Raw genomic sequence first — 57671 nt, forward strand, 5'->3', positions numbered from 1 at the left:
TTCCCTACCTCACCGCAACGCCCTCTCTATCCCCCCTGCCCCCCTTTGAAAGGGGGGTTAGGAGAGGGAAAAGGAAGAAAGTTTTTTATTTGGAAGGAGGAGTAATTAATATTTTGATATACTTATTAATCAAAAAAAATACTCCCCTCGCCTTATAGGAGAGGGGTTGGGGGAGAGGTTCTAAGCAAATGTTTATCGACTTTGAAACGGCCCTGCCCCAGAATTGGGGGATTTAGGGGGCGGTACCTTTTCATTAGAGAGGGTAAGAAAGGGTAACTTTGCAATCTTACCCAAACATCCTCCTGACAGATCCCTGGAGTCCTTGCGATGCTTAGGTTATCGAATTCAAATTGAAATCATGCAACACATTAAAGACATCCTCGCAAACCTAACCTCCAACTCTCCCAATACCGGAACCTTGGATCCGATGCTACAAAATGCGATCGCAAATTCTGGGGTCATGGTTGATACCTTGGGGTATTCTATGATATGGCAGATTCCGGCTTCTAAGCTTCCTGAAGCTAAACCCCACATTCACAAACTCATTGAACCCTTTGGCGGTTTTAATGCTGTTTTATCGGATTTTAATGCTGTTTCATCACATGGAGACTGGTTTGATAAGCGAAATAATTGTTGGTGTCCCGAACCGATTATTTTGGTGAAATCTTACATGACTTTGGATGTTTTGCAGCAACATTTAACCGCAACTTTGCAGCGTTCTTATGTGATGGGTAAAGCTTTGGGTGAAAGTGCGATCGCTTTGGAAATTATCCCTAATAACGTTATGTTACTCATCCCGACTGATTAATCTATTGGGTTGTTTCTGTTTGTATTTGTTGGGTTGTGTTCCTTAACTCAACCCACTGTTAAACCAAAAAAGAGGTTATTATGATAGTCTGTCCTTACAAAGAAATGAAACATTTGCGCTCTTTCCCCTGTACTCGTGAAGAACGGGGAGGCTGGATGTATTGTAGCTTTTGCGGTCAAAAAACTCGCAAAGAAATACTTGTTGATCCGATTGATACGTTGATTAGTTTTTTTGTGTTTATGTTGATTATTGCGTTGATGGCAAATTCTCTCGGATCGGGTAAAAATTCGATGGAACCCATTAACACCAATTGGGATCGGGTTGATTCATTATAAATTTAGATCTTCACCCTAGAAACTCGGTTTCTGATAACAGTTTAGGCACTAACGTCAGAAATCGGGTTTCTAATACATTTCCTTGATCGCAACCCATGATCGGACGATTTTCAGGTTTTGAGGTACATTTTCATCTACAACTCATCCCAAAGATACTAGATCCAAGCCAAATCTCTGCTTAAAATGCTCAGACAGTTTGATAAACTACCTATATTAGCGAGATTCGGAGTAATTTAAGCATGACCATTCTGTTAGCCGGAGATATTGGTGGTACGAAGACCATTCTCTGCTTAGTCAAAGCCGAACCCAGCGAGTCTCTAAAACCCATTCCTTTACTGACAACTCTATACGAACACAGTTACGCTTCTCAAGCCTATTGTGATCTGACTCCCATCGTGATCGAGTTTTTAGACAGTGCTGAAAAAAGTTTAGGGAAAAAATACATTCCTGAAAAAGCCTGTTTCGGAATTGCTGGCCCTGTTGTTAATAATACCTGCGATCTGACGAATTTAAGCTGGTTTCTCGACGCGAAACACCTCGAACAAGAATTAAATCTTTCTAAAGTTAAACTGATTAATGATTTTGCTGCTATTGGTTATGGAGTCGTCGGTTTAACCCCAGAAGACTTACGCATTCTACAAGCGGGCGAACCCGATGCAACTGCACCTATCGCTGTTATTGGGGCGGGTACGGGACTCGGTGAAGGCTTTGTTATTCCGACTGCTGGCGGTTATTATGTCTTTTCCACTGAAGGCGGACACGTTGATTTTGCCCCTCGTTCTGAATTAGAATTTCAACTATTAAGCTATGTGCGAGAACTGAACAATATTTCACGAGTTTCGGTTGAACGGATTGTTTCAGGGATGGGAATTGCTGCCATTTATCAGTTTATGCGCGATCGCAATTCTTCCTTAGAAACCCCAGAAATGGCGGAAGTTTTTAAGAGGTGGAAACAAGAAATGGGCAAAGGAGAGAAAACCGTTGATCTCGGGGCTGAAATTTCCAAAGCTGCTGCGAGAGATGATTACCTTTGCGAACAAACGATGAAACTATTTGTTGATGCCTATGGAACTGAAGCCGGAAATATGGCTTTAAAACTATTACCCTATGGGGGATTATATATTGCGGGTGGAATTGCTGCAAAAAATCTGGATCTGATGGAACAAGGTATTTTTATGAAAGCCTTTACTTCCAAAGGTCGCATTAGTCCGTTGATGGAAAAAATTCCAGTTTATATTGTTCTTAATCCTAAAGTTGGTTTAATCGGTGCGGCGTTGTGTGCGGCTCAATTAGTCTGATTATACACTCCTCCGTTCATCTCGAAAAAGGCGGCTGATTGCTGCCTTTTCTAGCATTATTGTTTCAATTTAATATAACCTAAAACCATGACTTCTCAACCTGAACATGAAAATCTTAAAACCTCAAGTTCTAGCACAACGTTTGTTATTCTAATTGCCAGTGTAGCCGCTTTAGGTGGCTTTTTATTTGGTTTTGATACTGCCGTAATCAATGGTGCGGTGATTGCGCTGCAAAATCATTTTAACGCGACTCCGGTTGAAATTGGGTTAGCGGTTTCTCTGGCTTTATTGGGTTCGGCGGTGGGTGCCTTTTTTGCAGGGCCAATTGCCGATCGCTATGGACGCGCCAAAATGATGATTATTGCGGCGGTAATGTTTACCCTGAGTGCCATTGGTTCAGGTGTTCCGTTCAATTTAGGGGGGTTTATTGCTTGGCGTTTGTTGGGGGGCTTAGGGGTGGGTGTTGCGAGTGTGATCGCCCCTGCTTATATTGCGGAAATATCTCCGGCGCATCTGCGGGGACGTTTGGGTTCTCTCCAACAATTAGCCATTGTTACCGGGATTTTTATCGCTCTTTTAACTAACTTTTTGATTGTTAGTTTCTCGGGTTCGGCTGAAAATCCATTTTTGTTTGGAATTGATGCTTGGCGCTGGATGTTTTGGCTAGAAATTATTCCGGCGATTTTGTATGGGGTGGGGGCTTTAAAAATTCCTGAATCTCCTCGATATTTAGTCGCTCAAGGACAAGAAGCAGAAGCGGCGATTGTTTTAGAAAAGGTGATTGGCGGAAATGTTGCAGCGAAAATTGCTGAGATTCGTCGCACAGTTCAACGAGAACATAAATCTCAATTATCGGATTTAATGAGTCGTCGGGGTGGATTACTTCCGATTGTTTGGATCGGGATGGGTTTATCTGTTTTTCAACAATTTGTCGGGATTAACGTAATTTTTTATTATAGTAGTGTTTTGTGGCGTTCGGTAGGATTTACAGAGGGGGATTCTCTCTCCGTAACGGTGATTACAGGGATTACTAATATTATTACAACTTTAGTTGCAATTGCGTTTGTGGATAAGTTTGGACGCAAGCCGTTACTATTATTAGGTTCGCTGGGAATGACGATTACATTGGGAACAATGGCTGTTTTATTTAGCAATGCAACGGTTAATGCTAGTGGTGAACCCACGTTAACAGGTTTAGCCGGAATTTTAGCTTTATTAGCGGCAAATCTCTATGTCTTTTGTTTTGGTTTTTCTTGGGGGCCGATTGTATGGGTGATGTTAGGAGAAATGTTTAATAATCAAATTCGGGGAATCGCTTTAGCAGTCGCCGCAGCCGTGCAGTGGGTGGCAAATTTTATCGTTTCGACGACATTTCCACCGTTATTATCACAGTTTGGATTGGGTTCAGCTTACGGATTATATACAACAGCCGCCGCGATTTCTTTCTTTTTTGTCTGGTTCTTTATTCGAGAAACTAAAGGACTAGAACTTGAGGAAATGTAGACTATCCAAAGTCAAAGGTTGAGGGGTAAGTGAATCGGAGATAGGGGGTTAACGTAGAAATGTTTTTGTACTCCAGAGTAACCCAAAATTTAATTCATCTACTGGGCGTGAATCAAGTACAACAATTGCACAGATTTAACATCTATCTAGAGAATTAAAATAAGTATCAACCGATTCAATTTCACATTCAGACAAGCAGCATCTATCTTTTTCCAACAATATGGGATCAATTTATACTGTAATCAGGTGATATTTGTGTTAAGAAAAAAGGTGAAAATACTTAAATCCCAGAATCTAACGTTTTCTTAACCATCTCTGCCAGGGCTTGATAGTATCATCATATTGTGCTTTGAAGATTTAGATGAACTTCACAGGAGCGAAATATGGCGAAAACGTTGCTAGAGCAGTTACGTGAAGTGACCGTTGTTGTGGCAGATACAGGAGACATCAAAGCGATTGAAGTTTTTACGCCGCGAGATGCGACCACAAATCCTTCTCTGATTACGGCGGCGGCTCAAATGAGTGAATATCAAGAAATTGTAGACGATACACTCAAAAAAGCACGTCAAGAGCTAGGTTCCCAAGCAGCGGCGTCAGATGTAGCGACTCTGGCGTTTAAGCGACTGGCGGTTGCCTTTGGACTGAAGATTTTGCAAATTATTCCGGGACGAGTCTCAACCGAAGTTGATGCACGGCTATCTTACGATACAGATGCAACCATTGCTCAAGGTCGTGAACTCATTTCCCAATACGAAGCGGCGGGAATTTCTCGCGATCGCGTATTAATTAAAATCGCTTCAACTTGGGAAGGAATTCGAGCCGCAGAAGTTCTTGAAAAAGAGGGAATTCACTGCAATTTAACGCTGTTGTTTGGACTCCACCAAGCAATTGCTTGTGCAGAAGCCGGAGCCACGCTGATTTCTCCTTTTGTGGGAAGAATTTTAGATTGGTACAAAAAGTCAACCGGACGAGAATCTTATCCGCCTGAAGAAGACCCCGGTGTTGTTTCCGTCACCCAAATTTATAACTACTACAAGAAGTTCGGCTACGAAACCGAAGTCATGGGTGCAAGCTTCCGTAATCTTGGCGAAATTACTGAGTTAGCCGGATGTGATTTGCTGACGATTTCTCCGAATCTTTTGGAGGAGTTGCATTCAACAACAGGGAATCTCCCCCGCAAACTCGATCCGGAAAAAGTAGCTGACATGGAGATCGAAAAAATCTCTCTGGACAAGCAAACCTTTGACCAGATGCACGCTGAAAATCGGATGGCAGCCGAAAAGTTAGAAGAGGGAATTAAAGGTTTTTCTAAAGCTTTAGAAGTTTTAGAACAACTGTTAGCTGAACGACTGACAAATATGGAAAGTGCAGATCCCGTTTCTCAAGCGGCGGCTGAACTTTTCCGGATTTATGATCTTGATGGTGATGGCTACATTACTCGGGAAGAATGGTCAGGAACGGATGCTGTTTTTGATGCGCTCGATGGCAACAAAGACGGTCAGATTACACCTGAAGAAATGGCGGCGGGTTTAGGGGCAGCACATCGGTTAGCTTCCTAATTCTATAGAGCTTGAAACTTCAGATCAAAGATGAACAAGAGTCGCTATTTTTGCGGCTCATTGTTTCAAAATTGATGAGAGTTTCTGTTTCTAGCACTTTGAAGCGATCGGTTATTTTTGAATGGGAAACTTGACTGTTATGGCTCTAGCAGTTTGATTCCTAAACACAACCGATCGCTCTAATATTCAGTATGCAGTTATCCCAAAAAAAAATCTAAATTTAGGCTTGAAAATTTAGATTTTTAAATTTATAGTGTATTGGGCTAGTGTAACGGGTTATTGTTCACGGTCTGAATGAAAGATTAAAAAGCAGAAATTTCCCCTCAAAACTAACCATGATTCAAAATCTACCCAACGGAAACCAAATTCATATAGAAGATGATCGCACAGGTGTCGATGTGGCAACTCTCAAACGAGCGTTTTCAGATAACCTGTTTTATATTCAGGGAAAATTTCCTGAAATTGCCACGAAAAATGATTTTTATATGGCTTTAGCCTATACGGTACGCGATCGCTTATTGCGTCGGTGGCTAAACTCTCAACAAACTTATCTCAAACAAGATGTAAAAATTGTCTGCTATTTATCAGCAGAATTTCTTGTTGGCCCCCATTTAGGCAATAATTTAATTAACTTAGGAATTGTTGATCAAGTTCGTCAAGCGGTTGAAGAATGCGGATTAAATTTAGATGATTTAATCGAACAAGAAGAAGAACCCGGACTTGGAAATGGCGGTTTAGGACGACTCGCCGCTTGTTATATGGAATCATTAGCGACTCTAGATATTCCGGCGATAGGCTACGGAATTCGCTATGAATTCGGGATTTTTGATCAGGAAATTTGCGACGGTTGGCAAGTCGAAATCACCGATAAATGGCTGCGTTATGGTAATCCTTGGGAAATTACTCGCACTGAAGCCAGTGTAGAGGTTGGACTGGGCGGTTATACAGAATCCTACTATGATGAACAAAACCGTTATCGGGTGCGTTGGCTTCCCGATCGCACGATTAAAGGCGTTCCTTACGATACTCCAATTTTAGGTTACAAAACCAACACGGCTAATACTCTACGTTTATGGAAAGCGGAAGCCCCAGAATCTTTTAATTTCCAAGCCTTTAATGTGGGTGATTACTACGGTGCAGTTAATCAAAAAACCTACTCTGAAAATATTACCAAAGTTCTCTATCCTAACGATGAACCCATTCAAGGAAAGCAACTGCGTTTAGAACAGCAGTTCTTTTTTGTCTCCTGTTCCTTACAGGATATGATTCGCATTCATCTCTCTAAAGAGAACAGTTTAGACAACTTTGCTGACAAATTTGCCGCCCAACTCAATGACACTCATCCTTCAGTGGGAGTGGCTGAGTTAATGCGATTATTGATGGATGTGCATGATTTAGAATGGGAACAAGCTTGGGAAATTACTCAAAAAACCTTTGCCTACACCAACCATACTTTATTACCAGAGGCTTTAGAAAAATGGTCGTTGAGTTTGTTTGGTTCTCTGCTTCCCCGTCATCTAGAAATCATCTACGAAATTAATCATCGTTTTCTCAATGGAATTCGCACTCTCTATCCAGATAATCCCGGTAAATTATCCTACTTTTCGTTGATTGATGATAGTGGGGAAAAATACGTTCGCATGGCTCATTTAGCCTGTGTGGGTTCTCATGCGATTAATGGCGTTGCGGAATTACATACTGAATTGCTGAAAAAAGATGTATTGCGGGGTTTCTATGAACTCTGGCCGCAGAAATTTAGCAATAAAACGAATGGAGTTACACCCCGTCGTTGGATGGTTTTATCGAACCCCGAACTGACGCAATTAATCACCTCAAAAATCGGGGATACTTGGATTAAAAATTTAGATGAACTGCGAAGTTTAGAACCTTTTGCTGATGATCCGGCTTTCCGAGAAGCTTGGCGACAGATGAAAAAACAGGTGAAAGGTCGGTTAGCTCATCGCATTGAACAACGCTGTGGAATAACCGTTGATCCGAACTATTCTCTGTTTGATGTTCAGGTGAAACGCATTCACGAATACAAACGCCAACATCTCAATGTTCTGCACATTATTACCCTTTACAACCGCATCAAGAAAAATCCTAACATTGATATTGTTCCCCGCACGTTTATCTTTGGTGGAAAAGCAGCACCGAGTTATTTTATGGCAAAGTTGATTATTAAATTAATTAACTCTGTCGCTGAAGTTGTGAATAATGATCCCGATGTGCGGGGACGCTTGAAAGTGGTGTTTATTCCCGACTACAATGTGACCAACTCTCAACCTGTTTATCCGGCGTCTGACTTATCAGAACAGATTTCAACTGCCGGAAAAGAAGCTTCAGGTACCGGGAATATGAAGTTTTCTCTTAACGGAGCCTTAACCATTGGAACCCTTGACGGGGCGAATGTAGAAATTCGTCAACAGGTAGGAGAAGAAAACTTTTTCCTCTTTGGTTTGAAAACTGATGAAGTTTACCAAATGAAGTCTCAAGGCTATAATCCTTGGGAGTTTTACAGTTCTAATGGGGTCTTGCGAGAAGTCCTTGATCAAATTTCATCCGGTTACTTTTCTCCTGGAGATTCCAACCTGTTCAAACCTCTGGTAGACTCTCTGCTATACCATGATGAATATTTGCTGCTGGCTGATTATCAGTCCTATATTGACTGTCAAGATCGGGTCAGTGAAGCTTATCGGGACTGGGACAACTGGACAAGGATGTCGATTCTCAATACCGCTCGTATGGGTAAGTTTTCCAGCGATCGCGCCATTCGAGAATATTGTCAAGATATCTGGAATGCTTCATCGGTTCCGGTTGAACTCGAAGAATATGTTCAAGCCAAAGCCAGTTTCTATGTCGATCCCAATCAATTGCTGACAACCAGCTATTAAATTCGGGTTCGGCTAACCGTTGAAGGCAAGTTAAAGGTCACTCAATCATAGACGTTTGACTGCCTTCTCCTGAGTAAAACTGACAACAAAAACTGTAAAAATTTCAGGACATTAAACTCATGTTAGAACCGTTACAAAGCGTTATGATTTTCAAAAAAAACTGCGAACCCCATAAGGTTGCAGCCGGAGAAGTGATTTTTTCACAAGGTGAAGTGGGTCATGTGATGTACGGCATTATTGAAGGGGAAGTGCAGTTTTCGGTTGATGGGAAAAATACAGAATCTTTGAAAGCGGGAGATGTGTTTGGAGAGGGAGCGTTAGTGAATCCCGATCATAAACGACGCTCTACTGCTACAGCGAAAACTGATTGTGTACTCGCAATTTTAGACAAAGAACGTTTTATGTTTGCCGTCCAACAAACGCCGATGTTTGCTTTAGAAGTAATGAGAAGTTATTCTGACCGAGTGAATGCCCTCAGAAATTTAATTTAACTAATCCGACGGGAAGTCCCCCACCATATCTGTACTCAGATTGGTGGTGGGATGAAAGTCGGGGAAAACGGAGGAACGTAGTTTTCCAAGTCTTGATCTAGTTACTGCTTTGTGTATAATGCAGTAAGGAGGTATTAAGATGCTACATAAAGCGGTCAAGACTCGACTTTATCCAACACCAAATCAGCAGGTATTGCTGTCTCAGCACTTTGGTTGTGCTAGATGGTGGTGGAATTACGGTCTAAATAAGTCAATCGAAACTTATAAAGAAACGGGAAAAAGCCTTGGTCAGGCAGCACTTAATGCCTTCTTACCAAAACTCAAAAAAGCGAAAGAAACGATATGGTTGTCTGAATGCTATAGCCAAGTTTTGCAAGCAACGACGCTCAATCTAACAACAGCCTACAAAAACTTTTTTGCAGGACGTGCTAGGTTCCCTCGTTACAAGTCGAAGCATGGTAAACAGTCAATTCAGTATCCTCAAAACGTCAAAGTGCTGGATGGATTTGTCCAGTTCCCTGGCAAAGTTGGGAAAGTTAAAGCCAAATTACACAGGGATATAGAAGGAAAAATAAAGACTGTAACAGTTAGTCTAGACCCATCAGGTAAATATTTTGCGTCGATATTAACTGAAATCGAAGGTGAGAATCCTCCGTGTTCAACAGAGGGTAAGATAATTGGGGTTGACTTAGGATTAACTCATTTTGCTATCACCAGTGACGGCAATAAAGTATCTAAGTATGGCAGCCCCAGACACCTGGCTAAACATGAGAAGAATCTCAAACGCAAGCAACAGAAGCTAGCTAGAAAACAAAAAGGGAGTAATTCAAGGAATAAAGCGAGAAAAACTGTAGCCAGAGTGTACGAACGGGTAACAAAATCCCGTCAGGATTTTCTACATAAGTTATCAAGAAAACTCGTCAATGAAAACCAAGTTGTCGTAGTAGAAAATCTTCATGTCAAAGGCATGGTACGCAATCACAATTTAGCCAAAGCTATTTCTGATGCAGGATGGGGAACATTTACCAATTTTTTAGCCTATAAACTAGAACGCAAAGGCGGGAAGTTGATAGAGATTGACCGATGGTTCCCCAGTTCAAAACTTTGCTCTAACTGCTATTATCAGATTGATAATTTACCGCTTGATATTAGAGAGTGGATTTGTCCCAATTGCGGTACTCGTCACGACCGTGATGGTAATGCAGCAACGAATATTAGAGCGGAAGGCATCAGAATACTACAAACGGATGGAACAGCCGTTTCTGCTAATGGAGGGGAAGTAAGACCAAAGTTGGGACGTAAGTCCGTTCTGAGGCATTCCCCCACGATATTAGAAGCCGACACTACAATCGCTTCGATTTAGTGTTGGTAGTTCACGTTACTGGTCACTGTTAGGGGCGGGTTTATATCAGTTGTAAATTTGTGGCATAAATTTCTACGGAGGCGCGCCCCTACGCTCACTGGTCACTATAAACTGTCTCTCCAGTTCCTACAGATCGCGCTATGGGTTCGACGATCGCAGTTTCTTCGCCGATATAGATGTCCAGCGATCGCGCGGTTTCGGCCCAAAAACCCTTCGGATCGACGAGTCGCGGACTGTCAGCAAACACATCATCTAAAGGAACCGTGACAATGCTATCGTTATGCCAAGCCACCATCACACCGTAGTTTTCGCTCGCTACCAAGTCAACGGCATATTTCCCGAAACCTGTGGCAATTAACCGATCTAACGCCGAAGGTGCGCCCCCCCGTTGCACATGACCTAAAACGGTGACACGGGTTTCTACGCCCACTCGTTGTTCAATTTCTGTGGCAATATATTCACCAATGCCTCGCAGTCGCACTTCTCCCAAGGCGTCTTTGTAATATCTGCCCTCACCTTCTGCGGTTTTTGCCCCTTCTGCGACGACAACAATGGCGAATTTACGTCCACACAGGGTTCGCAGGTGTTGAATTTGTTTGCATAGACTGTCGAGGGAGTAGGGAATTTCTGGAATTAAAATGGCATCGGCACCGCCCACAATACCGGAATGCAGGGCTAAATGTCCGGTAGTGCGTCCCATGACTTCGACAACCATGACGCGATCATGGCTGGCTGCCGTGTAGCTGAGGCGATCTAAGGCATCTAAAATCGTAGAAACGGCGGAATTAAAGCCGATGGAGAGGACGGTATGGGCGACGTCGTTATCAATGGTTTTGGGAACTGCGACTAAATTCCAGTTTCCCCGTCGGGCGAGGTTTTGCAGCAGGGCTAAACTGCCATCTCCGCCGATCGCAATTAACGCATCGAGTTCTAAGTCGTGATAGCCTGCTATAATTTCTGCGGATTGAGCTTCTGTGTGGCCTTTGTTGAGTGAACCTAAGATGCTACCTCCCATACTGAGTAAAGGATCGGTTCCGTGTCGTTCGATGCCATACTGATTCAAAACAACGCTTTTGCGTTCGAGTAGTCCCTGAGTGGCGTAGGGAATGCCCCGCACTTCCCAGTTGTATTGTGTAGTCGCGTAACTCACGACGGCGCGAATCACTGCATTTAACCCTGGGCAATCTCCGCCACTGGTAAGAATGCCAATTCGTTTGCGTTGATTCATTATTTTATGATGCAAACAGCGATTATTTCCTCACCAAATCTATGGTATCCTGAAATGTTTAATCGGCTGAATTCACTTGGTTTTTTGTATTTTTTCTTAATGACTATTTAACGAAAGATTTCCTGAGATAATTTGACAAAAATAAAAAAGTGTGATACGTAAATTGCAACATTGAAATAAAGTTTGCCGTTTTTCGAGGTTAGACCCTTGAACCGTTGTCCTTTGATTGGCCTATAACTCGTTCACTGCCTTGTTAAAAAATCACGAAGAACCCCGGCAAGCTGCCATCAATTATGTTAAAGTCTATCCAGAAAATTGCGCTCAAAATTGCCAAGACGCAGCATTGAATTACGAGGAGTTTTTTAATTATGGCTATAAAAGTCGCGATTAATGGATTTGGTCGCATTGGACGTTTAGTTGTTCGTTCAGCTATCAAAAATCCGAACATTGAGTTTGTTGCCATTAATGACCTCGTTCCTGCTGACAACTTAGCTTATCTGTTCAAGTACGATTCGACTCACGGTAAACTTGAAAGCGAAGTTGTCGCTAAAGATGATAGCATCGTTGTTGATGGACATACCATTCGCTGCACTTCCGTCAGAAATCCCGCCGAACTGCCTTGGAAGGATATGGGAGTAGATTATGTGGTTGAGTCTACGGGATTATTCACCGATTATAACGGCGCTTACAATCATATTACCGCAGGCGCCAAACGGGTGATTATTTCTGCTCCCACAAAAGACCCCGACAAGGTAAAAACGTTGTTAGTCGGTGTTAACCATGAGGAATTTACCACCGATCATTTAATCGTTTCTAACGCCAGTTGTACCACAAACTGTTTAGCCCCGGTTGCTAAAGTCATTCAAGATAACTTTGGTTTAACAGAAGGCTTGATGACAACGGTTCACTCGATGACTGCCACACAGCCAACGGTTGATGGCCCGAGTAAAAAAGATTTTCGCGGGGGACGCGGTGCAAGTCAAAATATTATTCCGGCTTCTACTGGGGCGGCGAAAGCGGTAACATTAGTATTACCCGAATTAAAAGGCAAATTAACCGGAATGGCGTTGAGAGTACCGACTCCTAATGTTTCCGTCGTAGACTTAACGTTTAAAACAGAGAAATCGACCAGCTACAAAGAAATTTGTGCCGCGATGAAAGAGGCCGCAGAAGGATCGATGAAAGGGATTTTGGGTTATACAGAAGACCCCGTTGTTTCTAGTGATTTTATTACGGATTCTCACTCGAGTATTTTTGATGCTGATGCGGGAATTGAGTTGAATTCTAACTTCTTTAAAGTCGTTTCTTGGTATGATAACGAGTGGGGTTATTCTTGCCGTGTGGTTGATTTGATGTTGTCAATGGCTGAAAAAGATGGAATGTTGTAGATGATTCTGGAGGGAAAATTGAGAAGACAAAAGCTGAAAATTTATTTGATTCTCTTTTCCCTCTTGAAAGTTAGCCAATGATCAAAGCCGATCAATTGCTCAAAAAAATATGAAACGAAAGTCAATATCCTGAAGTTGAGAACCCGCGATCGCGCCAATCCGATTAAACTCTAAATAATCCTCTTGTTGTCTTTCATCTCAAACTATGTCCGAACTTCCCCCACTCAACACTGATACGATTTGGGCTATCCTGAACGAAGAACTCGATGATGGGACTGTTAATCAACTGGTTTGGTATTATTTGGGTTATCGCTACAACTCAGACACCCAAAAATGGGATATTACCACAGTTGAACCCACTTGGCAAGAGGAGTATCCCGAACCTCCTGATTTTATCGATAGTCGTCCTGCAACTGTGAAACTGACTCGTTCTATCCCCAAAGAACATAAACAATTACTCAAAGAACAATTAGGGTTTACCGGATACAAAGTCGGTGAGTTCACCCCCGCCCAAGCCCGTCGCGCCACAGCCGCTAATTGGCTATTACACAAAATGCAGCCCGCCTAAACAGTGAAAAGGTTACAGGGTTCCGGGGGTTCCCGGGGAGATCACAAACAAACTGATAACTGATAACTGATATAGCGCTTCGCACTGGTATATTTACAAACGCACCGAAGGAAGAAAAGCCAAAAGCCTCACTATACCAAGCTTTTTCCCGCCTCTTGCCTCTTGCCTTTTGCCTCTTGCCTTGCGCGAAGCGCTATAACTGATAACTGTTTCTGAGCCGTTCGGTAGATTACGGGTCTCCTCACTGTATCCTAGTCTAAAATAACGGTAGAGTAAAAATAACGAACAAGTACACAAAAATTTACATCGGTCAGATTTTAAAACCCGCTCTGATCTAGCAACTCCGAATAGGAGAAGCCACAAGCTCTATAGGTGGAATCGAAAAATCATGTTTGAATACTTTTCAGATAAAGCGATTAAGGTGGTGATGCTGTCTCAAGAAGAGGCACGTCGCTTAGGACACAACTTTGTCGGTACGGAACAACTACTGTTAGGGATTCTGGGAGAAGGAACCAGTGTCGCGGCTAAACTGTTGTCCGATAGAGGTGTCACCCTCGAAGACGCACGGCGAGAAGTCGAATCAATCATTGGACGAGGTTCGGGCTTTATCCCCGCAGAAATTCCCTTTACACCCCGAGCCAAGCGGGTTTTTGAAAGTTCGCTGCAAGAAGCTCGTCAACTGGGAAACAACTATATCGGTTCAGAACACATCTTACTTGGATTATTGCAGGACGAAGAAGGAGTCGCCGCAAAAGTTATAGAAAATTTTAGCATTGACCGAGGCAAACTCCGCACGGACATCATTAAAGCCTTGGGTGAGGAAAATGCCGCCTCGGTTTCATCAGGGGGTCGTGCTTCAGGAAACAAACGCACCGTTACTCTCGATGAATTTGGCACCAATTTAACTAAATTAGCAGCCGAAGGCAAACTCGATCCCGTTGTAGGTCGGGAACGGGAAATTGAACGGGTGATCCAAATCTTGGGACGTCGCACCAAAAGTAATCCCGTATTAGTCGGTGAACCCGGTGTGGGAAAAACCGCGATCGCTGAAGGGTTAGCCCAACGGATCGTTCAAGAAGATATTCCTGAGATCTTAGCCGACAAACAAGTGATTAGCTTGGATATGGGGTCGCTGGTTGCAGGAACTCGGTTTAGAGGCGAATTTGAAGAACGACTCAAAAAGATCGTTGAAGAAATTCGCTCGGCTGGAAATATTATCCTAGTCATTGACGAAATTCACACCATTGTCGGAGCGGGTGCCATAGAAGGCAGCATGGACGCTGCTAATATGATGAAACCCGCCCTAGCACGGGGCGAATTGCAGTGTTTGGGTGCAACCACCCTCGATGAATACCGCAAGCATATCGAACGAGATGCAGCCCTAGAACGACGGTTCCAGCCTGTGATGGTGGGTGAACCCAGTGTTGAAGATACCGTTGAAATTCTGTTTGGTTTGCGTCCAGCTTATGAGCAACACCATCGCTTAACCATCTCCGATCAAGCCTTGTACGCCGCAGCAACATTATCCCATCGTTACATTAGCGATCGCTTCTTACCCGATAAAGCCATTGATTTAATTGACGAAGCGGGTTCTCGTGTGCGGGTGATGAACTCTAAACCCTCGCCTGAAACTCAAGAACTCAAGCGGGAATTGTCTAATATTATCGGTCAAAAAGAAGATGCGGTGAAAGCTCAGGACTTTGAGAAAGCCGGAAAATTACGCGATCGCGAAATCGAACTCAAAGATCAAATCGAAGCGATTGTTAAACAAAAAGACAGTAGCAAACCTGATCGCCAACTGATTGTTGACGAAGAAGATATTGCTGAAATATTAGCCGCTTGGACGAGTATTCCCGTTAGCAAACTCACCGAGTCTGAGTCTCAAAAACTGTTAAACATGGAAGAGACTCTCCATCAGCGCCTGATTGGTCAAGATGAAGCCGTTAGCGCGGTTTCACGGGCGATTCGACGGGCGCGAGTGGGCTTGAAGAACCCTAACCGTCCGATTGCCAGTTTCGTCTTCTCAGGGCCGACTGGAGTGGGTAAAACTGAGTTAACTAAAGCCTTGGCTGGCTATTTCTTCGGTTCAGAAGAAGCGATGATTCGCTTAGATATGTCCGAATATATGGAACGTCATACGGTGTCGAAGTTAATTGGTTCACCGCCTGGATATGTGGGTTTTGATGAAGGCGGACAATTAACCGAAGCAGTGCGGCGTCGTCCTTACACGGTGGTGTTGTTTGACGAGATTGAAAAAGCACACCCCGATGTGTTTAATATGTTGCTGCAAATTCTCGAAGACGGACGGTTAACGGATGCCAAAGGACGCACCGTAAGCTTCAAGAATACCTTGATTATTATGACCTCTAATATTGGGTCAAAAGTCATTGAAAAAGGTGGCGGCGGAATTGGTTTTGAATTTGGCGCTCCCGGAGAAGATTTGCAGTATACTCGCATTCGGAACTTGGTGAATGAAGAATTGAAGCAATATTTCCGTCCTGAATTTCTCAATCGTTTGGATGAAATTATTGTTTTCCGTCAATTACAACGGGAAGAAATTCGTCAAATTGCCGATATTATGCTGCGGGAAGTCTTCAAGCGTTTGGGTGAAAAAGGCATGACGATTGAAGTCACTGAGAAATTCAAAGAACATCTGATCCAAGTGGGTTATGATCCGAGCTACGGTGCCAGACCGATGCGCCGGGCGGTGATGAGTCTGTTAGAAGATGCGTTAGCTGAAGCGATGTTATCGGGTATCTTAACAGAAGGACATCATGCGATCGTTGACATGGATGAGCAAGGAAAGGTTAAAGTTTCTCCTGCTGAACGTCAACCAGAAGATCTCTCAGAGTACGCTGTTACAACTCATCGTTAATTGATCATTCTGAATTAATTTTAGGCGACATCTGTACAGGTGTCGCTTATTTTTTTTAAATCTATTTCTAGACCTCTGTTTATTGTGGTGTCCAACAAAAAGCGATCGCCATCAGATATTTCCGTTCCCGCTCAATGCTTCGGCGTTGGTTTGCCAAGGGAAACAGCTATTATAGCGGTGTGCGCTCGTATGAGGTACGAACCAGAAACCCGGTTTCTAGCAGAAACCGGGTTTCTACCGAATCGGTGTTGTACCTCACAGAACTGAAAACAGCTATTATCATCCTCAACTGAAGGATCTTCGCCATCTCCCATCAATCGATTTTCTCCTATAGCAGAGAAAGAGTTGATTAGGACACTGTTTTTCTGTCAAATCCTTTTATGATAAAGGTTTCAATTCTGTCTCCAGTCTCGGTGTCTCCTGATTTCTGCTATAGCCCTTTCAACTAAGGCTTAAGAACAACTTTAATACAGTTGTCTTTCTTATCCTTAAAAATCTTGTAGGCGTGAGGAGCATCTTCTAAATTGAGGCGGTGGGTAATGATAAAAGAAGGATCAATTTCGCCGTTTTGAATACGCTCCATCAGGGGATGTAGATAACGATGAACGTGAGTTTGTCCGGACTTCAGCGTTAACGCTTTATTAACAACTGCTCCCATCGGCATACTGTCAACAAAACCGCCATAAACACCCGGAATAGAAACCGTTCCCCCCTTCCGACAAGCAACGATCGCCTGTCGCAGTGCATGGGGGCGTCCAGTTTCCAGACGAACCGCCTGTTTCACCTTATCCACCAGCCCCATTGCATCGACACCATGCGCCTCTAAACCCACTGCTTCAATACAGCGATCTGGCCCCCGTCCGCCTGTCATTTCCTTCAAGGCTTCTCCGGCATCAACCTCTTCAAAGTTGATAATCTCAGCACCAGCCTCTTGTGCCAATTGTAAACGTTCCGGTACACAGTCAATCGCGATCACCCGTTCCGCCCCCAACATTAAGGCGCTGCGAATGGAAAACTGTCCAACCGGGCCGCATCCCCAAACCGCCACCGTATCGCCCGGTTCAATATCGCAGTTTTCTGCTGCCATATAACCTGTAGGAAAAATATCGGTTAAAAAGAGAACTTGTTCATCGCTCAAACCATCGGGAACTTTCATCGGCCCAACATCGGCAAACGGTACACGGGCATATTCCGCTTGTCCGCCTGCGTAGCCTCCCAACAAATGAGAATAACCATAGATACCAGAGGGAGAATGGCCGTACATCTTCTCAACCATCCAACTATTCGGGTTTGTATTATCACAAAGTGACCATAAATCCCGCTTACAGAAGAAACAACTCCCACAAGAAATCGTAAAAGGCACAACAACGCGATCGCCAATTTTCAGCTTTTTCACATTGGGGCCAACTTCAACCACTTCTCCCATAAATTCATGGCCTAAAATATCTCCCGATTTCATCGTGGGAATATAGCCATCGTAAAGGTGCAAATCTGATCCACAAATGGCTGTTGAAGTGATTTTAATAATGGCATCACTGGGATTCAAAATACTAGGATCGGGAACCGTATCAACCCGAACATCGTGGGTGCCGTGCCAACAAACTGCTTTCATAATCTCTTTTCTCCGTAACTCTAAATCATCGTTTTGTGTGGGGGTGTCTAAAATCAAACTGAGATGAAATCACAAAAATCATCCCAGAGAACAGATATCCTAGATCGCTACTTGAATCGGGAACAGGGAACAGGGAACAGGCAACAGCAGACTATGAAAGGATTCTAGGATGTAGAAATGTCCTAACCGAATTTTGTACTGCTATAGATCGCAAAATTAGGGGATTTCAAAGATTACGAACCTTGAGACTGCCCTTCGGTGGTGGCAATTTCTCCAGCTTCCATCAACTGCTTGAAACGACTTAACATCTGACCTAATTGTTGTTCGGGTTCAGCACCAAATAACTTGGCAATATTGGCTGTCATCGCACCGCCAGGGGGGTTGTATTCCATCACAACTTTTACCTCTGTTCCCCGGCCGCCTGTTGCCGGACGAAACCGCACAAACCCGGAATGATCGATATCAGCACCCTCAACGGAAGTCCAAGCAATCAACTCGTTCAGGCAATCATTGACAACGAGGGCATCCCATTCGATAGGAGTATCGATAACAGGGGTTTTAGCAACCCAGTGAGAGCGTTGATCGTCGTAAACGGTAACGGACTGAAGGTAATCAGTAAAGGTGGGTAAATTCTCAAAATTGCGCCAATAGTTGTAAAGTTCTTCGGCAGGTTTATCGATGATCACGGTTTTCTCAACACTGATGCGCTGGTCTTTATTCGCTTCTGTCGCCTCATCGAGTTTCTGCTGCACTTGCTTGACGGTGCTTTGATTTTTTGCCCCTTGGAAGACCAAACCGCCCCCAACTAAGGACATGAGTATACCCCGAAGCGATCGCTGTTTTAAGCCCATCAGCACAAGGGCGCTACCGCCCACCAGTGAAGCCCAACGTTCGGTATCACCTGCTGTATTTTCGGATGGCTGCTGAGAGCGATTGCTATCAATTATCTTTTCCATTTCACTCTACTCAATCAATGTTGTTGTCAGCATATAAAACTCAGCAGCTCCTGCAATCGCCCGAATGGTAGAAAGATGAAAAAATGGTGCAGCTTTCCTTACCTCATTAGGATGAGGAGTGAGTGTTGGTAATAAATGCTTCGGCGGCGCTGCTACCAAGGGGTTTAGCAAATAGATAACCTTGTCCACATTGACAGCCCAAATTTTTCAGATATTCAAATTGTTCAACGGTTTCTATGCCTTCTGCAATAATATCCATGTTTAAAGTTTTTGCTAAAATAATCACTGAACGAACTATTTCCTGAGTTTTCGCTTCACTAATCAGGTTCGTCACAAAAGAACGATCTATTTTTAAAACATCAATGGGATAGGTATGGAGATAACTCAGAGATGAATATCCCATCCCAAAGTCATCAATACAGATCTGAATGCCCAAAGATTTAATATGATTGAGGGTATAGGCGATCTCTCGATCTTCTTCTAGAAAAATATTCTCGGTAATTTCAAGTTTTAGATGAGTGGGCGAGAAGCGTGTTTCTTCTAGTGTTAACTCGATTTCTTCGATTAATTGAGGATGTTTGAGTTGTACAGGTGACAAATTAACACTAATATTCAAAGCTTCGAGTTGAGGAAATTTTTGTTGCCAATATTTCACCTGATAACAAGCCTGACGTAGTATCCATAATCCTATCCCATGAATCGCTCCATTTTCTTCGGCAATGGGGATAAACTCTATCGGAGAAATCAGACCCAGTTGTGGATGTTGCCAACGAATCAAAGCTTCAAAACCCCTGAGTTTGTTATCTTTGAAAGAAACAATCGGTTGATAATAAACCAACAATTGATGATGCTTCGTAATTCCTAATAAATCAGTATCCAGCTTCAAGCGTCGAGTTGCTTCTGCTTGCATCGCCGCATCAAAAACTTCACATTCATTTAAACGATTAATTTTAGCACGGTGCATCGCCGCATCAGCCGATCTCAGCAACTCTTCCGGTTCAGCATTGGCAATTGAACTCATCACCAATCCCACACTCATTGAGGTAAAAATTTCGGCTCCATTTAGATAAAAAGGAGTTCTGATCATCTGTCGTCTAATCCGTTCAGCAAAGCGTTTTGCGACATTCACATCAGATGTTTCTTCTAACAAAATAGCAAATTCATCCGTATCAACCCGCGCCAACATTGCCGGAGGTTCTAGGCAAGATTCTAACCGATGTGCTACCTCAATCAACAGTCGTTCAGCCGTTTGATGTCCCAAGGTATATTTAATAATTTGAAAGCGGTTGATATCTAGATAAATCAGAGAAAAATAACTTTTAGAGTCTGACTTTTGCATCTCTAAAAGAAAAGAAATTCGCTCAATTAAAAGTTTTTGATTGGGTAGATTGGTTAAACTATCATAGTAAGCGACACGCCATAATTTATCCCGCGAACGTTCTCGCTCGGTGACATCTTGCACCATCGAAAGCAACCCCATAAACTTTCCATCTTCTGCTCTCAATGGGGTATTATGCCATTCACACAGGATAAAACGTCCATCTTTGGTGAGATTTTCCTGGAGACTGTGAGCCGTCATATCTCCTTCGACAATTCGACGTAAAATGTGCTGAAAATGAAGTTGAATTGAAGGCGGAATAATTAATTCAGTTGGATGATTTCCTAAGACTTCAGCTTTGCTAAACCCAAAAATTTTTTCAGCCGCCGGATTCCAATCGGTGATATTAAATTGATGATCATGTAAAATACAAGCAATGGGCATCCGCTCAATTTGTAACTGAAGCCGTTCTTGTAGGTGTTTAGTTTGCTCAAATAATTGGGCGTTGAGAATTGCCATCACACACCGTTCAGCAACGATTTCTAACCAGTGAATTTCACGTTGCTCACAAGTCCGAAGTTGTTGCCATTCTAACTGAAGAACACCGACTAATCGACCATTTCGCCGGAAAGGAACACCCAACAACGTCCGCATTTGTCTTGGGTGACTATAAAAACTAGAAAAGCGAGGATCATTTTGGGTATCTTGAATATATATCGGTTCACGGCTCGCCGCCACCAAACCCGAAAACCCTTGACCAATTTTGCAAGTATATTCAGCCAGATGAGATTCAGGAACACCCACACTTGAACGGGGTTGAAGTCGATTATTTTCGTACAGCAACAGCACCGCAGCATCAGCAGAATTCACGGATACAATTCGATGGAGTAAAATTTGTAAAAGATCCTGGAGATCGAGGGTACTAATTCCATTTTCTGTAATAGTGCTTAAGGCTCGGAGATCATTAGTTTGTTGCTGAAGTTGCTCAACGAGTTGTTCTTGTCGCTGCATTAATTGCTTCTGTTCGGTGATATCTCGGGCAATGGCAATTAATCCTTTAATCTCACCTTCTGGACTGCGCCAAACATATTTACTTGACCAATAAATGCTGGTTTTTCCACCTGTAATCACCTGTTCTTCTAAACTTTTAGATAAACCTTTTCTGAGAATTTCCCTATCTGTTTCTTGAATTTCACGAGCATTATTAGGCGGAAGAAAGTCCCGATCATCACGACCAATAATTGCATTGGGTGAATACCCTAAAATCTCAGCCGATACGCTATTAAGCATCAGGTATCGTCCTTGAGTATCTTTGACAAAAATCGCATCACTACTCCCTTCAACAATGGCATGGAGTAAACTATTGCTTTCAGTGAGTGATTGCTGACTGCGACGAATTAATTCATAAAGCAATACACTGGTTAAGAATACAAAGAGCCATCCTTTTAGGGTTTGAAATTGGGTAATCAGTTGACTGTTATTCCAAAATAATCTTTCTAAAATCCAATCTGAAAACAGAATCCATAAACTCCCGAATAAACAGTAAATAAAAACAATATAAATAGGTTGATTTGATCTCGGCGAGTTTCTCAAAGTCATAATATTATGGGAAGGAGAATGATCGGATCTGAGAATTTCTCGGAATACAGTTGCTAGTTTAACCTCAATTTTGAATAATTTCTATCAACTTTGCATCATCTCTAAGAGCCATTTTTCCACGCGATCGCCCCAGACTTCTAGCGAATATTCAGATTCGGCTTGTTTTCGACAGCACAAACGGTCTATTTTGTCAAGCTTTTGAATCCCATTCACCAACCCGTCAACGCTATCGGGTTCTACTAGCCAACCTGTTTCCCCGTCTCGGACGATTTCCGCAGGCCCTCCCCGACGATAAGCAATGACGGGAACCCCACAGGCTAAAGCCTCAATAGCCACATTTCCAAAGGCTTCTACCCAGCGAGGAGTCATCAATAAAGCGCGACAGTCTCGCAGGTGTTTTTGTAACTCATGGGTTGATAGAAATCCCAAGTATTCTATCGGCGCATCGGGGTAGTCTTGCTGGATTTTTTCCCAATAGGATTTCTCCTGAATTTTTCCCATAATTTTCAAGGGAATTCCCGTAATTTTTGCAGCTAAAACGGCATCTTCCAACGCTTTTTCTGGGGCAATTCGACCTAACCAAGCTAACTGATTTTTCGGTTCAGCACAAAATTGATATTGATGAATCTCAATTCCACTGCCTATACAAGCAGCATTTTTAGAAGTAAATCCAAAAGTTTCTGCTTGAGTTCGGGTATAAAATCCAATAGTCTGAGGAAATTGTTCAACCGTCTCTTTAATAATCGTATCTAGCGCAACAGAAAGCGAACCCATACTCACCCAATGAGCAACTTTAATATTCAAAAAAGGTGTTAAATATAACGGCAACCAATCATAGGCAAAATTAATAATCACATCATAATTATTCTGCACTTGACGGGCATAATCCCACATATTGCCCAATACCGAATCGGAGGGTAAAATAATCGGAGTCTCTCTATCTTGAGATTGCGCCATGATTTGCAAATTTCCGGGAATTTCAACTAAATTAATTGACTCCAACACCGAACCCTCTGGGGCGACAACGGTAATTTGATGACCTTTTTGTTGTAACACCTTCGCCATATTTAACAGCGTTAATTCCACACCGCCACCTGTCCCAGAACCTAACGGCCCAACCGGAGTAGACATTAATAGTAATTTCAGTAAATTATCACTCATTTTTTTAGAATAACTCTATTTTTTAGTCTCAACTCTTTACCGAGGCGGTTCATCATTAATTGTCGGTAATGGCCGCATCCGACTGAATTTATCCGCCGCCCATCTCGCCGTTTCTCGTACCTCGATATCGGGGTCATCCGCCGCCCGTTGTAACAACTGATTCATCTGAACAATTAAGTCATAAATACGGGTTAAATCTCGAATTGCATTTTTTCTGACTTCTGCATTTTCATCTTGTAATGAAAGCGTTAACGCCCGACTCATGGGTTTCAGGGTGCGAGTGCCAATTTCTGAAAGCGCGGCTAAAATCAAACTTCGTTGTTTAGAATCAGAACTATAGAGTAAATCCACTAACGGTTGAATCCCTCGAGAATCGCCTTTTTGACCCAATTCCCAAATCGTTTGACTGCGTTTAGTCGGATCATGATTCTGTAATTCTAATATCAATTGTTCTACTCGGTCAAGTTGAGGTAAGCGGGGCTTATCTGTGATTAAAAACGTCTCAGCCGAGTGAACTTGGGGAGGTTTTTCTAGCGGTTTATTTTGGGGGCGAGGGGTATCTACATAACCATTATTCCCCCCTGGTTCATTTACACGGGAAGGAGATGATTTTGAGGGAAGTTCTAAAAGGGGTCGGTCTTCTAATGCCTCTTCGGGGCGAAACGGAGACTGGGAACTCCCAGGAATAAACGCATTTTCCGACTGCGTTAAAAAGGAGGAAGATTCCTCAACTGTCGCATCTGGGGGGAGTTCTTCTTCCGCTTCGGGTTGAGGGTTGTGACCAATTAACTTAACAATAATAAAAACCGCTCCCCCTGTCACAATAATTGACCCAACACCGAGTAAAATTAATCCCATCGGTAGTTGAGCGGGAAACTCAAACTTCGGCTTTTCAGAGGTAGAATTATCTTGGGCAAGGTATTCTACAGAGGGGGAAGGATGTCGCACTGCTGTAGAATTTGCAGAGATAGCACTTTGACTCGGACTGGAGAGGAAACCCGAGCAACTCAAGCAGGTGAGTAGGAATAGGGGAATGCGGTAAAGAACCATGAAACGCTATTGAGGATTTTCACAAGTCGGGTTTAACCTTTAGCTAGCTCCATCCTAACTTCTCTTGCACCCAGATTCTCATTTTTCAACCCATGTAAACAGATTAAATTCCCGAATGACACGAGAGCGAACCCACAAACTGACTCAAAAGTTCATTACCACTGAAGTTTTCAGTCAAAGTGGTGAACTCGGTGAACGACAAGTTTGGGAAACCGTTTGTCACACCTTTGCTCAACGTCATTGTATCGCTTATTGGCGCTATCCGATTTTTTCCAAGACGGGCGCCTTTCGCAAGGAACCTGACATTTTAATTGTAGATGCTGAGTTCGGTTTAATTGTCATCGAAGTTAAGTCTATCACGCTTGAGCAAATTGTGGGAATTTCCGGCCATGTCTGGGAATTGCAACAGTTTTACACCACTCGCATCACCCCTTACCAACAAGCAGAAAATCAACTGTATGCTTTACTCCAATATTGTCAGATTGAAAGCCAATTAAAACATCAAGTTTGTGGACGGGCGATGGTGGCTTTACCGTTTATTTTATCTGAAAGTTGGCAACACCGGGGCTTGGAAAAATTACCCAGTTCTCCACCTATTTTATTTCAAGATGATCTTGTAAGTTCATCTTCTATTTTAGACTTTATTACTCAAACCCCTTCCTTAGTTCCAGGGCAAAACCTCTCCCCTCAGCAATGGGAGTTATTACAAGCCGTTATTGCAGGAACGCCTTTATTTCGTCCTCCGACGCGGAAATTCTTTTTTAAAGCCAATCAAAACAAACGAGGGGAAATCTTAGCAAAAGTTCGAGAATATATTTCAAAACTCGATTTAAACCAAGAACGTATTGCTAAACAAATCCCTCCCGGTTTACAACGAATTCGCGGCATTGCAGGTTCAGGAAAAACGGTATTACTCTGTCAAAAAGCCGCCCAAATGCACCTTAAATATCCCGACTGGGATATTGCGTTAGTCTTTTTTAGTCGCAGTTTATATGAACCCATTATCCAACAGTTAGATCAATGGTTGCGACGGTTTAGTTGTCATCAAGTTCGTTATGATTCTCGCAATCAAAAATTGCGGGTGCTTCATGCTTGGGGTTCCAAAGAACAACCCGGACTTTATAATACGATTTGTCAAGCCGCAGGAATTTGGAGTTTAAGTGTTCGTCGAACAAGTTCTTCTCAACCTCACGAAGCATTAGCCGAAGCTTGTTGTGATTTACTGCAAAAATCTGTTATTCCCCAACTGTTTGATGCGATTTTAATTGATGAAGGTCAAGATTTACTGGTCGAAGATGAATTAAAGTTTGAAGGAAAACAGCCCTTTTATTGGATGGCGTATCAAGCTTTATGTCCGGTGGGTTTACAAGGAAATAAAACCCTAAAAATACTGCAACGTCGGTTAATTTGGGCGGAAGATGAGATGCAAAGTTTAGAAACGCTGAAAAGTCCAAACCCCAGCGAATTGTTTGGGGATAGCTGGGGACATCTATTAATAGGTGAATATGCTAATTCTATCAATAAAACAGAGATTTTATCTCGATCTTATCGGGTTCCGACCCAAATTTTAATCGCCGCTTATGGGATCAGTCTGGGGGTGTTACGTCCGGCGGGATTATTAACAAAAATGACAAGAATAGAAGATTGGGAAGCTATCGGTTTCCAGGTTCATCTTGAAAATACTGTTTATTCTCCCGGTCAAAAAAAAACCCTCTCTTATTCTTCTGAATATTCCGCTCATCCTGTTTCCCAGTTTTGGCAACATTCTTTAATTGAATTTGAAACCTATCGTTCCCGTCAGGATGAATTAACTGCCCTTACTCAACAGCTTTATCACAATTTAAGGATAGATGGCCTGCGTCCGAGTCGGGAAATCTTAGTCATTATATTAGGAGATGATTTTGAGGCGATAGCCTTGGAAACTTATGTTGCAAATTTTTTAATCAGTCAAGGATTAGATATTTATATTCCAGGGACAGTTGATTGTAATATTATTAGTTCTCCTAAACCCAACCCTAATCAATTTTGGTGTGAAGGGGGAATTACGATTTCTCGCATTCATCGGGCGAAAGGACAAGAAGCCGATATGGTGTATTTAGTGGGTTTTGATTATCTTGCCAAAGATGAAGCAAACCTCCGTTTTCGTCAACAACTTTTTATCGCCTTAACTCGCTCTAGAGGTTGGGTTAGATTAACAGGAATTGGTGCTTATCCGATGTATAATGAAATGGCGCGAGTGATTCAATCTGGGAATACATTTAGCTTTACCCAACGACAACCAACCCTGCGAGAAATTGGCTTAACAGAGGTGGGGGAAATGCTACGTTGTTATCGTCAGGGAAAGCGGAACTTTCGGGGGATTGATTTAGTTGGCGTTGATTTAACGGGAGTTTGTCTACGGGAGGCGAATTTGATGGATGCAAATTTAGCCCAAATTAATCTAACTCATGCTAATCTTGAGGGTGCTAAGTTATTGTTGGCTAACCTGTCTCAAGCGGTTCTCAACGGGGCGAATTTACAGCAAGCTAAGTTAGTCGGGGCTAACCTTTCTCACGCCCAATTGACTCATGCAAATCTGACCAATGCTGATTTACGAGATAGTGATTTAAGTAACGCTCAACTCATCGGTGCAACGTTAGAAGGGGCGAACTTAACAGGTGCCAATCTCAGCAATACAAATCTAACCGAAGCCAATCTCAAAGGGGCTGATTTAACCGATGTGACGTTACAGGACACAACATTCCCCAAGTTTAGCTTATCTGAAGCATAAAATTTTTTTCTGCCTTTGTCAACCCTTTCTCCATTTTTTTTCCGCCATTTTTATCAAGAAGCGGTAAACTATTAGAATAACCAACCCTCTTTTAATTGTTGATAACGGCAAGCAAACCCCATGAGCGATTTATACGTTTCTTGGTCAGATTATCACCAGGCAATAGAATCTTTAGCCGCGAAAATCTATCACTCCGGTTGGCAATTTAATCAAATTGTTTGTTTAGCCAGGGGAGGACTGCGAATTGGAGATTTACTCTCGCGGATTTATGATACGCCGTTAGCAATTTTATCCTGTTCTTCCTATAGCGGTTCGGAAGGTCGAGTCCGAGGTAAAATCAAAATAGCGAATCATCTGACCATGACCACAGAAACGCTTGGAAGTCGTGTTTTGTTAGTCGATGATTTAGTCGATTCGGGGATTAGTTTACAAGACTGTCTGTTGTGGCTGAAAAATCACTATGCGGCTGATCTTGAGGAAATCAAAACGGCTGTATTATGGTACAAAGCTTGTTCGGTGGTGGTTCCAGATTTTTATGTCGAATATTTAGCCGATTCTCCCTGGATACATCAACCCTTTGAACGCTATGAAAAAATGACTCCGGCTGAAGCTGCACAACTCAGCAAACACCCGAAACCCGCTATTCATTAAAAAATGTAGAGATTTCCGGAATGTCGGGGCTTTCATCTGTTATCAAGGGGGTGAGCTATTCTGAAAAACGCTATGGGAATTCAACGCCAATACCGCCAACTTGGGAAGCGGTTGATATTAATATTTTTGTTTATAGCGACGCTGGCTGGCTGTCGAATTTTTAGCATGACACCCACAGAAGAACCGTTACCGACTGTTTCAGCCCTCGCTGTTCCTCAACTTCCGGACTGGATAGAAAAAATTACTCCAACCGGAGAAGTGACATCTCTCAGTCAAATTCAGATTATTTTTAAACACCCGTTAATTCCGGTTGAGCGTTTGGATTCCCCAGAGCAACGTCAACTTCTCAATCAGTTTGAAATTACCCCGCAACTTCCCGGACAATTTCGCTTTTTAACGCCGCGAATGGTGGGCTTTCAAGCTGACCGAGCCTTACCCTTAGCTACACGCATTCAAGTTCAACTCAAACAGGGCTTATCTGACTTAGAAAATCATCGCTTAGACCAAGATTTAGCCTGGACGTTCAACACTGAGTCGATACAGCTAACGAACCTTCCCGGAACCGAAGAAAATCCGGGTTCAGCAGACAATCCCGTTGGTTTGACTCCTAATCTAACGTTTAACTCTAACGTCGAATTGGATTTAGACTCGTTAACGCAACATACAAAATTAGTTGCCGAAGCCTCCAATCAAGCCGTTCCCCTCAAGGCAGAACTCACGAAAAATCAGTTCAATTCGGAGTCTTTACCGCCTCAGACACAGTTCGACCCATCTAACCATATCTGGCAGTATACCATAACGCCCACCGAAAGTCTACAAAAAAGTACAAAATACACCCTACAAATCTTACCCGGACTGCATCCCAAGCGGGGAAATTTAGACAGTCAATTTCTCCTTTCTTCTCAAATTAAAACCTTTGATTCCCTACAATTTGAAACTCTACAAGCCTATGGTCAACCGAGTCAGGGAGGAACCTATGGACGGTTTGAAAATGGTAGCCCTCAACTCAAATTTAACAATCAAATTTTAGAAGAATCAGCCCGAGAAAATATTACAATTAACCCCCCACCGCCCCAAGACGCGCCTCCCCTCGTTCAAACCTATGGAAATAGCGATATTATTAACCTTAATCCTTGGGCATTAGAACCGCAAACCAACTATACCATTACCATTGGAAAAGATCTCAAAGATCAATTTGGTCAAACCTTAGAAAAACCTGTTACCATCTCCTATCAAACCGGAGATGTTGCGGCTGACCTTTGGGCGCCAACCGGGTTAAATATTTTCCCTTCAACCCAGAACTTACAGCTAAATATTGCCACAACAAACTTACCGCAGTCTCGATACACTGCTGCCTATAAAATTGTTGAACCGACGGATTTAGTCTATACCGATGTTGCTTATCCGAGAGAAAACAAAAAGAACCTTCTACCTGCGGAAAACAACTGGACTTCTTTCTCCGTCAAAAACCCCAAAAACGAAACCCAAGAAACCTCGATTAATTTACGAAGACAACTAGGAAAAGAGACGGGAATGTTGGCTTACGGAGTTAAAGCGAGAACCACTCGTTATCAAGAAGAAGGAAGACGACGCTGGAATGAACCCGAATTTTATGGGTTTGTTCAACTCACGAATTTAGGCGTTTTTTCCCAATGGTTTCCAGAGTCTGGAATTGTCAAAGTTAATCATTTAGAAGACGGTTCCCCGGTTAATAATGCCAGCGTTGAAATCTATCCCTCTCAACTCGATGCCCAAACTTTTTCAACTCCGAAACCCTGTGCTATTGGAAACACCAACGAAAGCGGAATATGGGTGTTAAATGCTGAAGACTTGCAACAATGTATGCAGGGCGATCGCTTTACAGAAGCCCCAGAACTCTTAGTGATTGCCAAAGAAGCAGATGACTGGGCATTTACCCGAACCTATTCCTATAGTGGGATGTATGCTTATGGAATTAATAGCGACTGGGAAAATAATAAACCCCTGTCTAGAGGTGTGATCTTTTCTGACCGTCAACTCTATCAACCGGGAGAAAAAGTCGCGTTAACAGGTGTTGCTTATTATCTGCAAAATGGCGAATTAAAACAAGATAAAAACGTCAACTATACTGTTACCCTCAGAACCTCCGACGGCAAAGAGAAAACCCTCGGAAGTTACCCAACTAATGAATTTGGTACATTTTCCCTGGAATTTACCCTAGATGAAGACCAAGCGTTAGGGGATTATAGCCTGAGTGCAAAAGCAGAAAATGAAGTTGAAATTTATGGAGATTTACGAGTCGCAGAATTTAAACCGCCCAACTTCAAAGTAGAGTTAAACCTCGATAAAGAAACCGCCATTCAAGGCGAAACCCTCACCGCTAATACCGAAAGCAACTATCTATTTGGTTCCCCCGTTGTAGGTGGGAAAGCGGAATATTATGTGACTCGTACCGCAACAGAATTTACCCCCAAAGGTTGGGAACAATATAACTTTGGGCGACAATGGTTTTGGCCGGAAGAAAAACCTACTTTGTCAAGTGATGTGTTGCAAAAAAGCAAAGTTCTTGACCAAGGCGGAAAAGGCACCCAAACCGTTAAAATTGACAAAGATTTACCCTATCCTGTCGAGTATCGAGTTGATGTACAAGTCTCCGATGTCACTAACCTAGCGGTTTCTGATTCTCAAAGTCTTACGGCTTTACCGAGTAACCGTTTAATTGGGTTAAAAACGCCCTTTGTCGCTGAAGCCAATAAAGCATTTCCGATAGAAGTTGTTGTTACTGACCCCAACGGAAAAGCCCTATCTAATATTGGGGTGCGTTTGGAATTGCAGAAAATGAATTATAGCAACGTTACCCGAGTGGTTGCCGGGGGACAAACGGAGAAAAATCAAGTCGAATACAAAACCGTTGCGACAACCGAAGTCAAATCAAATAAGACTCCAAAAACGGTTTCTTTAACCCCTCCTGAGTCGGGTTCCTATCGAATTCGGGCGAATTTTTCCAATAATTCTAGTGAAGTAACAGCCACAGATTTACAAATTTGGGCGACAGGTGATTCTCCTGTATTTTGGGGTGAAAATAACGACAACCGCCTGCAAATTGAACTCGATAAAGACACCTACAAACCCGGAGAAACCGCCACCGCTTTAATTAAATCTCCCTACCCCGAAGGAGAGTTATATTTTGCAGTGGTTCGGGATAAACCCTTGTATGAAAGCCTAACAACCGTAACAGGTGGCGCCCCACAAATTCAATTTACGGTTACTTCAGAAATGTTACCGAATGCAGCAGTAGAAGCGGTGTTAGTTCGTCAAGGTGAACCCCTGTCAGAAGTCGAACCGGGAAGCGTGGAAAATTTATCTCAAATTGGGTTTGTTCCTTTTAAAACCGACTTAGCTGAAAAAACGCTAAACGTGACAATTACCCCTACAAAATCAGAAGTTGAACCGGGTTCAGAACAAACGCTACAACTACAATTAACTGATGCAAATAACCAACCCCAACGCGGACAATTTACCGTTATGGTGGTTAATGAAGCGATATTACAACTCACAGGTTATCGTCCCCCAAATTTACTCGAAACCGTCTACGCTGAACAACCCATTTCAACTCGTTTTAGTGATAATCGTCCCGAAGTTGCTCTAGAGAGTATGACAACCCAATTAGCTAAAGGTTGGGGATATGGGGGCGGTTTTTCTGCGGGAATTGGAAATACTCGTATCCGCAAAAACTTTCAAGCCTTAGCCTATTATCAAGGTTCAATTGTCACCGATAATAGCGGAAAAGCCAACGTTACCTTTAAACTTCCCGATGATTTAACCACCTGGCGAGTTATGGTGGTTGCAACCGATGGAAACTTTAAATTTGGTTCAGGTGAAACGACATTTATTAGCACACAATCTCTGCTTTCTAACCCGATTTTACCACAATTTGCCCGTCCAGGCGATAAAATTTTAGCCGGAGTTTCCGTTACGAATAATACTGGAAATAAAGGAATGATTGACATCAAAGCCGATGTCGCAGGCGGCGTTAAACTTTCTCCTGGAAACGCCAACACCCAAAGCATAAAACGCCCCATACAAGCGGGAACCCAAGCTTACTATTTCCCGGTATTAGTTCAAGATGTTGGCACCTCTCAAGTGAAGTTTCAAACCGCTTTTGATGGGAAAACTGATGGCTTTGAAGTTCCCTTAGAAGTCAAACCTGTGTTAGTCACTGAACAAGTGATTGAAAGCGGAACCACAACTAATTCTCTGAATATTCCGATTAATGTTAGTCGGGATACAGTCAGAGATACAGGCGGTTTATATATTTCCCTCGCCAGTACCTTAATTCCCCAAATAACCGCCCCCGCCAAACAAATCTTCAATCAAACTGATTTACCCTTCCTTGAACCTGCGGCGAGTCAGTTGTTCATTGCATCCAACTTACAACAATTAAGTCAAAAATATGGTCAAAATTTCAGCGAGTTAAACCTCAACGCCCAAGCCCAAAAATCCCTTGAACAAATCTTCCAACTGCAACAAAATGACGGAGGACTAGCTGTTTATCCTGAACAAAAAACCTCTAATCCTCTCTTGTCTGCCTACGCCGCAGAAGCCTTAGCAAAAGCCTCCCAAGCGGGATTTAAGGTTGATGAAAATAAACTCAATCAACTCGAATATTACCTCAAACAAGCCTTAGCAAACCCTGAAAAAAATGAATTCTGTGGCGATGATTTACTGTGTAAGAGTCGAGTGAGGTTAAATATTCTCATGGCGTTAGCACAATTGGGAGAAAAACGCAATGATTTCATGTCTGATATTTATGGCTTACGCGATGAATTTGATACCGTAACTCAAATCAAACTCGCCCGTTATTTATCGAACTTCCCCGAATGGAATTCTGAATTTAACGAATTAGTCAATAAACTGCAAGAAATCGTTTATCAAACGGGACGAACCGCTACGGTTAATATTCCCAAACAATACGGTTGGATGAGTTCAGATATAACCGCCCAGTCGCAAGCGTTGCGTTTATTGGTGAGTCAAAATAGCCAACCCGAAACGATAGATAAACTCGTCCAAAGTTTACTCAATCTTCGTCGCGAGGGAACTTGGGGAAGCACTTACAATAACGCCGAAGCCCTCACTGCATTAGCGGAATATGCAGCCCTAGAACCCACTCCCGAAAACTTCCAAGTTCAAGTTAAATTAGGCGCGAAAGACTTAGGTTCAACTCAATTTAATGGCTTTAAAAACTCCAGTTTCACGCTCAATATTCCGATGTCAGAACTTCCTCCGGGCAAGAATAATTTAATGATTCAAACCTCTGGAAATGGAAAACTGAATTATTGGGTATCCTACGAATATCGCTTAGAAGAAAATCAACCCGGACGGTTAAATGGGTTAAGAATTGAACGCAAAATTCAGCGAGTTAATGACAGTGAAGTGTTGAAAAAAATGGGATTAACAGCCGAGGAAGAACCCCTAGAAGTTCAACCCGGACAAGTGTTTGATATTGGCTTAGAAATTATCACTGACCATCCCGTTAATAATGTGATGATTACTGACCCACTTCCGGCAGGTTTTGAAGCCATTGATAACCGTTTTAATACCAGTAATTCCGCCTTACAAGCCCAAACCGATAGCTGGAATATTAACTATCAAACCATTTATCGTGACCGAATTTTCGCCTATGCAGACTCTCTTGAAGCCGGGGTTTATCAACTGCATTATTTAGTCCGTTCTGTAACGCCTGGAGAGTTTCTCTGGCCCGGTGCAAAAGCCTATTTACAACAAGCCCCTGAAGAATTTGGACGCAGTTCATCTTCAAGTTTAGTGATTTCTGAACAGTCCTAATTCTTGTCTGAAATTGAAAGAAGAATGCTACCCATCTCTTTCTAAGGAACAATTAAAAGGCAAGATAGAATAGGGAAGGGGGTTGAGTAAATTAATCCCCTTTCCCTGATTTCTGTAGAGATGTTCAATCTATCTTCCTATCAATACAGTCAGCAAACATTAATCGATTTTTGATGACTAGGGATGTGTTAGTTTGTCATCAATAGCAATTTAACCTAATTCTTTGACTATAGAAATCACCCAAGCTAAAATAATGGTGATCAAAATAATTGCTTCTAAAACCCGAAAAATCTGAGCGGAATTGGGGGGATGAAAAACTTCATCAAGACGAAAATTAGCCTTCCATTCAGAAATATTTTTTCGCCATAAACTCGGACTATCCTGACTGCGGAACTTCCAATTCATAATAGACAATAGCAACGGAGTTCCCCCAACTTTCGCCGCCATTAATAGATGAAATGCGATCGCTAACACCAAAACTACCCAAGAAATCAGGTGAAGATAATACCAAGTATGATTAAGTTCTCCTTGGGGTAACCATTTCTCACTCATCATCTTACCCGAGAACAGCGCAAAAGTAAGCGCAAAAATTGCCAACGTGTTTGTAATACGATGTAGGGTGTACCCAAAAATCGGTTTTCCCGGTTCACTCAGCTTTTGCAGAGAGTCGGGTTGAATCAGGCGTTTTTGACCCCGACGAAAAGCGTATACTACAAAGATGGGAAAAATCAGCAGCGTCCACAGCCCAAAGGTACCATGAATCCCTTCAATCGCTTCTAACTTCGGTAAAAAAAATCGCCCAAACCGCCCATCATAAGTATCATACGTCCAAGCTGCCGTCAAAATTGCCGCGATCGCACAGATCCCTGTGACTCCATGCAAAATGCGGAGAAGCAGGGGTTGATAGGGCTGAGTAAGTTTACCAGGCATCTTTGAGACTCCGTTTTATTTGATTTTTGTCTATAGTAAATCAATTAACTATTGACTTTAATCTATAGTTAATTCCTCTACAAACCCCATAATTAAAGGATTTTTCCCCTATTTGTCCCCAAGGTACAAGATCGGGGTAAAAAAACTTTTGCCACACCCCTTGACAAGTTGTGTAGTATGTTTGTAGTATATAAATGTGGCAAGCAAAGGAAAGCGATAAAGCTTGATTCAGCAAGCCATCCGCACCTTGACAACTGAATATTATACTACATTTTCCCGATGTAGAACAGCGAAGTCGTGGGTATTTGACACTCTTCGCGCTGAAAGCGACGAAGATTCTTGCACGAAGAAAACTTCGATGGGCATTGTCAAGATGCCTCTAGTGTGCGGCAATTTTTGGTAATACCCAAAAAGTACCATGAAAAAAATTATTTCTGTATTTCAGCGAAACTATAATAGCGATCGTCAAGTACGAAATGAAGTTGTATCCGGCGCCCAATGGGTACTTCAGGGAGAAGGAATATCAACTCGGAAATGGGATGGTACCGCTTGCAGAATTCGAGAGGGAAAACTCTACAAGCGTTATGATGCCAAAACAGGACGTCAACCGCCTGTTGGGTTTGAACCTTGTCAAGAGCCAGATGCGATAACAGGTCACTGGCCGGGTTGGATTCCTGTCAAAAATACATCAGAAGATCAGTGGTTTAATGAGGGATTTGTTAACTATCAAGCTGTTTATGGATCTCCTGAAGACGGCACTTATGAACTCTGCGGGCCTAAAATTAATGGCAATCGTGAAAAGTTAAGTCAGCATATTTTAATTAAGCATGGTGACGAAGTTTTAATGAATGTAGGATGCACCTTTGCTGAAATTAAAAACTATCTCAAAACGGCTGATATTGAAGGAATTGTTTGGCATCACCCCGATGGTCGAATGGCAAAAATAAAGAAACGAGATTTTGGCTTTGAACGCTAAATCTGTATCTCTGGAGGTGGATAATATGACTCAAATGACCGTAACGGATGCGTTAGCAGAATTAACGTTATTAGAAAAACGAATTGAATCAGCCCGAGCCGCTTTAGACGGCAATAATTTAATTACTGTTGTTGAAATTGGTAAAGTTCCAACGGGTTATAAATCTCGTCAGGATTATACCACTCAAGCCCGTGCTGCTGTTCAAAAAGTTGATGCGTTAATTACCCGACGCCGAACCATTAAACGAGCAATTGTATTATCCAATGCGTCTATAATCGTTTCGGTTGCTGGTCAAGAAATGACGGTGGCTGAAGCGATTGAAATGAAAACTTTCATCCTGTATTCTGAAGCGGTTTTGAATACAATGTTGTTGGCTTATAACCGCGCTCGAAAAGATTTTGATGTCGCCCAAGCACGGGTGAAAGAACGTCTGGATAAATTGGCGATGGAAGTGTTAGGAAAAAACGCCGCTTCTGAGAAATATCAATCTTTAGCCGATAGTTTCTTAGCACGTGAAGGTGTCGAACTCCTAGACCCCACTGATTTAGCCGCAGATCTTGAACAACGGCAAACGTTTGTCGAAGAATTTCAATCAACGGTTGACCGGGTATTATCGATTAGTAATGCTCGAACTTTGATTGAAATTCCTGATTAAATATTATAAGATTGTCGTAAATTAAATTACTGTATTTTTGACAATCTTCAACTTTTAAAAATTAGTGCTGGTCACTCGAAAACCTCTAAATTTATGGTTTTGATGGATAGCTCAATGGGTAGAGCGCATGATCTTCAGTCATGAGTTGTTGGTTCGATTCCAACTCCATCAGCCATGAACCTTAAAGCTTAACGTTCAACGTTTAACGCTTAAATCTCAAGCCTCAAACCTTAGACTATTAACGCTTAAATCCCAAAGATTAACGTTCGATAAAATCCAGGGATAATGGTTGCAGGTTCCATAAAACCTTGAGGTTTCCACTTGGCTGAGTGGTCAGCACTTTCAAACTTTTTAAAATAGGTAATCAAACCAGAAAAGAAAACACAAGGGTCTGTAGCTTAATCGGGAAAGCACCGAGCTTGCACCTCGGGAGATGTCGGTTCAACTCCGACCAGTATCCATTAGGTTTATTGCCTAATTCACTGCAAAAAATTCTAATTAAAATTGAGGCAAAAAAATATAATGACAATCTACTTTTACGGTACTAGCCAAGAACCTTATGGCTGTTTTTCTAACTTTTCACAACAAGGTTTTGAGCTAGATGGGCTTTGGTGGCCCACCAACGAACATTACTTCCAAGCACAAAAATTTGTTGAAACGGATCGCTCTTGGTTCGATAAAATTAAAACAGTCAAAACACCCAAGGAAGCCGCGAAAATGGGACGCGATCGCAAACATCCTCTCCGTCGTGATTGGGAACAGGTCAAAGATGAAATTATGCAGCAAGGAGTGTTACGAAAGTTTAAAACTCATGCTGATATTTGTGAGATACTTCTTGCTACAGGTGATGAAGTTATTGTTGAGAATTCGCCTGTTGATTATTACTGGGGATGCGGTCAAGATGGTAGCGGGAAAAATAGGCTGGGAGAGATTTTGATGGCAGTACGAGAAATCTTGCGTCAACAACAAAATTACTAACTCAATATTCAGATTCAACAGCAATTCACAAAAAAGGGTCTGTAGCTTAATCGGTAAAGCATCTAGCTGGCTGCTAGAAAGATGTCGGTTCGACTCCGGCCAGTATCCATTGTGGAGTCTGAAGTCAAAGTGGTCGAGATGCTGGTTTGTGACACCAGTAATAATGGGTTCAAGTCCCATCAGACTCCCCTTTCGGAAGATACTGCTGAAGGGACAGCAACCCGTCTTGAAAACGGGAGCAAGGTAACACTTGGGGGTTCGATTCCTCTATCTTCCTTCAATTCAGCTATCAAAATTTCAAGAAACCTCAACAACATCCTTTAGTTGAGTTTATCCAAACTGTAGGTCATTTCAGTCAAAAAAACGCTGATGTGCTTCTAAATATTCTACGGTTGTATTTTAACACCTTAATCCCTTATTATATAACGCTTGTAGCAACTTAACCTGTAGGGGTGAAGTTGCTGTAACAAGCTTAGGGTAAGGTGTATATGTTTTATAGTTCGACTTTTTTGAGTTCAGCCGGACGTACAGCAATTTGTTGAGTTTGATCGCCTCGTTGGACTTTAATATTCAAAGGTTGACCGACCCGACTGAGTTCAACTTTACTTTGTAATTGATCCGCAGTGGTAATAGTTTCGCCGTCAATTTGAGTAATCACATCACCGCGACGTAAACCGGAACTCGCCGCCGGACTATCTGGAATGACTTGAACGACTAATACGCCTTTGATTTCTGGAATTAACAACGGTGAGTTTGGATCACGGTTAAACTCTTTGGCAATATCCGGCGTTAGCGTCACCATTCGCACCCCAATATAAGGATGAGAAATCTCCTCGCCGCGTGCGAGTTTGTCTTGAATTGATTTGGCTTTATCAATGGGAATGGCAAATCCTATTCCTTGACCATCTGCCCGAATGGCGGTGTTAATTCCAATCACTTCGCCTTGACCATTTAATAACGGCCCGCCGGAGTTTCCGGGGTTAATCGCGGCATCAGTTTGAATGAAATCTAAGCGTTTATCGGGAATCCCAACTTGTGAACTGGGACGATTTAAGGTGCTAACAATTCCCAAGGTTACGGTGTTATCTAAGCCTAAAGGATTTCCGACTGCGATCGCCCAATCTCCGACTTGAACTTCGGCAGAATTTCCTAAAGGAGCAACGGGTAAATTATTCCCATTAATTTTAACGACGGCTAAATCAGAGGGTTCGTCAACGCCTCGTACTTCCCCTTGAAATTCTCGTCCATCTCGCAGAATAACGGTTACTTTATCGGCTCCTTTAACAACATGAGCATTGGTTAAAATGATGCCGTTGCTATCAACGATAAAGCCCGATCCTTGTCCGCGTTGTTGAAATTGTTGGGGGGTTTGAGGTGCGAATTCTTCACCAAAAAACCGCCGAAAAAACGGATCATCAAAAAAGGGATCGAGGTTGCGTGTTATGGTACGTTCGGTATCGAGTCGGACAACGGCTGGCCCTACTTTGTTAACAGCCGCAGTTACAAAGTTACTAACGGCGGGATTTGTTGGGGAAATGGCGACAGTTTGGGGTTGAGGTTGAACCGCGACAACTTCTGTTACCTGATGACTATTTGCGTTAGCTGGGGGTAGCACAAGAGCGGGGAATACACGCAAGGATAATAATGTTAAACCTACACTTAAAAAAATTGTCAAAACATAGCTAATAATTTTAGAAAAGGAAAAACGCGACTGTTCATAGGATGACATAATTTCCTCCTTTGTTGGTTTAACTCAAGTGCTTAACGACATCCTTCATTTAGGTCTATGAACTAGGATAACCTATTTTTGGACTGAAAAAAATGAAATTTTAACCCAAATAGACTCGAGGTTTTGGATGTTTTCAATTTTCATTGAATCCGGTTTAAATTCAGGATGAAATATCGGGAATGCTTCCCGGAAATTTGACCTCATAAAAACTTCCCTATCTTTTTTACAATTTGGATCTAATGAAAAGTCAACGACTCAAGGAGTCGCCAGTCATTTGCTATTAATTTGCAGTTGTTTATTTTGAATTTTGTTTTATTTCGCCTTCTTTCCTCCTCTCTAAAGTTGCATACCGCCTAGATGAGTTCGAGGATTAAACTGGCTAACTTGACTAATTTTTTCATAAAGTTCCTGTTCTTGAGAGCTAATATTTTTCGGAACGACGACTTTTAATTTAACGATTTGATCACTGCGTCCACCTTTGGGATAAATCCAACCTTTTCCTCGCAGTCGTAAGGATTGACCCGAATCAACTCCTGCGGGAACTTTCAGCGTTACTAAACCATCAGGAGTTGGGACTTGAATTTGACCGCCTAAGATAGCTTCATCAGGACGAATGGGAACTTCACAGACAATATTATCGCCGTCAAACTGGAAAAAAGGATGAGGTTGTAAATCAACAATTAAATATAAATCACCTCGTTGTTGAGTGGTTGCATTAACTCCTCCTTTTCCTTTGACGCGAATTCGAGTTCCGGGTTTCACGCCGGGAGGAATTCTGACTTTAATCATCTCATCATCGAGTTTAAATTGTTTGAGTACACCGTTAAAGGCTTCTGAAAAGGTTAAGGTAATTGAGGCTTCAAAATCTCGTTGGGGAACTTGTGCATATCCTCCGCCACCAAATAAATCCCCAAAAGGATCATTAGGAATTGAAGAACCTGTTTGCGAGGAAGTACGATAGCCGTAAGTTCGTCTAGAACCGCCTCCTACACCGCCAAAACGCCCCAGTAACTCGTTAATAAAGTCGTCAAAATCACCATACTGACTGAAGTCAAAATCAAAGCCCCCTCCGGGTACACCACCTTCTCCAGCTTGACTCCAATATTGACCAAATTGATCATATTTTTTCCGTTTATCGGGGTCAGATAATACTTCGTTCGCTTCGTTAATATCTTTAAACCGTTGTTCGGCTTCTTTATTTCCAGGGTTTAAGTCGGGATGATATTGGCGAGCCAGACGACGATAGGCTTTTTTTATCTCATCTGAGCTGGCATTTTTAGGGATTCCCAACACTGCATAATAGTCTTTATAATCGGTTTTAGGCATTCATATTCCTCCTTCTTTCATCTAAGATAACAGAATTGGGAACCGGGCTGCGAAAATAATTCTCGCGCTACCCCATTCCCAATCCCTAAAACGCTAGTTTAGACTCGGTGTTAAATCATTCTATTTGAGATTTAGAGTGGGTCTCGAATGATTTAGACTTTCAGGGTAAGCTTTACCCTCTAACCTGAATTACAGCCGCTTTCAACTATCCCAGAGACACTTTAACCACTTTATTCTTTTCTTCTTCGGCTTTCGGTAGGGTGAGCGTTAAGATCCCATCTTTGTAGTCTGCGCTTACATTTGTGTTTTGAATGCGAACGGGTAGGGGAATTACACGACGGAATTTTCCATAACGGAACTCTGTGCGAGTCATTCCTTTTTCTTCCGTTTTGATCTCCGATTTTCGTTCACCGCTAATGGCAACGGCTTCGGCTGTGACTTGAATATCAATGTCTTTGGCTTCCATTCCGGGAACTTCTAATTTCAGATGAACTGCGTCTGTTGTTTCCTCTATTTCAGCAAGCGGAACAAAAGCAGTTGTCGTCCGTTCCATCGGGGAACCATCATTGGTAAAGCTATCAAATAAACGGTTCATTTCCCGTTGTAAGCTATCAATTTCCCGTAAAGGTTCCCAACGCATTAAAGGCATAGCTGTTACCTCCTTGTTAAATTTGATGAACTTCTAGACTTACTAGGTTTAATCCTTACCTTCTATACTTAGAGAATACAGAACTTATTTTTGTTGTGAATTCGGTTTTAACGACTCTCTGATTCGCAATAACCCTACTTGGAATTAGAGGTTTAATGGGTGTTTAACCGTATAATCAAGGTTCGGTTAACCCGACCTGACGTTAATTCAAGACAATTTGAAATTGATCACTGATTTCAGTTAAAATATATTTCGCTTTGATTGAACTCTAGCTTGAAATAGATATGTGTAATAGTTTTTTTTCTAGGCCAGTTATAGTTTCAGGAAAAATCTCACTTAAAAGAGTAAGCTTATCGGTAAATTTATTGAAAGCTGTATTGTAAAAGCTACGCAGAATAAAAGACATAAAAGCACGCGGTGTAATCGGAGAACAAACAGGAATCCTACAATTTTTGAATTGTCCTAAAGTTAAGTGACATTGAGGATGATCTATTTCTTTAAAATTTTGAGGATCATAATCAAATCGAATAGGAACAGGCAGTATATTTTTGGCTATTATATCTGCATATATTTCATCCAGTTCATAAATCTCAGGATCATTTTGAAAGGCTTCTAGATAAGGTGATGGGAAAAAGGCTAGTCTATGTGAAATTAATTGAGATTTTTCATAAGTATACAAAAATTGTATTAATGCTCCATCAATCATTTTTATATTGTAGTTCTTATTTTGGTCTAGTTCATCGTATATTTCTTGATATCTAACATTTTTTAATGCGATTGAAATATCCTGCATACCTGAGTAGGAAACTTCATATCTATCTTTTGCTGATGATTCACAAGAAGGAAAGTTTTGCTTAACCGATAAACCACAGGCTATGAGTTCGGTTGTCATCATTTCAATCTCTTTATAAATGACTTTATAGCTAATCATTAACCAAATTTTTGAGACTTTCTATCATATCTTGAGGTAAATCTTCCTTATTGATTTCACCTTTTTTGAAGGCTTCAATAACTTCTTGTAAGCTATTTTTTCTTTGATCAAGCTTCGCCCGTTCCTTACGACTCATATCTCGATTAATCAGATTCATTTGTCTACGTTCTTCTTCCGTAGGATACTTAAATTCAAGCACAAATTTTCTGTTCTTAACTTGATTAAACTCTTTTTCTAAATTTTGCATAGATTCACCATATCCAACCACTCTTAACCAAGCTTTACTTCTTGTCATAGCAGTAAACAGAATATTCCGTTTTCGAGCTAAATCTAAACCAGAATAGCATTCGTGAGCATCGATGACATAAATCATGGCTGCTTCATTTCCCTTAGCTCTATTAATACTTGTGAAAGTAATAGCCTGTTCACTAAAAAAGTCATCAGGTGAGGTTGTAACACCCGCTAGATTAGAATTTATACCCTTCTCAAAAAGAGAAGCTCTCGCTTCTCCTACCGCAGATTTAGTGGTCAGTGGATTAGGATGAATAACCATAATATCATCATATCTTAACTCATCTTCAGTGATATTTTTCTCTATTTGTTCTACTAACCACTGAGTCTGTTCTCGCTTATCCTTAAATGACTTGAAAATAATTAAATCGTCAATCGGTGAATGATCTTCTAGAAATTTAGGACTGGTATCGCTCGTTCTAGCAAGTTTGACAAATTTTCCGTCCTCTAATGTTCCTTCTTCTACGACATAACCAATATCTCTCCATAGTCCTGCATATTCAAACATTTGAATCAATCCTTGATCTCTATAAATCCCGAAACCCAGTGCATGAGCAGAACTTAAGAGCGGACGAGAATTTCTATAACATTTTTTTAGTATAATATCTTGTTTAGGTTCTCCTGGTATATTCTGGAGTTGAACATAGGGTTTACCCTGAATATCCTCACCAAAAAGAACTTCTGGTGATTCCATAACTTTTTTATTAAGATTTTGTAGTTCGTCATAAGCATATACTAATCTTTTAGGTGGCTTCAGCATTTGATAACAAAGTCTGAGAAAATATCTTGAAAAATCTTGTGCTTCATCAACCATTATTGCATCATAATAGGGATTGAATTTATTGATTTTTTTTAGAGCTTCTTCACAAACATAATCAAACTCTTTTCCAGATAGGTTAGTGAGCTTTTTTGCTGTATTGAAATCTCGATATTCAATATTATGTCTTTTACAAACTTCATAATAAATACCTTCCGAGGATGGACTTCCCCAAGCATGAATAATTTTTACTCTATCCCAGTCTGGCTCTTCATTAGTGTGTTCAATTGTAAATATATTAATAAGTTGTTTAAACTGACCTTTTAATGAACGAGTATTGAAAGTAACAGCAATATTCCAGTCAGGATGCTTTGCATGAAGATAGGCTACTTTTAGTGCTAGAACTATTGTTTTACCTGAACCAGCAAGACCTCTGATTCTCTGGACTCCTTCAACCGTCTCAATAACAGCCTCACTTTGATTTCTGTCTAAATTAGCAATAGAATCCTCTAGTTTCAGAAGTTTTGCACCTCTAGAGTTTTCTGTTTTAATATTGTTCCGAGACTTTTTCTTTCGGATTGTCGTTATCGCTTGTATAACTGAATTTAGCTTTTCAAAATATTCGTTGCCATTTTTCCAGGTTTTATGGTTTAAATATTCATCAAGTTCATCAGTTTTCGTGACAATAGGATATTCATCTGAAATATCAGAAGGTTTTTGATTGAGTGCAGGTGCAAAAGTTAAAACACCAATGTCTACCATTAGGTTTCTTCGTTGAGTCAGAGATTTTTGTTGAAGGAGTTTTGATTGTAACTTATTAAAGCTTTCATCCTGTACTTCTTCTATATTTTTATCAATAGAAGTGCCTTCAATAATATTGAAAATAATTACTCCATGCTCTCTAGATACAAGAAGAGCATCAATTGGATATCCTCCTTGAGATGTTCCTATAATTGGATATCCCAAATATAAGCTACCATCAATATTAGATTTACTTTCAAAATATTCAGCTAACCTTCTGGATGATTCAGGCTTGTCTAAAGTGCCTCGTATAACATGAACCATAGGATAATTTGCGCTAAAGTTACAGTGTATATCTTTTATTATATCCTTTTCTTCAGGACAGGAACTCTAAATTTTGAACACCTGATGATGAACGTTTTACCAATCCGCTTAAAACCAAACCAAGATCTAAAACTCAGCTTGCAAGAGATCGCCGTGACGGATCAAATTCAAGCAGGATTTATTTTAACGGCAGTTGGCAGTCTCCAACAAGCAACTGTGCGCTTTGCCGGTCAAGAAGAAAGTGAGTGTTTACCAAGAAAAACAGGTTTAGAGCAAGGTCGTTCACGACGGATTATTTTCTGCTACAATAGTTTATCGTGGCTCGACAATGATAACTGTGATCATTTATGAAATGAAGCTGCAAGGAACCCAATACCAGTACAGAAAGTTAGACGAAGCTATCCGTACTGGTAGGTTTGTTCGCAACAGCATCATCAAAGCATGGATAAATGGTCAAGTTCAAAGTCGCAACGATGCTTATGCCTACTGCAAACTGCTGTCAGACAATCCAGACTTTCCCTGGGTAAACAAACTCAATTCTATGGCTCGACAAGCGCACGCAGAAAGGGCTTGGGCATCGATAGAGCGATTCTACAAGAATTGTCGGCAAAAAATACCCGGTAAAAAGGGATTTCCTAAGTTTAAAAAGTATCAAGTCAGAGCATCGGTTGAGTACAAAACTTCGGGCTGGCAACTGTCGAAAGATAGGCGTTATTTAACGTTTAGCGACAAGTTTGAAGCGGGTACATTTAAACTTTGGGGAAGTCGAAACCTGCACTTCTATCAACTCCAACAAATTAAACGGGTTAGGGTGATTAGAAGACACGATGGTTACTATGCTCAATTTTTGATAGACCATAAAAGGGAGGAAAACAAAGAACTCAGTAACAAACAAACAGGTTTGGATGTCGGTTTAAATCATTTCTACACTGATTCCACCGGGATACAGATAGACAACCCCCGCTTTTTAAGAAAAGACGAGCGACGAATTAAAAAGCTGCAACGTCGATTATCTCGAAAAAAAAAGGGAAGTCAAAACCGTAAAAAAGCCAGGAATCGGTTAGGTAGGGCGCATCTAAGAGTTTCACGCAGACGTAATGATTGGGTTTGTAAACAGGCCCAACACGTCATACAGTCTAACGACTTGGTAGCGATAGAAAACCTACGGATACGCAATCTAGTTAAAAATCATCATCTAGCCAAGTCAATTAACGATGCTGCTTGGTACAGATTTAGAGAATGGTTAGAGTATTTTGGGAGAATTTATGGGGTTCCGGTGATTGCCGTTGAACCTGCATACACATCTCAAAATTGTTCAAACTGCGGTGAAAAGGTTGTCAAAACTCTCAGTACGAGAACTCATAAATGTCCTCACTGTGGGTATGTAGCAGACCGAGACGAAAATGCCGCCAAAAACATTCTAAAATCTGCACTCAAACAGTTATCAAATCAAGAAACGGATAAGAAATAGATTAACGGATTAACTTGACTGTAAAACGCATAAATCTAGGCTTCTCACACGTAGCTTAATCCGTTTTTCCGCTTAATATCTGTTTTGAAAATACCGTCGGGCAGATGGAAATTAACGCCTCCCGAGAGACTGACCTCTGCTTGGACGGGGAAACCCAACCCTTGTAAGTCAACTCGTAGAAAGAGGAAGCCCAAATAGTGATATTTGGAATCTCCGTCGTTTACGGCGGAGAGGATGTCAAGAGGACGGTTTGAGATTGTTTCTTTAGTGGGAACTCTCTCAATAGAAGGGATTCATTTACATATTGCTTTAGCAGATGCTCACGGCAAAACCATCGGCGGACACCTACAAACAGGCTGTATTATTTACACGACTGCTGAGATTGTAATTGGCACAGTTCCGGGGTATATTTTTAAACGCACTCCTGATTCAGAAACAGGATATCTAGAGTTAGAAATTACCCAACTCTAACTAATTTTGAGTGAGGGATTCTGAGATATAATCAGCAGTAGCTTCAACAAGGGCGATCGCATTTTCGTAAACCATGCGAGTTGGTCCCAACATTCCCACACTACCAACGGGGATATTATTTCGATAATATTGGGTAGAAATCAAGCTACAGCTTTGAATGGGTTCTAGGGGATTTTCCGCACCGATGCGAATATTAACCCGTTGTTCTTGTTCGGGGGCTTGAAAAATCAACGGCCAAAGCTGTTCTTGTTGATCTTCGAGTAAATGAAGAATGGTTTGTACTTGTTGGAGTTGTGAAAATTCCGGTAAACGCAAGACTTCCGATATCCCACTAAATTGAATGCGAGTATATTCGGGTTTTTGGGTGCGTAAACTCAAATCATCAAGCAGTTTGCGAATTAAATTCGTATAGCGTTCAAACTTGCGATCTAATTCGCTCCAGTCGAGGGTAGAAAGTTCAGCCAAGGCGTGTCCCCGCAGTTGAGCATTCAGAAAGTTAGACAAAATTTGCAGTTCTTGTTCGAGGAGTTCTTCGTCTTCTGATAGAGAGGAGAGAGCTTCTGTTACCGCTTGTTCTAACTGTTGATCAATTTGCGGCAATTCCATAATAATCGACTGGGTTTGATAACTATCCGTCACAACCACCAACATGATTTTACCGGGTTCAATAGAAACCAGTTGCAAATGTCGCAGGTTATCGCTAGTTGTCTGCGGCATGGTAATCAGGGTAATATATCCACTCAGGGTTGAGAGAATTTGCGCGGCACCTCGTAAAATCGCCTCAATACTCCAATTTTTGGCGTCAAGCTGTTCGCGTAAAAGCTGAGTGACTTGACTGGCAACGGTATCTGAAGGCGTGATCATCCGATCAACATAGATCCGATAGCCAGAGTCGGAGGGAACTCGCCCTGCGGAGGTATGAGGTTGATAGAGGAGTCCCGCTTTTTCGAGCGCCCCCATGTTGTTGCGAATTGTCGCCGGACTGACTTTGAGCTTAAACTCATCAACGAGAGCTTTTGAGCCAACGGGTTCGGCGGTGGCAATATAATGACGAATGGTTGCCCACAGGATATGATGTTGTCGCTCTGAGAGATTTACTAGCACAGGCATTCGACTTAATTCGGGTTGAATTTTGCTGTAACGTCAAGGTTGAAAAGTTTGGCTCTGCCATCGGCAGATTTAAAGGAATTTTTTATATCCTAAAGATAACAGATGCTGGAAACTTCACCAGAACGATGGATTAATTCTAGTCTGTTCTCCTAATTCTCAAAATAAATTAAAATTTCTGGATTTTTAGCCAAAATTGTGCTAAAAGAACCAAGAGATTAAGCGATGATTTGAAATTCTGCTGCCATCAACCACTGTTGCAATTTTTCAATCAATGCTAAAGTATGGCGAGATGCAGCGAGGTTGCCTTGGTCTGTGAAGCATTTGCAGGCAGCCTGTAGATCAGCGATCGCTCCTGCATAGAGTCCCTGTTGCTGTCTAAGCATGGCTCGGTTAAAGTGAGCCAGAGCATGATCGGGGTTGAGATGAAGCGTGGTTGTAAACTCTTGTAGGGCGACTTGGGTGTTTCCCTGACGCCGACAAGCACAAGCATGATTATAATGCGCTCTGGGGTTGCTGGCATCGAGGTGAAGGGCTTCGGTGAAGTTGGCGATCGCCGAAGGGATCTGATCGAGCATTAAATAGGCAACTCCACGATCAATGTAGATTTCTGCTAACTCCGAGGCTTCTAAGGATTGAGTGTAATTTAAGGCTTGGTTGTAGTCGGCGATCGCGGTGGGATATTGTTGCAGTTCAGAATACACTAACCCTCGATTGTAGTAGCCTAACACGCCATCGGGTTGATGTTGAATAAAGTGATCATAAGCGGCGATCGCATCGGTCAAATCACCCTTTCTGTAGTAAGCTATGCCTAAATGTAAATAACTGCTCGTCTGCTGAGGGTTTAGTTGGGTGGCGTAGAGGCAATCTTCGATGGCTTCTGGGTAGTTTTCAAGCTGAATGTGTACCCAACAGCGATCGCTGTAAGCCTCAGCTAAGGTATCATCAAGTTTAATGGCTAGATTGAGTGCTTGTAAGGCTGGGCTGTAGTCATGGTGTTGAATGTTTTCAGTCGCCCGACTCAAATAATCTTCTACTTTTGATGCTGAGTGTAGAGAATAAGCATCAGCAGACGGAGAATGTATTCCCAACCCGAAAATCACAGCAAGGATCAGGCTGTACAAGATACGATACAGTCGGTTCATATTAGTTATTGGAAATAACAACAACGAGAGGCGTAACACTTAAGCTGATCGGAATTTAGATCTCCCTGTATCTTTTGGCTTAAGAATTGCGCCCCTAACTCAGTGATTAAATTGATTGTGACAAAACTTAATTGTCAGAACCGTCATCGTTTTAACAATCTCAGTTAAAATTACTGAGAATTACCAACCTTTTTCTGCTTTGGAGAGAACATAAGCAACTACATCTTCAAGCTCTTGAGGGCTTAAACGTCCTGTAAAAGCGGGCATAGCACCTTTACCCTTGGTGACTTGGTAAGCGATCGCCGCTTGTGCATCTTCATCAAAGCCTTTGAGATACTTGGCTAAGTCGGCTTTATTGAGGGTTTTGCTAGAAATAACGACATTCTTCCCTCCCATATGACAGGCGTTACAGTTGGCTGCGAAGACTTTGCCACCATTGGCTAAATTTGCATCGGCTAAAGCGGGAGGTTGGATAGCCAAGCTCAAGACTGCGATCGCCAACAAAAGGATAGAAAATAACTTTTTCAATGGAGTTCTCCTCGTGAAATACACAAACATTATCAATATATCCCATTGTCTTCTTTTATTCTCATAAATTTTATCCATCTGTCAAACGACAGTCTGTCAAACTTTAAATATTATTTCAATCGGCATCAGGTTGATAAGTATAAAGGCGGGTTTAAAACAGTTATCATACCAAATACGATTGGTAGAGTAGCACTTTAAATTCCTCCCAAATGTTGACTGGTCACTGTTCACTGTTCACTGTTCACTGTATAAGCCCGCCCCTAGTCATAAAATTATCCTCCCCTTGTCTGATCTAGTTGCTAGTATTTGCTACAAGACTTAAGAACTTCTTAAGAAAATAGCTACAACTTTCAGTCAAGGAGAGGGGATAATTTTAAGTGAATTGCTGTTGACGAGGAACAGTTAGATCAGGGTAACTCAAACTATTGAACAACTAACTTACCAACCATGCCAGCACCCCGGTGAGGCTGACAGTAGAATTCATAAGTACCAGAAGGTGCGTCTGCGGGGATAGTCAGTTTGAAATCATCTCCTGTGGAGTAGAGAAGTCCCGCGTGAGAGAGCTGAGAAGCAATATCTGCACTAGGGGATTTGCTCTTGTCAAAAACGACGTTATGAGGAGGAAGCTTGTTATTTACAAAATCTACGGTATCACCAGGCTTAACGGTGAGAATTTTCGGTTCAAATGCTAACATTCCGTTATTAGCACCCATTTTCACGGTATAGGTTTCTGCGGAAGCCGGAGAAGCGTTGAAAATCAAGCTGCTGACCATCAGCAATACAATAGATAATCCTAAAGCCATCCGCTTAGACATTGACAAAACAAAGTTCATATTTTCCTTTTAATTGCTCACTCTATCTAGTTTTTCACACTTCAACTTTAGCATCCCTTGCCAAAGATATGCTGAAAGGATAGCCACTTGAAGTGGAGCCGAGGCTCATTATACCATAGACACCTGAACTTCTTGAGTTGATCACAGGCTCTAGAATTCGGCATTATTGATCGCAAATATGACCCCTTTACCGAACCATCGTCCTGAAAAGATGTCTCTTGGCCCTCTCGAACAAGAGATTTTAAATATTGTCTGGGATCTCGGCTGTGCAACTGTTAAGCAAGTCCATGATCAAATTCTCAGCGATCCGGATCGAGAGTTATCTTCGCCGAGTGTGACAACGGTATTGAACCGTTTGCAGGAAAAAGGCTGGCTGACTTGCGATCGCAGTGGACGGGCTTATCTTTGGAAACCGCGAATTTCTCGAACGCAGGCCCAAGCCCTGGTAGCCCACGAACACCTCCATCAGTTTTTAGCGTTGGGTCATCCTGAGATTGTAGCGGCATTTGCCGATGATTTGGACTCGGCCAGTTTAGACCAACTGGATGCGATCGCCCAACGGTTAAAAGCCCTCAGAAAAGCAAGAAACGAGGAAGAATAATGCACTTAATTTTAATCTTACTCTCATTGGGATTAGCTGTTAGTTTGCGAGGGATTTGTTTTCCTCATTCGGCCCATTGGAAGCAACGTTGGCAGCGATCGCTGTTTGGTTTAATTGTACCGCCTTTGATGTTGTTAATGAATGGGGTTGCAGTGATTTGGATGGGGCCACAAGGACAAATGTTGGGACAGCCAACGGGTTGGCTAGGCTATGGGCTAGCCTTGGGGTTATGTGGATGGGCGTTGATTTTAGGTTTATTGTTGACAATTCGGGGATGGATATCTGTTCAACAGGTGTGGAATTGTCCTCAAATTCAAGTTCAAGGAATGACAGTCAGACTGTTAGAAAGTCCTCTGTTATTTTGTGCTAAAATTGGGTTTTGGAATCCCGAATTAGTTGTTAGTCAAGGACTCTTAGAAACCTTAACTCCAGAACAACAACAAGCGGTTTTCATTCATGAACAAGCCCATCATTATTATCGAGATACATTTTGGTTTTTTGGGTTAGGATTTTTTCGTCGTATAATGGCTTGGTTGCCTAATACCGAAAGACTTTGGCAAGAGTTATTACTTTTAAGAGAACTCCGAGCCGATCAGTGGGCGGCGAAGCAAGTTGATCCGTTACTCTTAGCAGAGTCACTGTTATTAATGGTTCGTCAACCTGTTGCAGTTTCCGAAGAAAATTGTGCGGGGTTTAGCTGTGTTGCACCTCCAAATCGAATTACAGAACGGATCGAAGCTTTACTAAGTAACTGCCACAGCTTAGAGTCCGATCCGAGTATGAATTACTGGAATTGGAGTTGGGTTTTCTTTGTATTTTTACCGTTAATTTCGGTGCCATTTCATCACAGTTGTTAAACAGTGATTTTAATCAGAATTTTCAGTTTCATCGAGATGTTCAGCTACCGCGTGATAGAGATCAAGAACATGACGATCCAGCAATTGATAATAAACTTTTCGTCCTTGTTTTCGATAACTGACTAATCGTAAAGCCCGCAGCGATCGCAATTGATGAGAAACAGCAGATTCACTCATCTGCAAAATTTCGGCTAAATCACAAACACATTGTTCTTTTCTGGCTAATACTGATAATAATCGTAAACGGTTGGCATCTCCCAACAGACTGAAAAATTCTGCCATGCGTTGGGCTTTTTCGACACTGAGGGTTTGAGTTCTAACGGTTTGGAGATTTTCTAAATCAACGGTATGATGTTGATCGCAAGTTGGGGCTTCTGTCTGTTCGATGCGGTTTGTTACAGCGTCGTTGATGGCAGAGTGAGTTGACATTATTAATTTAATTGAGGTTGCATCTGATTATCATTTTAGTCGTCTCGGCAACTTTTGGCGATCGCAGTTTCAGCAGCATTCTGGATTTTGACACGCTTAAGCTTTAGTGATCAGTCCATCTGATGATTTTAATCGTCAACATTATGGTATCTTGATAAGATAACAGGGAATCAATGTACTATGCTTCACCTTTCATAGCATAAGGGGAAAAGCTTGAGCGAAGTTGTAAAATCAGTGATTAATTGCCAAAGCGTTAAATTCGTCATCAGTCCACCTTAAGCTACAAGGTGCGAATCTTAGCGTTGATTGTTTATCTAAAAAAGATTTTAACTCAGTTAAAAATTGACTCATCATTTGAGAGTCTGAATTTATTGTCAATGATCAAGGAGAAACTGTTGAATCGGTCAGCCCTAAAACGGGAATGGTTCTCAAATGTGAGAGCAGATATATTAGCGGGAGCAGTCGTCGGGCTGGCATTAATACCCGAAGCGATCGCCTTTTCGATTATTGCCGGAGTTGATCCCAAAGTCGGACTTTATGCCTCATTTATTATTGCCGTAACCACCGCATTTTTAGGAGGAAGACCCGGCTCAATTTCCGCCGCTACAGGGGCGATGGCGTTGTTGATGGTTGATTTGGTCAAAGATTATGGCTTGCAATATTTATTAGCTGCTACCATCCTCACAGGAGTCTTACAAGTGATTTTTGGCATCCTAAAATTGGGTCGTCAAATGAAATATGTACCCCGTGCGGTGATGATTGGCTATATCAATGCGTTGGCGGTGTTAATCTTTCTCGCCCAACTTCCCCAACTGACAAATGTACCTGTAGCAGTCTATGGAATTACGGCACTTTCTCTCGCCATGATCTATATTTTGCCACAATTTACGAAAGCCGTCCCCTCACCTTTAGTCACTTTAGGGGTAATGACTTTTGCCACCATTGCCCTGAAAATTAACGTTCCTACAGTGGGAGATATGGGGGAATTACCCAGCGCTTTCCCCACATTAACCCTACCGCAAGTTCCACTCAATTTAGAGACCTTGCAGATTATTTTTCCCTACTCAGCAACAATGGCATTGGTCGGTTTATTAGCCTCTTTTTTAACCGCTTCTCTCGTTGATGAACTCACCGATACTCCGAGTGATAAAAACCAAGAAGCCAAAGGTCAAGGAATTGCCAATGTCATTACAGGATTTTTTGGGGGAATGGCGGGATGTGGGATGATAGGACAATCCGTAATTAACGTTCAATCTGGAGGACGAGGACGGCTCTCAACCTTGTGTTCTGGGGTGTTTTTATTATTTGCAATTCTCGCCCTGAGTGGGTGGGTAAAACAAATGCCGATGGGGGTTTTAGTGGCGGTGATGATTATGGTGTCTATCGGAACCTTTCGTTGGTCATCTTTCAAAAATATGACCCGTATTCCCCGTAGTGAAACCGCCGTCATGCTAACCACAATGTTTGTCACAATTTTTACTCGCAACTTTGCATTAGGGGTGGTGACAGGAATTGTAATGAGTACCGTTTTCTTCTCTCGTAAAATTGCTCAGTTGGTGTTTGTGGATAAAGTTCTCAGTCCAGATGGGAACCATCGAACTTATCGTGTGGCCGGACAAATTTTCTTTTTATCCGTCGATGAATTTCTCGAAGTTTTTGACTTTACCGAACTGGTTGATCGCGTTACCCTAGACTTAAATCATGCTCATTTATGGGATCAAGGTGCCATTGCTGCTATTGATAAAGTGGTGATGAAATTCCGGCGAAATGGTGCCGAAGTTAAACTGATTGGTTTAAATAAAGCGAGTGCAACATTACTCGATAAATTAGCCAGCTATAACCAGAAAGATGATCTCAAAAAGTCCTAAATTTTTCCCGTTTTAACCGCTTAAAAAACATGAAAAAGATTTTGCTTTGTACAGATGGGTCAATCTTTGCTGAAAATATCTATCGCTATGGGGCTTGGTTGGCGACGGGGTTGGGGGCAGAGGTTCAGGTGTTGTCGGTGACGGATATTCGTAGTCAGCAAGTGGCTTCAACGGGCAACTTAAGCGGTAGTATTGGTTTAGGTGCATCAGAAGATTTGCTCAAACAATTAGTTGATTTGGAACATGAAAAAGCCAAAATCAATAATCAACGGGCTAAATTGATTTTACAAACGGCTGAACAGTCCCTAAAATCGGCAGGAGTTGAACAAGTTCAGTTAATCCATAAAACAGGCTTTTTGGTTGATTGTTTCTATGAATTTGAGGCGGAATCTGATTTGATTGTCTTGGGGAAACGGGGCGAAGCGGCAGAATTTGCCTCTGGACATTTAGGGGCCAATATGGAACGCATTGTTCGCAGTAGTCATAAGCCTTGTTTTGTGACACCTCGTGAGTTTAAACCGATCAATCGGATGTTAGTGGCTTATGATGGCAGTTCAACGGGAAAGAGAATTTTGCAATTTTTAATCCATTTTCCTTTATTTAAAGGTTTAGAATTGCATCTTTTGAAAGTGACTAAAACTGAAAATGATTCCTCCGCAACTGCCCGCATTGATGAAGCTCGAAATGTGTTGAAAACAGCCGGGATTGAGGCAAACTATCAGTTAAAAGTTGGCGAATCTGAAAAAATAATTGCTCAATATATTAACGATCAAGAGATTAGTTTGTTGTTAATGGGTGCTTATGGACACAGCCGGATTCGTCATTTAGTGATTGGGAGTACCACCGCCCAAGTGTTAAGAAGTAGTCACATCCCGGTGTTGCTATTCCGTTAACTCAATTGAGATGAATTAAACCTCATTTTTGAATCAAGGAAAACCTACCATGCAAATTTTTAATCAAATCCATTTCCGCAATTTAAGGGGAGATATTTTCGGAGGATTAACCGCCGCAGTTGTGGCTTTACCGATGGCTTTAGCCTTCGGAATTGCGTCCGGGGCGGGTGCTTCTGCGGGGTTATGGGGAGCAATATTAGTCGGGTTTTTTGCCGCAATATTAGGCGGTACACCGAGTTTAATTTCTGAACCTACAGGCCCAATGACGGTAATTGTCACCGCAGTGATTACGGAATTAGTCGCTAAAAATCCAGAAAACGGTTTAGCAATGGCTTTTACTGTAATTATGATGGCGGGAATTTTTCAAATTCTATTTGGGGTTTTAAAACTCGGTAAATATATTACCATGCTGCCCTATAATGTCATTTCTGGATTTATGTCAGGAATTGGCATCATTCTGATTTTTATGCAAATTGCACCTTTTCTCGGACAAGAAACCCCGAAAGGCGGTGTGCTTGGCGTTCTGAAAAATGCACCGATTCTCATGGCGAATATTAATCCCTGGGAAGCCATTTTAGGGTTGATTACGTTAGCGATTCTTTATTTATATCCCCGCAGTTTAAAACGGTTTGTTCCCCCTCAATTAGTGGCGTTAGTGATTGGAACAGTTATTTATTTGCTCTTCTTTGGTAACTTTGAGATTCGGACTATTGCGACGATTGGCGAAATTACTCCCGGTTTTCCCGATCTGCAAATGCCGACCTTTAGTGCTAATGATTTAAGGTTAATGTCTGTAAATGCTATCGTTTTAGGGATCGTGGGTTCAATTGATTGTTTGTTAACTTGTGTGGTTTCTGATAGTTTGACTCGGACTGAACACCAATCGAATAAAGAATTAATTGGGCAAGGAATAGCGAATTTAATCACGGGTTTATTTGGCGGAATTGCAGGTTCAGGCGCGACAACCGCAACCGTTGTTAGTATTCAAGCGGGTGGACGAACTGCTTTAGCGGGAATTGTTCGTGCTTTGGTGCTGTTAGTTGTTGTCTTAGGAGCGGCACCTTTAACGGCAGGTATTCCTCTGGCAGTTTTAGCCGGAATTGTTTTAAAAGTCGGGATTAATATTATTGACTGGGGATTTCTCAAACGGGTTCACAAGATTTCTTGGAAGGCGGCAGGGATTGTTTACAGTGTGATTTTATTAACCGTATTTGTTGATTTAATGATCGCGGTTGCGGTCGGGGTATTTATTGCCAATATCTTAACGATTGATCGCCTGTCTGAACTGCAAACAGAGTCCGTTAAAGCCATTACAGATGCGGATGATCAAATTGTGTTGAATGCAGATGAAAAACAAATTTTAGACTTAGCCAATGGACGGGTTTTATTATTTCATCTCAGTGGGCCGATGATTTTTGGAGTTGCGAAAGCGATCGCAAGAGAACATAATGCAATTGCCAATTATGATGTTTTGATTGTGGATTTAGGGGAAGTTCCGGTTCTCGGAGTAACCTCTTCTTTAGCGATTGAAAATGCAATTCAAGAGTCTCTAGATGCGGGTCGAGAAGTGTTAGTTGTAGGGGCGACTGGAAAGGTCAAACGTCGCTTAGAAAAACTCGGAATAGCAGGTTTAATTCCTGGACATCATTGGATGGGCGATCGCTTAACGGCTTTGAAAGCAGGTTTAACAATCGTTCGTCAAAAACAAAGTTACGCTTCAGATCCATCTGATTCAACTGACCAAGCTGTTCTTGAAGAACAAATTTAGTTAACATTAGTTACAATCAGGGGTAATAAGAGCATTCTACATTTTCTAAACTTTATTGAGGATTGTAGTTAAACTATGCAACTTTTACCCCATGAAACCTTTACCCTTAGAAGCCGAGAACCCCTCTCAAAGATCATTGAGAAATTAGAGGCGAAAATTGAACCCCAAAAGATAATTCGTTGGGGTTTTTCCCGTCGTCATCTTCCCTATGAAGGAACAATTTCTCACTCGGGTTTTCAAATTCATCGAATTATTCATTATCGCAACTCGTTTTTACCGATCATTCGAGGAAAATTTGAATCTTTACCAAACGAAACGCTGGTTCATATTACTATGCGGTTACATCCCTTTGTAATGACTTTCTTGATTTTTGTCTTTTCAACATTATATAGCTTATCACTCGCTGTCTTTTTCTCCGAGATTTTGTCTGGAAATGTACCTGTATTTGAAGCTGTGTTGTTTTTAGGATTCCCTCTTTTCACATTATTTTCATTTTGGTGTGTGTTTTGGTATGAAGTCAATCGCAGTCGCCGCGAATTAACCCAAATTATTCAGGGAGCATAAAATAGCTTTTCAAGATGTAATTTAGTTCAATACTATAATGAAAATTATCGAACAGACTTCAACTCACCTGATTCTTAAAGATTCTGTGACATCAGCTTGGGGAATCCGATTAGTTTCTACTCCTTTTTTAATTTTGGGGTGTCTGGGATTATTTTTAGTCATCAGTGAACAAACGTTTCCGAGTTTCTTCATTGTCTTTTGTCTTTTGTTTGGTATTTTTGGCGTTTTTTTTACTGCTGTTACAACAGTTATACTGGATAAAAATAAAAATAAACTAAGTATAAAAGTTCAAAGATTATTCAGAACAAAAAAAGACGAATATTCATTGAATGAGGTTAGTCTGCGAGTCCATAAGACTCCTTGGAAGGTTAAAGATTATTCGTCTTTTTTAATTGTCAAAAAGGAATCAATCTATGTTATTATTTTAGAAATAGCCTCAAGTTCTAAAAAAATTAAATTGTCGGGTAATTACAGTTTTACTCAAAATGAAGCGGTTAAAACTGCCAATATGATCAGAACTTTTCTAAATCAATCTCGATAAAATCACAACCCGCTTAACTCAAAGTAATAAAATCTCTAACCATCTGCTTGACTCTATTCTTTTCATTTAAAAAAACATGAAATACAAAGGTTTTATTCAAATTAATCATCATAATGAATTGGCGTTTGAAGAACTCTTTAACGCGGTGATAATAGAATTATTAAGCGATCAGACGAACTTAGCAATATGGCTGATGAACGAGATTGATTTTTCGTTGTTTAATGCTCAAAAAATTGGAGCCGAATCTCCCTTTAAAGGAAGTAATAGCGTCCTCGCAGGCGAGGGTTTACTGATTAAAGTCTCACCCAATACTATCGATGAATTAATACAAACTTTCTCGACAGGTTATTTAACCTCTGAAGTTTTACATCTACAAATAGAAGCTGATCATTCACTTCAATTTGAAGCTTATGATCATTTTGAATGTATTTTTTTCGGAAATAAAATCTCCCTAGAATTGCTTGAAAATCTCAAAAGTCGTGGTGTTATTGATCATTATGAAATTTGTCAGGAAGAAAGTTAACAATCCGTTAAATTGTGGGGTGAAATTCATCTCAAATTGTTCAATTTCACTTCCCGACTGCATATTTTTGTAAATTTTACAACATATTTTTACAATTTGTTATCATAAACTCATCAACCAGGGTACAAGTTCAGAGGAAAGTCAAGATGAGAGTTCCACTTATTGAGAAGCCTGTTGTCGGTTCAGTCACAACCACAGTGGGTGAATATCTCGTTAGTCAACTCGAAGCGGTTGGAGTGCGTCACGTTTTCGGAGTTCCCGGCGATTATGTTCTCGACTTAATGGATATAATGGTTGAGAGTTCGATGCAGTTAGTCGGCACTTGTAATGAACTGAATGCAGGTTACGCGGCGGATGCTTATGCGCGTTTAAATGGCGTGGGTGCGTTGTGTGTTACCTACGGCGTGGGGGGATTAAGTGTCGTTAACGCTTTGGCGGGTGCCTACGCAGAAGAAGTTCCCGTGATTGTTATTAGTGGAGCGCCGCGAACTTCTGCTAAAGGAAAACACCTGTTAATGCACCATACGACAGGGGA

Annotated in this window: 46 protein-coding genes and 5 tRNA genes (1 of these 51 running past the window's edge); 34 read left to right on the forward strand and 17 right to left on the reverse strand. The window is 41.7% G+C overall.

Annotated elements, in window-relative coordinates:
- The first annotated feature begins 358 nt into the window (after positions 1-358).
- The 8 genes from WN50_RS25170 (at position 359) to WN50_RS25205 (ending at position 10251) form a co-directional block, all read left to right on the forward strand.
- Positions 359-808 carry a hypothetical protein gene (locus WN50_RS25170; RefSeq protein WP_046277371.1) on the forward strand — a complete coding sequence of 150 codons (450 nt, stop codon included), beginning with the start codon at positions 359-361 and terminating at the stop codon, positions 806-808.
- Between the two features lie 80 nt (positions 809-888).
- Positions 889-1143, forward strand: a complete 255-nt coding sequence (locus WN50_RS25175) for a hypothetical protein (RefSeq protein WP_235441124.1) — start codon at positions 889-891, stop codon at positions 1141-1143.
- A 239-nt stretch (positions 1144-1382) separates the two neighbouring features.
- The gene (locus WN50_RS25180) at positions 1383-2441 is read left to right on the forward strand and encodes a glucokinase (RefSeq protein ID WP_046277372.1); all 1059 of its coding nucleotides are present in this window, start codon (positions 1383-1385) and stop codon (positions 2439-2441) included.
- A gap of 87 nt (positions 2442-2528) precedes the next feature.
- Entirely contained in the window at positions 2529-3944 is a 1416-nt protein-coding gene (locus WN50_RS25185) for a sugar porter family MFS transporter (protein ID WP_046277373.1), read from the forward strand.
- Between the two features lie 383 nt (positions 3945-4327).
- Positions 4328-5503, forward strand: a complete 1176-nt coding sequence (locus WN50_RS25190; protein WP_049561163.1) for a transaldolase — start codon at positions 4328-4330, stop codon at positions 5501-5503.
- 335 nt (positions 5504-5838) lie between these two features.
- On the forward strand, positions 5839-8397 hold the full coding sequence (locus WN50_RS25195) for a glycogen/starch/alpha-glucan phosphorylase (protein WP_046279845.1): 2559 nt from the start codon (positions 5839-5841) through the stop codon (positions 8395-8397).
- A gap of 119 nt (positions 8398-8516) precedes the next feature.
- On the forward strand, positions 8517-8888 hold the full coding sequence (locus WN50_RS25200) for a cyclic nucleotide-binding domain-containing protein (RefSeq protein WP_046279846.1): 372 nt from the start codon (positions 8517-8519) through the stop codon (positions 8886-8888).
- Positions 8889-9027: 139 nt separating this feature from the next.
- Entirely contained in the window at positions 9028-10251 is a 1224-nt protein-coding gene (locus WN50_RS25205; RefSeq protein WP_046279847.1) for an RNA-guided endonuclease InsQ/TnpB family protein, read from the forward strand.
- A gap of 94 nt (positions 10252-10345) precedes the next feature.
- Here WN50_RS25205 and WN50_RS25210 read toward each other — a convergent pair whose 3' ends face one another.
- Entirely contained in the window at positions 10346-11479 is a 1134-nt protein-coding gene (locus WN50_RS25210) for an ATP-dependent 6-phosphofructokinase (protein WP_046279848.1), read from the reverse strand.
- Between the two features lie 368 nt (positions 11480-11847).
- Between WN50_RS25210 and gap the strand changes: the two genes are divergently transcribed.
- From gap to WN50_RS25225, 3 genes are all read left to right on the forward strand, one after another.
- A complete protein-coding gene (gene gap, locus WN50_RS25215) occupies positions 11848-12867 on the forward strand; it encodes a type I glyceraldehyde-3-phosphate dehydrogenase (protein WP_046279849.1) in 1020 nt (339 codons plus the stop codon).
- Positions 12868-13072: 205 nt separating this feature from the next.
- Positions 13073-13435 carry a DUF1823 family protein gene (locus tag WN50_RS25220; RefSeq protein ID WP_046279850.1) on the forward strand — a complete coding sequence of 121 codons (363 nt, stop codon included), beginning with the start codon at positions 13073-13075 and terminating at the stop codon, positions 13433-13435.
- A 388-nt stretch (positions 13436-13823) separates the two neighbouring features.
- Entirely contained in the window at positions 13824-16310 is a 2487-nt protein-coding gene (locus WN50_RS25225) for an ATP-dependent Clp protease ATP-binding subunit (protein WP_046279851.1), read from the forward strand.
- 445 nt (positions 16311-16755) lie between these two features.
- Here the strand turns inward: WN50_RS25225 and WN50_RS25230 are convergent, their stop codons facing one another.
- From WN50_RS25230 to WN50_RS31175, 5 genes are all read right to left on the reverse strand, one after another.
- Complete coding sequence (locus WN50_RS25230; protein ID WP_046279852.1) at positions 16756-17922, reverse strand: zinc-dependent alcohol dehydrogenase; 1167 nt, start codon at positions 17920-17922, stop codon at positions 16756-16758.
- Between the two features lie 233 nt (positions 17923-18155).
- Positions 18156-18878 (reverse strand): SRPBCC family protein, encoded by a 723-nt coding sequence (locus WN50_RS25235; protein ID WP_046279853.1) that lies wholly within the window; start codon positions 18876-18878, stop codon positions 18156-18158.
- Between the two features lie 106 nt (positions 18879-18984).
- Positions 18985-21795 carry a bifunctional diguanylate cyclase/phosphodiesterase gene (locus WN50_RS25240; protein WP_046279854.1) on the reverse strand — a complete coding sequence of 937 codons (2811 nt, stop codon included), beginning with the start codon at positions 21793-21795 and terminating at the stop codon, positions 18985-18987.
- Positions 21796-21879: 84 nt separating this feature from the next.
- Complete coding sequence (locus tag WN50_RS25245; RefSeq protein WP_046279855.1) at positions 21880-22956, reverse strand: glycosyltransferase family 4 protein; 1077 nt, start codon at positions 22954-22956, stop codon at positions 21880-21882.
- Between the two features lie 36 nt (positions 22957-22992).
- Positions 22993-24006: a HEAT repeat domain-containing protein gene (locus WN50_RS31175; protein ID WP_046279856.1), complete on the reverse strand. Its 1014-nt coding sequence runs from the start codon at positions 24004-24006 to the stop codon at positions 22993-22995.
- A 115-nt stretch (positions 24007-24121) separates the two neighbouring features.
- Here WN50_RS31175 and WN50_RS25255 point away from each other — a divergent pair, with 115 nt between their 5' ends.
- The 3 genes from WN50_RS25255 to WN50_RS25265 all read left to right on the forward strand — a co-directional run bounded on the left by WN50_RS25255 (position 24122) and on the right by WN50_RS25265 (position 33250).
- Positions 24122-26776 carry a pentapeptide repeat-containing protein gene (locus WN50_RS25255; RefSeq protein WP_046279857.1) on the forward strand — a complete coding sequence of 885 codons (2655 nt, stop codon included), beginning with the start codon at positions 24122-24124 and terminating at the stop codon, positions 26774-26776.
- Between the two features lie 120 nt (positions 26777-26896).
- Positions 26897-27427: a phosphoribosyltransferase gene (locus tag WN50_RS25260; protein ID WP_046279858.1), complete on the forward strand. Its 531-nt coding sequence runs from the start codon at positions 26897-26899 to the stop codon at positions 27425-27427.
- A gap of 72 nt (positions 27428-27499) precedes the next feature.
- On the forward strand, positions 27500-33250 hold the full coding sequence (locus tag WN50_RS25265; RefSeq protein WP_046279859.1) for an alpha-2-macroglobulin family protein: 5751 nt from the start codon (positions 27500-27502) through the stop codon (positions 33248-33250).
- Between the two features lie 210 nt (positions 33251-33460).
- Here WN50_RS25265 and WN50_RS25270 read toward each other — a convergent pair whose 3' ends face one another.
- A complete protein-coding gene (locus WN50_RS25270) occupies positions 33461-34180 on the reverse strand; it encodes a cytochrome b/b6 domain-containing protein (RefSeq protein ID WP_046279860.1) in 720 nt (239 codons plus the stop codon).
- Positions 34181-34598: 418 nt separating this feature from the next.
- Here WN50_RS25270 and WN50_RS25275 point away from each other — a divergent pair, with 418 nt between their 5' ends.
- From WN50_RS25275 to WN50_RS34350, 8 genes are all read left to right on the forward strand, one after another.
- Positions 34599-35156, forward strand: a complete 558-nt coding sequence (locus tag WN50_RS25275) for an RNA ligase 1 family protein (protein WP_046279861.1) — start codon at positions 34599-34601, stop codon at positions 35154-35156.
- Positions 35157-35181: 25 nt separating this feature from the next.
- The gene (locus tag WN50_RS25280; RefSeq protein WP_046279862.1) at positions 35182-35811 is read left to right on the forward strand and encodes a hypothetical protein; all 630 of its coding nucleotides are present in this window, start codon (positions 35182-35184) and stop codon (positions 35809-35811) included.
- Positions 35812-35911: 100 nt separating this feature from the next.
- A tRNA-Glu gene (locus tag WN50_RS25285) sits at positions 35912-35986 on the forward strand.
- Between the two features lie 212 nt (positions 35987-36198).
- Positions 36199-36272, forward strand: a tRNA-Ala gene (locus tag WN50_RS25290).
- 61 nt (positions 36273-36333) lie between these two features.
- Positions 36334-36789, forward strand: coding sequence for a riboflavin biosynthesis intermediates N-glycosidase (locus WN50_RS25295; protein WP_046279863.1), 456 nt, complete (start codon positions 36334-36336; stop codon positions 36787-36789).
- A 35-nt stretch (positions 36790-36824) separates the two neighbouring features.
- A tRNA-Ala gene (locus tag WN50_RS25300) sits at positions 36825-36898 on the forward strand.
- A 5-nt stretch (positions 36899-36903) separates the two neighbouring features.
- Positions 36904-36977 (forward strand) — tRNA-His (locus tag WN50_RS34345).
- A 6-nt stretch (positions 36978-36983) separates the two neighbouring features.
- Positions 36984-37066, forward strand: a tRNA-Ser gene (locus tag WN50_RS34350).
- Between the two features lie 216 nt (positions 37067-37282).
- On the opposite strand, the gene WN50_RS25305 is transcribed toward WN50_RS34350, so the two are convergent.
- From WN50_RS25305 to WN50_RS25325, 5 genes are all read right to left on the reverse strand, one after another.
- The gene (locus WN50_RS25305; protein ID WP_046279864.1) at positions 37283-38518 is read right to left on the reverse strand and encodes an HhoA/HhoB/HtrA family serine endopeptidase; all 1236 of its coding nucleotides are present in this window, start codon (positions 38516-38518) and stop codon (positions 37283-37285) included.
- Between the two features lie 336 nt (positions 38519-38854).
- Positions 38855-39844: a DnaJ C-terminal domain-containing protein gene (locus tag WN50_RS25310; protein ID WP_046279865.1), complete on the reverse strand. Its 990-nt coding sequence runs from the start codon at positions 39842-39844 to the stop codon at positions 38855-38857.
- 205 nt (positions 39845-40049) lie between these two features.
- The gene (locus tag WN50_RS25315; RefSeq protein WP_046279866.1) at positions 40050-40493 is read right to left on the reverse strand and encodes an Hsp20/alpha crystallin family protein; all 444 of its coding nucleotides are present in this window, start codon (positions 40491-40493) and stop codon (positions 40050-40052) included.
- 268 nt (positions 40494-40761) lie between these two features.
- Positions 40762-41388, reverse strand: coding sequence for a DUF2290 domain-containing protein (locus WN50_RS25320; protein ID WP_235441125.1), 627 nt, complete (start codon positions 41386-41388; stop codon positions 40762-40764).
- Positions 41389-41416: 28 nt separating this feature from the next.
- On the reverse strand, positions 41417-43537 hold the full coding sequence (locus WN50_RS25325) for a DEAD/DEAH box helicase (protein ID WP_046276512.1): 2121 nt from the start codon (positions 43535-43537) through the stop codon (positions 41417-41419).
- Positions 43538-43621: 84 nt separating this feature from the next.
- On the opposite strand from WN50_RS25325, the gene WN50_RS34875 reads away from it, so the two are divergent.
- The 3 genes from WN50_RS34875 (at position 43622) to WN50_RS25340 (ending at position 45479) form a co-directional block, all read left to right on the forward strand.
- Entirely contained in the window at positions 43622-43888 is a 267-nt protein-coding gene (locus WN50_RS34875) for a PPC domain-containing DNA-binding protein (RefSeq protein ID WP_160315443.1), read from the forward strand.
- Positions 43875-45008 (forward strand): RNA-guided endonuclease InsQ/TnpB family protein, encoded by a 1134-nt coding sequence (locus WN50_RS25335; protein ID WP_049561180.1) that lies wholly within the window; start codon positions 43875-43877, stop codon positions 45006-45008. Before WN50_RS34875 ends, WN50_RS25335 begins: the two co-directional genes overlap by 14 nt.
- A gap of 234 nt (positions 45009-45242) precedes the next feature.
- Positions 45243-45479 carry a PPC domain-containing DNA-binding protein gene (locus WN50_RS25340; protein ID WP_082172557.1) on the forward strand — a complete coding sequence of 79 codons (237 nt, stop codon included), beginning with the start codon at positions 45243-45245 and terminating at the stop codon, positions 45477-45479.
- Here WN50_RS25340 and WN50_RS25345 read toward each other — a convergent pair whose 3' ends face one another.
- The 4 genes from WN50_RS25345 to petE all read right to left on the reverse strand — a co-directional run bounded on the left by WN50_RS25345 (position 45480) and on the right by petE (position 49092).
- Positions 45480-46589, reverse strand: a complete 1110-nt coding sequence (locus WN50_RS25345) for an HrcA family transcriptional regulator (protein WP_046277431.1) — start codon at positions 46587-46589, stop codon at positions 45480-45482.
- Positions 46590-46804: 215 nt separating this feature from the next.
- Positions 46805-47731: a tetratricopeptide repeat protein gene (locus WN50_RS25350; RefSeq protein WP_046277432.1), complete on the reverse strand. Its 927-nt coding sequence runs from the start codon at positions 47729-47731 to the stop codon at positions 46805-46807.
- A gap of 180 nt (positions 47732-47911) precedes the next feature.
- Positions 47912-48259 (reverse strand): cytochrome c6 PetJ, encoded by a 348-nt coding sequence (petJ, locus tag WN50_RS25355; RefSeq protein ID WP_046277433.1) that lies wholly within the window; start codon positions 48257-48259, stop codon positions 47912-47914.
- Between the two features lie 422 nt (positions 48260-48681).
- Positions 48682-49092: a plastocyanin gene (gene petE, locus WN50_RS25360; RefSeq protein WP_046277434.1), complete on the reverse strand. Its 411-nt coding sequence runs from the start codon at positions 49090-49092 to the stop codon at positions 48682-48684.
- A gap of 178 nt (positions 49093-49270) precedes the next feature.
- On the opposite strand from petE, the gene WN50_RS25365 reads away from it, so the two are divergent.
- Both WN50_RS25365 and WN50_RS25370 read left to right on the forward strand, forming a co-directional pair.
- Positions 49271-49693, forward strand: a complete 423-nt coding sequence (locus WN50_RS25365; RefSeq protein WP_046277435.1) for a BlaI/MecI/CopY family transcriptional regulator — start codon at positions 49271-49273, stop codon at positions 49691-49693.
- Entirely contained in the window at positions 49693-50550 is an 858-nt protein-coding gene (locus tag WN50_RS25370; protein WP_046277436.1) for a M56 family metallopeptidase, read from the forward strand. Before WN50_RS25365 ends, WN50_RS25370 begins: the two co-directional genes overlap by 1 nt.
- A 9-nt stretch (positions 50551-50559) precedes the next feature.
- On the opposite strand, the gene WN50_RS25375 is transcribed toward WN50_RS25370, so the two are convergent.
- Complete coding sequence (locus WN50_RS25375; RefSeq protein ID WP_046277437.1) at positions 50560-50979, reverse strand: ArsR/SmtB family transcription factor; 420 nt, start codon at positions 50977-50979, stop codon at positions 50560-50562.
- A gap of 395 nt (positions 50980-51374) precedes the next feature.
- On the opposite strand from WN50_RS25375, the gene WN50_RS25380 reads away from it, so the two are divergent.
- From WN50_RS25380 to WN50_RS25410, 7 genes are all read left to right on the forward strand, one after another.
- Positions 51375-52847 (forward strand): SulP family inorganic anion transporter, encoded by a 1473-nt coding sequence (locus tag WN50_RS25380; protein ID WP_046277455.1) that lies wholly within the window; start codon positions 51375-51377, stop codon positions 52845-52847.
- Positions 52848-52876: 29 nt separating this feature from the next.
- A complete protein-coding gene (locus WN50_RS25385; RefSeq protein ID WP_046277438.1) occupies positions 52877-53740 on the forward strand; it encodes a universal stress protein in 864 nt (287 codons plus the stop codon).
- A gap of 49 nt (positions 53741-53789) precedes the next feature.
- Positions 53790-55508 carry a bicarbonate transporter BicA gene (gene bicA / locus WN50_RS25390; protein WP_046277439.1) on the forward strand — a complete coding sequence of 573 codons (1719 nt, stop codon included), beginning with the start codon at positions 53790-53792 and terminating at the stop codon, positions 55506-55508.
- A gap of 75 nt (positions 55509-55583) precedes the next feature.
- On the forward strand, positions 55584-56072 hold the full coding sequence (locus WN50_RS25395) for a hypothetical protein (RefSeq protein ID WP_046277440.1): 489 nt from the start codon (positions 55584-55586) through the stop codon (positions 56070-56072).
- A gap of 37 nt (positions 56073-56109) precedes the next feature.
- Positions 56110-56613 (forward strand): hypothetical protein, encoded by a 504-nt coding sequence (locus WN50_RS25400; RefSeq protein ID WP_046277441.1) that lies wholly within the window; start codon positions 56110-56112, stop codon positions 56611-56613.
- A gap of 76 nt (positions 56614-56689) precedes the next feature.
- Positions 56690-57136: a hypothetical protein gene (locus WN50_RS25405; RefSeq protein WP_046277442.1), complete on the forward strand. Its 447-nt coding sequence runs from the start codon at positions 56690-56692 to the stop codon at positions 57134-57136.
- A gap of 146 nt (positions 57137-57282) precedes the next feature.
- Positions 57283-57671, forward strand: partial view of an alpha-keto acid decarboxylase family protein gene (locus WN50_RS25410; RefSeq protein ID WP_046277443.1) — the start only. Its footprint extends 1288 nt past the window's final position; 389 of the gene's 1677 nt are visible here — the first part of the coding sequence; it begins with the start codon at positions 57283-57285; its stop codon lies beyond the right edge, outside the window.

This window comes from Limnoraphis robusta CS-951, from assembly GCF_000972705.2.

What these genes read in the sequence shown, in the direction of transcription:
- WN50_RS25195 (WP_046279845.1), top strand. Translation starts at nt 5,839, where the DNA reads ATGATTCAAAATCTACCCAACGGAAACCAAATTCATATAGAAGATGAT.
- WN50_RS25375 (WP_046277437.1), bottom strand. Translation starts at nt 50,979, where the DNA reads ATGTCAACTCACTCTGCCATCAACGACGCTGTAACAAACCGCATCGAA.
- gap (WP_046279849.1), top strand. Translation starts at nt 11,848, where the DNA reads ATGGCTATAAAAGTCGCGATTAATGGATTTGGTCGCATTGGACGTTTA.
- WN50_RS25260 (WP_046279858.1), top strand. Translation starts at nt 26,897, where the DNA reads ATGAGCGATTTATACGTTTCTTGGTCAGATTATCACCAGGCAATAGAA.
- WN50_RS25220 (WP_046279850.1), top strand. Translation starts at nt 13,073, where the DNA reads ATGTCCGAACTTCCCCCACTCAACACTGATACGATTTGGGCTATCCTG.
- WN50_RS25170 (WP_046277371.1), top strand. Translation starts at nt 359, where the DNA reads ATGCAACACATTAAAGACATCCTCGCAAACCTAACCTCCAACTCTCCC.
- WN50_RS25265 (WP_046279859.1), top strand. Translation starts at nt 27,500, where the DNA reads ATGGGAATTCAACGCCAATACCGCCAACTTGGGAAGCGGTTGATATTA.
- WN50_RS25395 (WP_046277440.1), top strand. Translation starts at nt 55,584, where the DNA reads ATGCAACTTTTACCCCATGAAACCTTTACCCTTAGAAGCCGAGAACCC.
- WN50_RS25275 (WP_046279861.1), top strand. Translation starts at nt 34,599, where the DNA reads ATGAAAAAAATTATTTCTGTATTTCAGCGAAACTATAATAGCGATCGT.
- WN50_RS25225 (WP_046279851.1), top strand. Translation starts at nt 13,824, where the DNA reads ATGTTTGAATACTTTTCAGATAAAGCGATTAAGGTGGTGATGCTGTCT.
- WN50_RS34875 (WP_160315443.1), top strand. Translation starts at nt 43,622, where the DNA reads ATGATGAACGTTTTACCAATCCGCTTAAAACCAAACCAAGATCTAAAA.
- WN50_RS25270 (WP_046279860.1), bottom strand. Translation starts at nt 34,180, where the DNA reads ATGCCTGGTAAACTTACTCAGCCCTATCAACCCCTGCTTCTCCGCATT.
- WN50_RS25175 (WP_235441124.1), top strand. Translation starts at nt 889, where the DNA reads ATGATAGTCTGTCCTTACAAAGAAATGAAACATTTGCGCTCTTTCCCC.
- WN50_RS25280 (WP_046279862.1), top strand. Translation starts at nt 35,182, where the DNA reads ATGACTCAAATGACCGTAACGGATGCGTTAGCAGAATTAACGTTATTA.
- WN50_RS25400 (WP_046277441.1), top strand. Translation starts at nt 56,110, where the DNA reads ATGAAAATTATCGAACAGACTTCAACTCACCTGATTCTTAAAGATTCT.
- WN50_RS25185 (WP_046277373.1), top strand. Translation starts at nt 2,529, where the DNA reads ATGACTTCTCAACCTGAACATGAAAATCTTAAAACCTCAAGTTCTAGC.
- WN50_RS25210 (WP_046279848.1), bottom strand. Translation starts at nt 11,479, where the DNA reads ATGAATCAACGCAAACGAATTGGCATTCTTACCAGTGGCGGAGATTGC.
- WN50_RS25255 (WP_046279857.1), top strand. Translation starts at nt 24,122, where the DNA reads ATGACACGAGAGCGAACCCACAAACTGACTCAAAAGTTCATTACCACT.
- WN50_RS25245 (WP_046279855.1), bottom strand. Translation starts at nt 22,956, where the DNA reads ATGAGTGATAATTTACTGAAATTACTATTAATGTCTACTCCGGTTGGG.
- WN50_RS25325 (WP_046276512.1), bottom strand. Translation starts at nt 43,537, where the DNA reads ATGGTTCATGTTATACGAGGCACTTTAGACAAGCCTGAATCATCCAGA.
- WN50_RS25365 (WP_046277435.1), top strand. Translation starts at nt 49,271, where the DNA reads ATGACCCCTTTACCGAACCATCGTCCTGAAAAGATGTCTCTTGGCCCT.
- WN50_RS25405 (WP_046277442.1), top strand. Translation starts at nt 56,690, where the DNA reads ATGAAATACAAAGGTTTTATTCAAATTAATCATCATAATGAATTGGCG.
- WN50_RS25190 (WP_049561163.1), top strand. Translation starts at nt 4,328, where the DNA reads ATGGCGAAAACGTTGCTAGAGCAGTTACGTGAAGTGACCGTTGTTGTG.
- WN50_RS25350 (WP_046277432.1), bottom strand. Translation starts at nt 47,731, where the DNA reads ATGAACCGACTGTATCGTATCTTGTACAGCCTGATCCTTGCTGTGATT.
- bicA (WP_046277439.1), top strand. Translation starts at nt 53,790, where the DNA reads ATGCAAATTTTTAATCAAATCCATTTCCGCAATTTAAGGGGAGATATT.
- WN50_RS25345 (WP_046277431.1), bottom strand. Translation starts at nt 46,589, where the DNA reads ATGCCTGTGCTAGTAAATCTCTCAGAGCGACAACATCATATCCTGTGG.
- WN50_RS25205 (WP_046279847.1), top strand. Translation starts at nt 9,028, where the DNA reads ATGCTACATAAAGCGGTCAAGACTCGACTTTATCCAACACCAAATCAG.
- WN50_RS25320 (WP_235441125.1), bottom strand. Translation starts at nt 41,388, where the DNA reads ATGATGACAACCGAACTCATAGCCTGTGGTTTATCGGTTAAGCAAAAC.
- WN50_RS31175 (WP_046279856.1), bottom strand. Translation starts at nt 24,006, where the DNA reads ATGGTTCTTTACCGCATTCCCCTATTCCTACTCACCTGCTTGAGTTGC.
- WN50_RS25295 (WP_046279863.1), top strand. Translation starts at nt 36,334, where the DNA reads ATGACAATCTACTTTTACGGTACTAGCCAAGAACCTTATGGCTGTTTT.
- WN50_RS25315 (WP_046279866.1), bottom strand. Translation starts at nt 40,493, where the DNA reads ATGCCTTTAATGCGTTGGGAACCTTTACGGGAAATTGATAGCTTACAA.
- WN50_RS25310 (WP_046279865.1), bottom strand. Translation starts at nt 39,844, where the DNA reads ATGCCTAAAACCGATTATAAAGACTATTATGCAGTGTTGGGAATCCCT.
- WN50_RS25235 (WP_046279853.1), bottom strand. Translation starts at nt 18,878, where the DNA reads ATGGAAAAGATAATTGATAGCAATCGCTCTCAGCAGCCATCCGAAAAT.
- WN50_RS25180 (WP_046277372.1), top strand. Translation starts at nt 1,383, where the DNA reads ATGACCATTCTGTTAGCCGGAGATATTGGTGGTACGAAGACCATTCTC.
- WN50_RS25340 (WP_082172557.1), top strand. Translation starts at nt 45,243, where the DNA reads ATGTCAAGAGGACGGTTTGAGATTGTTTCTTTAGTGGGAACTCTCTCA.
- WN50_RS25385 (WP_046277438.1), top strand. Translation starts at nt 52,877, where the DNA reads ATGAAAAAGATTTTGCTTTGTACAGATGGGTCAATCTTTGCTGAAAAT.
- WN50_RS25305 (WP_046279864.1), bottom strand. Translation starts at nt 38,518, where the DNA reads ATGTCATCCTATGAACAGTCGCGTTTTTCCTTTTCTAAAATTATTAGC.
- petE (WP_046277434.1), bottom strand. Translation starts at nt 49,092, where the DNA reads ATGAACTTTGTTTTGTCAATGTCTAAGCGGATGGCTTTAGGATTATCT.
- WN50_RS25230 (WP_046279852.1), bottom strand. Translation starts at nt 17,922, where the DNA reads ATGAAAGCAGTTTGTTGGCACGGCACCCACGATGTTCGGGTTGATACG.
- WN50_RS25370 (WP_046277436.1), top strand. Translation starts at nt 49,693, where the DNA reads ATGCACTTAATTTTAATCTTACTCTCATTGGGATTAGCTGTTAGTTTG.
- WN50_RS25200 (WP_046279846.1), top strand. Translation starts at nt 8,517, where the DNA reads ATGTTAGAACCGTTACAAAGCGTTATGATTTTCAAAAAAAACTGCGAA.
- WN50_RS25240 (WP_046279854.1), bottom strand. Translation starts at nt 21,795, where the DNA reads ATGACTTTGAGAAACTCGCCGAGATCAAATCAACCTATTTATATTGTT.